Below are 57,671 nucleotides of genomic sequence, written 5' to 3' on the forward strand. Positions count from 1 at the left end.
CACAGGACGACCTGTTGAAATAAAACTCTCATCTAAATTTACATTCTCTTCAAAGCGGTTATCAGTAACTTCATTATTATTATATGAAATATTAAAATTCGTTAACCATGAAAAATCTTTTGTTTTGACAGGGTATGCGTTAATTGCCAACTCATATCCATTACTTTCCATATTTGCTGTATTATAAGCAAGGTTTGTCCATCCGTAGGTACCATTAAAAGGTACATTGGCAAATATACCATCAGACCACTTTTTATAAATATCGAAACTCAAGCTAATTCGAGAATCAAACGCACCTATTTCAAAACCTCCATTTAATGTTTTGGTAGTTTCCCAACCTATTTCTTGGTTACCAGGATATCCAATATATCCATAAGCAAGTCCGCTGTAATAATCTGTTCCTCCTACTGTATATGTCGTTCTGGCAACTCCGTTGTAATTACCTGGAGTTGAACCTCCTGTACCATAAGATGCTCTTACATTTAGCTGGCTTAGCCAATTAACATTGATCAAGAAATCTTCCGCTTTAGCATTCCAGCGTAAACCTGTAGACCATAAAGGAATAGCCCTATCTCTTCTATCTACCCCTATCATATTAGTATCATCGAATCGAATACTTCCAGAAACAAAATACTTCTGCAAATAGCTATAACTGGCATTACCATAATATGACAAATACCTGTTTATGGTTCTATATATAGATCGATCAAAATCAGACAATGTAGCAGTTCCTCCATAGATAGTAGTATAAGGTGTAGTGGGATTAACTACTACAGTGGTAGAAGATTCTTTATCATACCCATACCTTATCATATTATAACCACGACCTTTAGCCTGTCTTATTTCAGTACCGGCTATGGCAGTCAGTTGGTGAATATTTTTCCAGGTTTTGTCAATATCTAATTGTGCTCTCATGGTATAATCAGAGCTAAATGTATTACCTGCTTCATACCTACCTCCCACAGGCACACCGTATACCATTTGACCAGTAGCAGCATTTATAGTAGTACCTTCATTAATGAGGGTTCTCATTTCATAACTATCTACATCAGCATATTCTACTACTTCTGTCGCATTTCTTTGTAACATACCAGAAACAGATAACTTAGCACAAGATGTGATATCACCACTTAGCATGGCATTAATTCTGGTTCTGTTTTTATTAAAGGTCGAAGAAGAGTTACTAAGCTCGTCAATTGAATTATAGCCCCAAGGTAAGTACCCTTGAGATTCGAAATCTTCTATTACATCAGAAGTAAAAAGAATATCTCTATCTATGGCATTTCCATTTTCATCTACCAATAAGTCATAAGGTCGCAAACCATAACCTCCTTGAGATATAGCAGAAATGGCTGCGCTGTTAACTTTTTCAGTAGAATACGTATGGTTTATACCTGTTTGTAACGATACCTTATCATTAAAAAATGAAGTATTGTAATTAGCCGTTACAGCATATTGCTCAGACCAGTTACTTTTAAAAGATGGTCTGTTAGAAGAATAATTTCCTGACACATAATATGTACTGTTATCAGAACCTCCACTTATTGATAGGTTATATTGCTGGGTAATACTTGGCTGTAATAAATACTCTTCTATCTGATCATTATTATTAACTTGAGATAATTCATTTAAGCGAGCATCTAGTTCCGCTTCAGTTATTTCACCTCTTTGGGCCTGAAACATATAGTTAGTAGCCTGACTGCCATTTTGATACCTCCATGCTGAGTAAGGATCAGGAAAAAAGCTGTTATCAAAAAGCTCGGTTTCAAAATCAATATATTCACTACTGTTCATTCTATCAAGATCATCTAGATCTGAAGGTTTTGCATAAGTAGCAGTGGCACTAAAGTTAAATACCGGTTCTGAGTTTTTCTTTCCTTTTTTGGTAGTAATAACAATTACGCCATTAGCCGCTCTTGATCCCCAGATAGAAGCTGCAGATGCGTCTTTTAAAAATGAAATACTTTCAATGTCATTGATATTAAAAGTACTTAGCACTGAATTATTTGAAGTCGCCCCAATATTGTTAAAATCTGTTCCCGGTGTTCCACTTAAAGTTTGATCAATTGCCGGAAATCCATCAATTACGATTAGAGGAGAAGAATTTTCGTAGAAAGTATTTGGGCCTCTTATAGAGATTTCATTGTTAGCCACATCAAACCTTACGCCAGGCACTTTACCTTGCAACCTCTCCATAATATCTATAGAAGGGCTCTCTTGGATATCTAATGTATTTATTAACTCAATAGCTCCTGTTGCTTCATTAGGGTCTATTTTTTTGATACCCTGTAGAAACTATTTGCACTTCACTCAGGGTAGTAAGACTTTCCTCTAGTACCACATCTATCTGAGAACTGGCTCCTACTGAGATTTCCTTTCTCTTATAGCCTAGAAAAGAATAAATAAGGGTATTCTCAGGCTTTACATTTAATGCATACCTACCATCAGTATCTGTAATAGTACCTCTGGCCTGGCCTTGAATGATTACTGATACACCTGCAAGTGTTTCGCCCGTTTCATCGCTCACTACACCAGTAACTCTATGCGCCACACTTTCACCGGCAGCTGACGAGTTAATGTTATCATCTGAAGTTTTAGGGCTAACTATTATTGTATTATCCTCCGCAGAGTACTCGTAGGAAAAATTATTTCCCAAGCTCAACTTCAATAAATCTGCAGTTTTAATATTACCTTCTGAAATATTTACAGCTGGTTGACCGTTAAAAAGATCAGATCTGTAAACAAAAGTATAATTAGTCTGTTTCTTGATTAGATCGAACACTTCGGTAGTAGAATACTGCCTGGTTTCGGGTATTGAAATGTTTGCATCCTGAGCTGAAACTTTAATCGCCAAACTAAAGACACAGACGCAAACTAATAAAAATACGGAGCCCACCTTAGGAGGCACCACTCTTTTTGCCAAGGCAAAAAGGGTACTGGTAAATTTAATTTTCATAAATTTGAATAATTAAGATTAGTTATATGTGATAATTAATCAAAGGGGGAAAGTTCTGTATGGTAAGAGATCTGAACTTATTCCCCTTTTTGCTTTATTTCTATTTTATTGTCTTCTATTTCATAACTTATATTGCTGGTTTTACCGAGTAAGTTTAAAATCTTATTCAGACCTAACTCCCTGCTAAACACCCCATTAAATTTTATATTCTTTACTTCTTCATCTGCAAAAACTATTTGCACATCATACCACCTGTTGAGGTTTTCTGCTATACTTGCCAGATTACTTTCGTTAAAGCTGAAGAAGCCATCTTTCCATGATATATAATCATGTACCACCACCTCTTTCTTACTCAACCCTTTGCTTTCATAATTAAAAGTCACCTGATCTTTGGGTTTCATGCTTATTTCCTGATCGGCTACTTCCAGCTGCACGCTTCCTTCTACCAAAGTAGTAGTAGTATTTCTATCTTGTTTGTAAGCTCTAATATTAAACTCAGTTCCTAATACCTCTACTTTCTGAGCTCCTGTAGCTACTATAAAATGATCTCCATGGTTATGTGCACTTGGCGAAACATCAAAATAAGCTTCTCCATATACCAGCTCTACCTGCCTGGGCTGACCAGCTATAAACTTGGTAGGATATTTTATACGAGTATCGGCATTTAGCCATACTTTGGTACTGTCTGATAGCTCCATATAAAACTCTCCTCCTCTTGGTATAGTCAGATAGTGGTATTCTAGTTTCTCCTGTTGCCCTTCATATTTTATAAATTCGCCATTACTAGTTACTCCTTGTGCGTTATAAGATTGACCACTTTGTAAATCTACTTCCGTACCATCAGCCAAGGTAAGGATAGCCTTATCACTGCCCGCCTCTATCACTTGCTCCGCCACCAGATTTTCGGTATCATCTTTATTATTCATAAAAAAGGCAATGCTTGCTAATGCCAAAAGCACCAGACTGGCTGCTACACCGTATCTCCAGTTATATCTCGGCTTAACAGGCGTAGAAATTTCACGCTTCAGCCTTAACCACGCTTTGTCTTTATTGATTTGAAGTGTCGGCTTATTATAACCAGAACTCACCTTTCGGAAATATTCCCGGTGAGACTCCGATTCATCATACCACTGATCAAATATTATTTGCTCCTCAGCTGACAATCGCCCCTCTATTTTTCTAATTATTAGTTTAAAATCCATCAATCAGATGTAATGTGTAGTAGTCGTTTGTGGGTATGACAACTAAAGAGTAAAAATGGGTGACAAGAAATTTTATTTTTTTCAAAAAAGAAAAGAAATAAATTGCCTTAAGTGCTGAAACTCAGAAGAAGAAAGAAGAAAAAACCATCTTACTGATCTTTTCTTTGGCTCGTTTAAGTTGTGTTTTTACTGTATTCACAGAAACACCGCTATGCTCAGCTATTTGCTGGTATTTGTAATTATGCTTAATTCTTAAAAGGAATATTTCACGCATTTTTTCAGGAAAACTGTTAATCACAGCCGTAATCAAACTGTGAACGTCTTCTTCATTTTCCTCAAAAACCGGAAATACTGATGAATCTTCAAAAATGGTATTAAGATCTATGGCATGATCATAATCTACAACAGAAAGCTTCTTAAGGCGGTTGATGCATCTGTTCCTAACCATACTATACATATAACTACGCATATTAGTATGCACTTGTAAGTTAGAGGCATTTTCCCAGATATAAATAAAGGCTTCTTGCACCAGATCTTCACTTTCCGCCTGGTCATAGAGATGTTTGTAGGCATACGATACCAGCTCTTCATAAAAGAAGTTAAAAAAGCTATGGAAAGCACTCTCATCTCCCGCTGCTATCTCCGCTAAAAATAGATTCTCCTTCAATTAATTTACAGCCAATATCAACTGTTAAAATTAATGAAATAATTTAATAACACATGAACGCTATCTCATGAAAACCTTCATAAAACACCCTTAATCAAGTGTTTATAATTTAATTTTTCCACTAATTAAAATTAACTAACCACTATTTAGAGATAATAACATTAAAAGTATCGCATAAAAAATAATATAACGGACTGCCATTTCAGTCAGTATTTTATGCAAAATACGGGAAATACTTACATTATATTTAAGTGAAAAGGGCTACCTCAAAAGGAGTTAATAGATTGGTAAATGTCTCATTGAAGCTCTCGAAATGTTTCCCTATAAAGAAGATTTCGAGAGGCTTCAATCTGACTAAAGGTTACTTAGAAACAGCCCCTTATATTGATTATAGAATTTCTATAGCTTCACTTTATTCACTGAGAAGGTCATTTTATCAACTTCTCCGTTCACTTCGTTCAACTTACTATTAGTATAAAAAAGGTATCCATCATAAATACTAAAAGTGTCAGCCCATCTTACGTTATCTCCTTCATACAGCGTTTTCATTTCTTTTTCGGGTGTTACGTAGTTGATTTTATGATGCTCCAAATCAGCCAGATAAAGATTTCCATCAGTTCCCAGAATCATGCCATCTGGCGCAGAAGTATCCATCACTTCCACTACCGCTGCTTCTACTTCCTCTTCAGAACCATTTATCAGTACATCAGTAGGCACTTGATATAAACTGTAACCTGAAAGCGCATGATAATACAACAATCCTTTGGCTTCATCTAAAGCAATACCATCAGAGCTTACCGCTCTTTCCCACTGTTTGCCATCTATAGTGAGATGATCTACCTCTGCAGATGTAGACTCATGATTATCTAGCACTCGCTTACTTTCACCAGTAGCCATATTATAAAGAATAAGGCCTGCGTGACCTGAGTCAGTCATATAAATCATTTGATTTTTCTCATCAATTCTTAAATCATTGGTATATGAATCAGAATGATATGCCTCCTCAGAAAGCAGAAATATATCGGCTAACTGATTGGTGCTTAAATCAAACACAAAAATTCTGGGAGTACTTAAAACCCCATTAAACTGTACATTTCGGGTGTCTAATACATACAGTTTATCGCCTTTAGCCACTACAGACTGTACCGCTATAAAAACTGAATCTGATTGCTCTCCTCCTATTTCCCACTGGTTCCATTCTTCATTAGGATATGGTGCAGAACTGCCATCATCAGACACCTCTCTCACGGCATATTTAACATTTTTTCTCCATCTGGGGAAGTTTACAAATATTCTACCGTGGTCAGTAACCGTAACACCTGTAACTTGCTGACCTTTAAATTCTGCCACTTGTACAAATGATTCTTCCTGCTTAACGCTATCTTGGCTAATTACATCCTCGGCCTGCTCTTCAGAGGCTTCTTTCTTTTCAGGAGAGCAGCCACCAAAAAAAGTGGCCAAGCCTAATGCCAGCCCCAAACCGTAATTTAAATAGGTTGATTTCTTATTATCCATATGCTTTCTTTGAGTTGGTAAAATGGTTTAACAAACACAAGATTACGGTTTTCAAAGCGCACGCAAAATTCAGAGGCAATTAATTATTCCATAACAAGTTCATCTATCTGTATTCCAAACAAATACTTTTATGAGGCAGTAAAATCATGAAATTTGAACCTAAATTTAACGTAGAAGAATATTTATTTTGATATCATGAAACTTTTATCGTAATATTGCGATATACAATTACGGTATGGGGATTACAAAAGCAGATTTATTTTCAGAAGTACAAAACGAGATGGCCGCTGTAGCCAAAGCCTTTTCTCACCCAGCCAGGGTAGCTATTATTGAGCATTTAATAAAAGCTAATGCCTGTATCAATAGCGATCTGGTACAAGAACTGGGCTTAGCACAAGCAACCATTAGCCAGCATTTGAGGGAATTAAAAGACATAGGCATTATTCAAGGTACCATAGAGGGCTCCAGAATGAACTATTGCATTAATCCTGATCGCTGGAAGCAGATACAAGCACAATTCAACACCTTATTCGATCAATTTAAGGGTTCGTGCTGTTAAAAAAATTTGAAAACACTAATCGTAATATTGCAATAACATTTTATTATGAAAACTGAAGAACAACTCAAAAGCGAAGTGAGAGAAAAGTACTCTCAGATAGCAGAGCAAAACATTGCTGTAAACGCCGCTTCTTGCTGTGGAGCTACTCCATCATCTAAAGAAGTATATAACATTATGAATGATGATTACTCAGAAACTGATGGTTATATTGCCGATGCTGACCTGGGACTTGGCTGCGGGCTACCTACCCAATTTGCCCAGATTCAAAAAGGAGACACTGTGATTGATCTCGGCTCAGGAGCAGGAAACGACTGCTTTGTAGCCAGACATGAAACCGGAGCAGAAGGTAAAGTAATAGGTATAGACTTTACACCTGCTATGATTAAAAAAGCCAGAATTAATGCCGACAAGCTGGGCTATAACAATGTTGAATTTAGAGAAGGCGACATTGATGACATGCCGGTTAATGATGACATAGCTGATGTAATAGTGAGCAACTGCGTACTTAACCTGGTTCCTAACAAAACAAAAGTCATTAAAGAAATATTCAGAGCTTTAAAACCTGGTGGCCACTTCAGCATTTCTGACATAGTGCTTGTAGGTGAACTCCCTCCTGCCCTTCAAAACGATGCTGAAATGTATGCTGGCTGTGTTTCCGGAGCCATTCAGAAAGAAATGTATTTGAAACATATTGAAGATGCCGGTTTCACAAACATCACTATACAAAAAGAAAAAGCCATTTCTATTCCTACTGATATTTTAGCCAAATATTTAAATGAAGCAGAAATAGCAGAATTTAACCATGGCGGTACAGGCATATACAGTATTACTGTATTTGCACAGAAACCAGGGAATAAAAAAATCAACAAAATAAAAGTAAGCCTGGCCGAACTACAGCAAAATAGCTGCACTCCGGGTTCTGGCTGCTGTTAATTAATAAAGATGAATAAAGATTTAATATATCCTGATCTAAGAGCAACTGTGGACAGCGCCTTGCGCCTGCCCATAGCTGCTCCAAGATTAGAAGTGCTCCATGAGCTCATCAATTACATTCAAAATAAGATGAATGCTAAGAAAGATGTACAGCTCAATTTCATATGTACACATAACTCCAGAAGAAGCCAATTCTCTCAAATTTGGGCACAAACTGCAGCTTTTTATTACAACCTTCCCATCACCTGTTTTTCGGGTGGTATTGAAGTAACGGCATTTAACCCAAGAGCCGTTTCAGCCATGAGCAATGCAGGCTTCAACATCACTTCAAGTGCGGGAGATAACCCTATATATCAGGTCAGTTTTGCTAATGAGAAAAAGCCAATTAGAGCCTACTCTAAGCTATATGATACTCCCGAAGAAGGAAAAAGTAATTTCGCAGCCATTTTAACCTGCTCGCATGCAGAGGATAATTGCCCTTTTATTCCTGACGCAGACCAGAGAATACCGCTTAAATATACTGACCCTAAAGCCTATGATGACACCCCGGAAGAAGAAAAAAAATATATAGAAACCAGTATAAAAATTGCATCTGAGATTTTTTTCGTATTTTCACAAATTAAGCAGTAAGATGATCGACCTACACCAGATAGAACAGGCGGAGTTTTACCAAATATTTATCTTCTGCCTGGTAATTGAGAGCGTTAAAGAACATGAAGCAATATCTGGTATTTTTTACGATGCTATTTGGCATCACTTTTCTTTACGGACAGAATGTAAACGTAGATAGTCTTAAGCAAACTTTATCTACAGAACTTCCTGATAGCACTAGATTTTCCAATTTAAATAAACTGGCATGGAGTGGCTATCTTTTTACTTTACCGGATAGTTCATGCCACTACGCCCAAATTCATTTACAGCTAGCAAAAGACAAAGGCAACAGGCAAGAAATGGCCAAAGCGCTAAACACTCTGGGTAGCGCCTATTATATGATGGGAGATTACGCTAAAGCCTCTCTAGTATTCTATAAAAGCCTGAAAATAAAAGAAGACATTAATGATGTAAAAGGCATAGCTTCCACACTTAACAACCTGGGCATGATTAATGATGCCCAGCATGATTTTGAAAGTGCCGCTAACCATTACAAATCCGCGATTGAGCTCCTTAACAGTCTACCTGATTTACAAAACAATTATGAGCTTAAAAAAGTACTGGTAGCCACGTATCATAACCTGGCCGCTATGTACAGCAATATTAACAATAACGATCTTGCTTTTTACTATTTTAATCAGACGCTTCAACTTACTGATGAGCTAAACCTACCCAGAGAAAGGGCTTATTCTTTTAGTAATTTAGGGCAGATCTATCTAGCACAGAACCAAACCGACAAAGCTTTAGAGTACTATAAAAAAGGATTTAAAATAGTTACTCAGCTCGATGACCATTTAGGCATTATACATGGCTTAAACGACTTTGCTAACGCTTACTATAAGCTTAAAAACTATACTAAGGCCATTTCCTATGGAAAAAAAGCCCTTGCTGAAGCTAAAAAATCCAACTCCTTAATAGAAATCGCTGACGCTTCTGATATACTTTATAAATGTTATAAAAAACAAAAAAGACATTCAGAGGCCTTATCAATGCTAGAGCTCCATGCTACCACTAAAGATTCTCTGGAAAGCTCAGAAAACAAGGAAACTATACTTCATCAACGCTATAAATATCAGTATGAAAAGCGAGCCGCAGCTGATAGCGCTGCTTTTGCTGCACGAGAAGAGCTACAGGAATTACGAATTTTCAGACAAAAGGAAGAATTGGAGTCAGCCAAGATCCAAAAATTTTTACTTATAAGCTTATTAGTCCTTCTCATTGTACTTATTGCGGTGAGTTACCGGTCTTACATACGAATCAGAAACAGGAATAACATTATAGCTGAGCAAAAGAAGGAATCTGACTGTCAAAGAGATAAAATATCTTGCCAAAACCAACTGCTTGCAGAGAAGAACAAAGAAATAACAAAATTCAATACCAACCTGGAGTTACTCGTTCAGCAAAGAACACAGGAATTAGAAGCCTCTCTTAAGCAAATATCTCAGTACCAGCACAGTCTGGCACATAACATCAGAGCTCCTTATACCACCCTGGTAGGCCTGTTGAAGCTTTTTAATGATGAAAGAACTACACCAAAACAGAAAGAGGAAATCATAGAACACCTTGAAAAAACTACAGAGAGCGTATCTCTTGTATTAAAAGACATCTCTCTGGAGTTAAGTGAGTTTGATAAGAAGATTGGTGACAACTAATACCTTTAAAAGGTATACCCTAACCTGATTTGCGCCTCTGTAAATGCACCCGCAACAAATGAAAAACCATCATTAGCAGGCTCTGGTTCTTCAAAATCTTCATAATTACTTTTAAGCTTTACAGAAAGATCTTTTCGGAACCTAACACCATAACCAACCTCAGCTCCCAGGTACAATTTTTTTGCTACATAAAAATCAAAACCAGCAATAGCATTCAGCCCTACTCGAAAAAAGCCTCCCTCATTTATCACTTCATTGTAGTATACTGATTGTCCCTCTTGGAACTCGCCCTTCTCCTTGGTTCTTCTATACATCAAATCTGCCTCTCCCCCAAAATAAGGAGATAATTTGTTAGTTCCTTTCAAGTGTTTTTCAAATCCTGGTTTCAGGGTAATGTCTAAATAAGAATTTCTACTGGCTAATTCCTTTAGCCCCAAGTCGTCATCCTCTTGCTGCATAATGTCTTCACTAGTTACAAAAGCTAGATTAGCTGTTAATCTAAAAGCTTTCCTTTCAGATTTAAACCACCTCATTTTTATCCCATTTATACTTATAGGATCATCTCCGAATGGAGCAAATTGAAGTTCTAGCGTTTTTTCTCCTGCAACAGGTCTGAATTGAATAGTATCTCTTCCTTCTTCCGTGCTGGTATCTTGCGCCCAAACACTAACTGATAGAAGCATTAAAAAAATCGGTATTATTTTTTTCATTTTGAATTAATCTATTAAGGTTTACTAAAAGTTATAAATGTTTTTTTTATCAAGGTTTTACCGCTGTAGCCTTAATTCTGAAAATTGGCTGTGACTTACAATTCCCATTCTCATCACAGCTTAGCTCATCAGTTATAGTTAGGTATTGAACTTCATCTCTCACGCCTAGTTTCCAATAGATGCTTACACTATCTATAAGTACCCCTGGCGGACACAACTCAATATACCCTGTAGTATCATCCAGAGAAAATGAGTATGGTCGTATTGAACGTTTACCATTATATCGCCTAACGCCTAGCTGAATACCCTTATCTAAAAATTCTCCCGGTCTTCCTATCTGATTATCTCCAAAAACTGTGTAAATCAAATGGTTGACATGTTTTACTTTCTGTCCAGTTTCATTATTAGTTTGAAGGTCATCATCTTCTCCACACGCAGAGAACAGCACTATCAATAGAAGCAGAATTAAAGCCTTATACCTTTTCATTTTTTTAATTTTATTTGATTTTAAAAATAATGCTTACAACATATAAGTATTGAAATATAATATAAATAAGCTTAAATGTAATATCTCATCACAATCAACAACCATGCCTTAAAGAAGATTAAGGCATTTAACTTCAAAAAAACATATAGACTTCAATACTAAACACTGATAATCAATCAATTAAAAAAAGAAAAATGCTTTCACTTCAAGGAAGTGAAATGGACTTATTTAAGCATTTTAATTAGGAATTAGAATGGAGAAGAAAATGTAAATACAAAAAAAAAACTCCAGCAAAGACATCTGAAACAATTGACATCTCTCTGGAGTTAAGTGAGTTTGATAAGAAGATTGATATTTAAATCAAAAAAAGGCTATTGGTTAAACTTTCTTAGCCACTGCCTTTTCCAACCTGTATTCCTTCATTTATTACGAATAATACCTTTCTCAGCACATTGCTGCACTTCTTCTTTGGTATATTCCCAAATAAAGTCAGAGCCATTTTCTATAACCCCGATCTTTTGAAAAATCCTTGATAGCTCTACATCATACTCTGCCCAGGTACCGCCTTGGTTAGATAGGTTTTGCAAAACTGGCTCAAATCGATCTAAAGTCTTGGCAAACTTTGCTTCCTTAGTTTCTGCTGCTTCAAACTCCTTCCAAATAGCTATAAACTCTTCCGCCTGATCTGAAGGCAATAAGCCAAAAATCCTATTAGCAGCTACAAGCTCTTCATCAGTATTCACATGATCTTTATTGGTGTCATACAAAAAGGTATCACCTGCATCTATCTCTACAATATCATGAATGAGTACCATCTTTATTACTTTCAACAAATCCACCTCTTCATTGGCATGCTCTAGTAATACCATGGCCATCATAGCCAGATGCCAGCTGTGCTCAGCATCATTTTCATGACGATCACTATTAAATAACCTGGTCTTTCTGGTAATATATTTTAGATGATCAATCTGTTTTATAAATTCTATCTGCTTTAATAATCTTTCCATATTCATAAATTTCAATTGATTAAATGTGCTACAAAGAGACATTAATTTATTTTTACTAAAAAGGACATTTGTCCCAAGGCTTAAAAATGATTAGAGAAAACAAAAATATTCTAAAATACATATCTCAAAACCTGAGTGAAGTATTTATTACGAATGAATTTAGTAAGGGAGAGATTATACTTTCACAGAATAAAAATGTGAATCACATATCTATTATTCAATCGGGCTTAGTGAAGTGTTATCGCTCAGAAGCCAATGGAAAAGACTTTATTCAGGAATTTTTCGGGTCTGGGGAAATATTTGGAGAAATAGAGTTCTTCACACATACTGTGAGCTTTTGTTCTATAGAGGCGCTTCAAGAACTTCAAATATATCAGCTTACACATAAGGAGTTTGCCAATTTACTTAACAATGATCCTCAATTCAATCAACTGATCATGGGCTCTTTAGCTCAAAAAATAAGCTACAAAGCACAAAGACATGCTTTTCAGGGTGCGCATGCTACAGAAAACAGTTTGATAAAAATAATGAATGAAACCCCTGACCTATTTAATATCATCTCTAAGCAAGATATGGCGAATTACCTGGGCATTACTTTACGAAGTCTTAATAGAATTTTGCTTCAATTATCAGGTAAAGAAGGGGTTATAAATGAGAAAGGATAGATTTTCACAAAAAAAGGTTGCATAAAGAAGACGCCCTCTCTATGCAACCGAACATTTTATTCTTGCATTATATTAATTGCCTTGGCATTAATAAATTCTTTTATTCCAAAGCCTCCATGTTCACGGCCGTAGCCCGAGTCTTTCACTCCGCCAAAAGGCATATTAGGTTGTGCTAGTCCAAAACCATTAATAAACACCATTCCGGTATCAAAATGATACTTGGCTAATTCAACGGCCTTTTTCACATCTTTAGAGAAGATGCCTCCTCCTAAACCAAATCTGCTGTCATTAGCTATTCGCATAGCATCTTCATCATCTTTAGCTCTTATAAGTGATGCTACAGGGCCGAAAAGCTCATCATCATAAGCTGGTTGACCTGGCTGCACATTATCTAACACAGTGGCAGGATAATAAAACCCATCATCATCAGGAATCTGACCCCCACAAAGTACATCAGCTCCATTTTCTACACTTTTCTGTACCTGCTCATGTAACTCATCTCTCAGATCTTTTCTTGCCATTGGACCTATTTTAGTATCCTCTTGAGTAGGGTCACCTACTTTTAATGACTGCATCTTCTCTACAAAGGCCTTTTTAAAATCTTCATAGAGCTTATCTACTACTATAAATCTCTTGGCAGCTACACACACTTCACCATTGTTATAAGTTCTACCCATAACACACATTTTCACTGCATTTTCCAGATCAGCATCTTCCAGCACCAGGTAAGCATCATTAGAACCGAGCTCCATCACTGTTTTCTTAAGCTGTGCTGCTGCCTGCTCAGCCACAATTTTACCAGCCTTAGGGCTTCCGGTTAACGTAACACCGCGCACCAGCTTATTCTTTATAATGTTATTAGACTGGTCATGATCAATAACCAAAACGGTAAAGAGATCCTCAGGCAAACCTGCTGCTTCGAATATCTCTGAAAGCAACAATGCTGATCCTGTTACAGATTCCGCATGCTTCAGCAATACTCCGTTACCCGCCATAAGGTTAGCAATAGCATACCTCACCACCTGATAGGCAGGGAAATTCCACGGCTGAATACCATAAATGACACCGATCGGAGAGTAAGTAATTACACCTCTACCTCCGTTGGGCAGTTCTCTTTCTTCGTCTTTCAGCTGATCAGGGCCATTTTCTGAAGTCCACTTACAAATACCTGCACATAGGTCTACTTCTTGTTCTCCGTGCTTTGTAAGCTTACCCATCTCCTGAGTCATTAGCTCGGCTAACTCCTGCTTGCGCTTAGTAAGCTCTTCGCCAATTGCTGCTATTATTTTTGCCCTTTCTTCGGCGGGTTTTAATTTCCATAATAAAAATGCCTCATGACATCTTTTCACGGCTTCTTCAGCCTCTCTGTCAGACATTTTCGGATAGTTATTTAACTCTTTTCCTGTGGCAGGGTTGATCGTCTTCAATACCTCCTGCTCTATAGTTAGTTCTGCCATAATTTTCTAAAATTTAATTATACATAGCTATCATTAAGAACAGACACAACCCGAAAAAGTTAAGAAGAATGCCAATCGATGAGTTATACCTAACTGGCCAAAGGAAGTTTTTCAGCTACACCTCCAGGTATAAAAAAGGTGTTGACTGATCCCATTTTATGCTTAAAAAACCTACCATGCGAATACATAAAATAATCATAGCCCAGCTCTGTCATAAACTGCACCACAGCATCATCTGGTGACTCCACTAGTAGGACAGGCTTATTGGTTTCTAGCGTTTTTCTGGCTCCTCTTAGCACCTCTATTTCATGGCCTTGAACATCAATTTTTATAAAATAAGGATTGAGTTTAAAATCGTCTAACTGTTTCAGCTCCACCTTACATTCCCGCACTGACAAATGCTTGGGATTATAGTGCCACATTCTGGTCTCCAACCAATCACTGGCATTTTCAAAGTGCAAACTGGCTAAGCCATCGTACATGAAATTTTTATAGTAGGGAACATACAAGGTGAAGTCTCCATTTTTACTAGAAAGCCCATAATTATAGGCCATAAAATGCCGCTTTTTATCATTTGGCACTCCTAAAAGCAACTTCTCGTAAATAAACTTATTAGGCTCGAAAGCCACTATTTTAGCAGAAGGACTACAGGTAAATATAGAATTTACCGCTTCACCCCTATTTGCTCCTATATCTACAAATGTTTTTCCTGGTTCATTAAAGAACAACCTTATGGCTTCAAAATCGTGATCGTGTACCTTATTCATTACTCTGTTAAGGAAAAGGCGGGTCTTAAATTTCAAATCTTGTAAAAAAGGAAATTCAGACTGAATTCTGCGGAGGTAATATGTTTTGTCCATGAGAGAAGAAAATTTTTAATTAAAGACATAATTAAAGACACAGTTAATACATAATTAAAGTAATATTTATTTTAATTATATGCCCTATTTTTAATTTTTTTCTAACTAAATACATTAGCTCATGTTAACAATTTGTTAATAGATTATTAAATTTATATATAGTCTTAATGTTGGTTAAACTTTAATTGATAATGTATGAAAGTAACGCTACGTCCTGATAAAGTATTACGCACCCTCATAACTTGCGTAATAGTGCTGTTGATATTAAGTATTGCAGGTAACATCATAAAATACACTACAGAATATCCTGATTTGGAGGAACATGTAATTAGATTAATTGATTTTGACACAGAACAAAATATACCTAGTTACTTTTCTTCTTTATTATTACTAAGTGTTTCCATCCTGCTGATGTACATTGCCAGATCCAAAAGAACAGGCAACTTTTATAAACAATGGCTAGGCTTAAGCCTCATCTTTGCCTTTTTAGCTATCGATGAAGCTGTTTCAATACATGAAATCCTTATTGGGCCTATGCGCTATTTCTTTAATCTTGATGGCATTTTTTATTATGCGTGGGTTATACCATATGGAATTATCTTCCTAATGATAGGCATCTATTACATAAAATTTCTTTTCTCTCTTCCTAAAACATATACCAAGAGATTTATCATTTCAGCAGCTATTTTCATTTTCGGAGCGTTGGTTATGGAAATGATAGGCAGCAGTTACGTATCTCACAACGGTGGTAAAGATTTGATATATGGCCTTCTTTGCACGGTAGAAGAAACCTTTGAAATGGTGGGGATGTCTTATTTCATATACACCCTTCTAGCCTATATGCCTGTTGGCCTTTCGCAAAGCTCTCTTAAACTAGTGGTTAATAAAAGACACAGACATCAGCACATTCTCACTGATAACTAAACCTTTTTAAAGCCAACCGGCAAGTATTTTACTATTTGAGCTGAGGCTAAGATAAATATAACTGGCAAAACGGGCATTAAAAATCGGCCATCCCAATCTACTGTCGTCATGCTTACTATTGTGGTGTGAGTAGCTATGTACACGATGCAAAAAAGCCTTAATTCTACAGGCCATTTCCTGTTGATTAATGTTTTTATGGTTAAAAAGTAGATTGGAATTAGTAATAAAAGATTATATAAATTATGCCATCTAGACCAATAAGGCCTAATATGAAACAAAAAGTAAAATGCTTTTACCACGCTTATTTTTAGCCAGTAAGTAAAATTAGTAGCAATAAAATAAGTTAAACGCACTAATGGAGGATAATGCTCCGGTAGTATATTTAAATGCTCCGGAACATCTAATACTAAGTATTTAAATGAAGGCTGATACGGAACTGTAGTTACAGCAAAAATGATCTCGCCAGACTGGTAATCTCTCGTAAACGTAAAAGTGGCCAACATAACATTGACCAAAAGCAATAAAAGTACTAGTAAAACAGAAAGCAAAACAGCTCTTTTCCACCGGCTTTGTAGCTGTAACAGTATCTCTCTTAGCAATACAAAGCTTATTCCTACAAACAAAGCCAAGCCGGTAGGTTTAGTAATGAAGGTAAACAAGAAGAGAAAACTCATGAGCACCAGCATTTTCCAACCTCTTTTACCTCGCCACCATATAACACCTGCCCAGAGAGAAAAACATGTCAGACTAACGTATAATGACTCACACAGCAAGTAAGAACTCCAGCTTACTACTTCTATTTGAGCCAAAAATAAAACACCTGTAAAAAGCCCCGCTACCGGATTATTAAATAATAAACAAGCAGCTTTATATAGCGCTATCAATGCAAAATAGCACAACAGGTATTGCAATAGTACTATGAGGAGATGGTTGGTATGAGCTGTAAAAAGATTAATTACATAAATGAAAATTACATAACCGAAATACCAGATATTGTGAGCTTCAATATAAAAGCCACTTTTAAGGCTTTCTGCGTATTCAATGTAACGATGAGAGTCATTTACATACTTGACTCCATTTTGACTAAAAAGGGCGATAAAAACTAGCAGAAACCCCAGGGAAAGGAGCAAAATGTGAAACCGTTCGCTTAATAAGACTGGCCTGCCTATCTTCATAACGCATGAAGATACTATTTCTCTGTTAAAATGGAGAAGAGTAGAAATAAAAAAGGACTGTCTAAAAAGTAGTTATTAAAACATTGAAGGTCTACCAATGACAGTTGTGTGAAAGTATAGTCAATTAGTACCTATACGAAAAGTTCAAAGCAGTTGATATCTATTTAAATCATGTATCCGTACCGATCGTCTACACTTCGACGCGGCTCAGTGTGACTCGATGGTAGAGATCGTCACCTTCCCTATCTGGTGATTACTAGGAAGATATGACGAAGTAGTCTCGATACTATGGAAGACGGACAGCTCTGGTCTGCATAGGCTATTTCGAGATTGCTTCATTACGCTTCGCTACATTCGCAATGACCAGTTTTATTGTAAGTACGTTATCTTGCTGTACCGTCGTGAGGTGAAATAGGATTGAAAAACAGGTTTTTCTTAAGTCTTTAGTGGCAGTTCATGACTATGAAATGTTTCAGTGAGCGGAAGACCTCACAGCAAGAAAGAGTTTTTTGTTACTTTTTTGATCGATTGCAAAAAAGCAAGGAACCTCAGCTATGGAACCTAAAAACTAGATAATCCAAGTTGGCTGCTATTTGAAAAGTATAGATTAATGCACCCTTTTAATCCAATGATATGTCATTCTTCTTGGTGCGTTGAAACAAATGTTAGGTCTCGAAATGACTTCCTATTTAAAATAATAAGTATTTCGAGAGCCTACATCTGACTTGTTACTTCTGAGACAGCCCCTTAAATTTATATTATTTAGCTGATGGAGGAGTAGTAGGTCTCACTTCTATTTTACTAGGAAGTGTTCTAGGATTCATTTTCACTAAATCGCTTACCATCTCACCAATATCTTCTATCTGAATTTTCCAGCTATCTTCTTCACTCGGTGTGTGATCATTAAAATGTGTAGCTACAGAGCCCGGCATAATGGTAGAAACTTTTATACCATATTTCCTTAAATCTAGCATAATGGCCTGACTAAAGCCTGTAAGACCAAATTTACTAGCATTATAAGCAGACCCTCCAGCAAAAAAGTTAGTTCCTGCCAAACTAGATATGGTAATAATATAGCCTTTGCTCTCTTTTAATGCTTCTAATGAGGCTTTTACACTATAAAATACACCGGTTAAGTTAGTATCAATAGTTTGCTGCCACTGGTCTGCAGTAAGCTCTTCTATAGACGCAAAATGCCCCAAACCAGCATTGGCCACTAACACATCTATCTTACCCCACTTTTCTATTGTTTTTTGAACCGCTTGCTGCTGTGAGTCAAAACTACGTACATCTGCCTCAAGTGCTAACACATCATCAGATCCTAGTTGTGCTGCTGCTTCATCTGCAGCCTGCTGAGAACGACTGGTAATCGCTACCTTCACTCCTTCTTTCAAAAGTGAGGCCGCTACCCCATATCCTATTCCTTTACTACCTCCTGTTATAAATGCTACTTTTCCTTTTAAATCGGTCATTTGAAATTTAATTAAAGTTTAAACTTGCATCATTATAACGCATGCGAAGCCATCAGGTTTTATAGATTTTAGATTTCAATAATCATATCTACCAATTGACCTTTTTCGTACTTCTCAGTCTTTAATAAAGTACCTCCCTCATCGTAAAACTTCTGTTCTCCATGCTTTTTATCATCCACAAAGGTGACTTCACTTTCAACCATTCCATTCTCGAAATACCAAACCCAATCCCCTGTTTTCTTATTATTCTTAAAAACACCTTTAGAGTTGGGTACCTGAGAAGTAAAGTAGGTGGTAATTTCTCCTTCTAAAACTCCCATATCATAGTTTTGCTCCATTAGGAAAAGGGCATCTGCAGTATATATTTCCCACTTACCATCTTTTAGCCCTTTGGTTATATGTCCGCTGCTTAAGGCTCCTTCATCAGTAGGAAAATACCTTAAGTCACCTTCTCCATCTTTAACTATTTGCTCTCCCTTATCATTAAAAAGCTGATTTATCTTAGAAAGGTCAGGTCTTACAAATTCAAGTTCTTGCATTTTTGTTCCGTCCTGATAGAACACCTCCCATAGGCCTACTTTGTAACCATTTTTGACCAATCCTTTCTGATTGACATTTCCATCATCATAATATTGAATAAACTGTCCGTTACCGTCTTTCACTAACTGCTGCCCTTTAGGATCCCAATAATTAATAAATTCCATTGAATCTCCATGGTACACTACTTCTTGCATTATTTCTCCATTAGCATAATAATAAGTCGCCTTCCCATCAAGCATTCCCTCCTTGTTATAATTTTCCTGAGACAATAGGTTTCCATTATCATAATAGGCTTTCCAGGCACCATAAGGTTTGTCCCTTTTCATTTGGCCTGACTTAAGAAGTGCTCCGGCTTCAGAATATACCGCCCAATCATTTTCCATCCGACCATTTTTATACTGGCCTGAATCAGACACATTGCCATTATAATGATACTTGATATAAGAACCATGTAAAAGGCCTTTTTCATAATTACAAATGAGAATCAGGTTACTCAACTCATCGTAAAAAAGCCAATTACCAGACTGAACACCATCCTGATATTCTCCGCTATGTGATACGTTTCCATTTTCATAATAATAGCTCCAATTACCATTTAACTTACCACCTAGCATTTCTCCACTAGATAACTTAGCACCATCATCATAATAAAATGTCTGCGTGCCGTGTGCCTCTCGCATATTCATAATAAAGACACCAGCAGTAATTACCACAAAAAGACTGATAGCTAAAGGTGCTCTTAATTTTTGATTTGATGGATAAGGTACATACTCCGGATCTTCTGACATATTGATGCGTTCTTCTCCTGATACATTCCTGAAGGAAAATTTATAACCTTCTATCAGTGCTATTCCATAAAACAGAAAATCTATTGGACTAATGTTATCTACTACTACCCCTGCAAACTGTGCGATGCTAAACATTTTAAATACATCGAAATAGCTTAGCATTTGGTCATTAGCATAAAAGCCAATCTGAGAAAAAAGATTACCCAAAACACAACCTAACAATGCAAATATGGCTCCTATAACACCATATAGCTTATCTACACCTGCACCGAAATACCTAACCGCCAGGCCTACTATTAACCCAACTCCTATAGCCATATAGCCTATCTGAAATTGCGTGGCCACTGTTATTACCGCCCAAAGCAATGCACTCAATAGACAGGCTGCAAAACCACCCACCAGAGCAAAAGTCAAATCCTGATGCTCTCTCAGTCTTTCAATCAAATCATCATTTAAGTCTGCTATAATTTCTGTGCTCTTTATGTTTTCATTGAGCTCGCTTTCTCTAAGCGCCAATGCCCTGGCCTCATGCTCATCCTTTCTGAAATCTGCACAATTTTGATCAAAATCTGCCACATCATTGGTGAGCTTGCACACTAATCCTCTTCCAGAATCCATCATTCGGTTCTGGCAAATCTTACAATATTGAAGTTGTTCTGAGCGTGTCATAATAGTATAATTAAAGCCAATAAATAATTATGGCAAGATACTAAACATAGCTAAGAAAAATTATTTATATCAAAAAAGTTATAATAACAATAATAATAAGTAATATAGAGCATATTTATAACAGCATTATTCTAAATCAAGAAACCATAAAAGTTTCTCCAAAAAAGAGCTAAAATATTTTAATTATTCCGCTATTCTGCTGCATTTAAAAAAAGCGCATAACTCCCTGTCTTTATTTCACTTACGCCAACCTGATGTATTTTTGTAAGGTAGTAAAATGCCCTAAGATGTGTATTTGTAGTAGCTCTTCTTTTCTTTTTTACTGTAATTAATGACAACTTTAAAGTGTTCAACCAAAACCTTTATTTATATGTCACAATATTACTATCTATCAATTCTAAGGACTGGTATATCAATCATAGGCAATTTTTCACAGCCTTAAAATACCAGCGTACCCAACACAACATATAATTCTCTCACACTATTGACCTTGCTGTTGCTACCCAGTTTTTATTGGGGAAAGTAACACTTGTTCCATTTTTCAATTAAACCTAGTTAAATCATGCAAGTAAAGCATTACAAATTAGCAGACTGCCCCAAACTATTGGTAGTCATCCTATTTATTTTATGTTCAGCCCAGGCGTGGGCGCAAACACTACCCTATCATGTAGTCAATAACTCCCCTTACCCCGATAGTGAAGTATACATCGGGATAGTAGGTATTACTGACGGACACGTGTGGGTAAATCCGGTTACAGGACAGGTTAACCCTATGAGTCCTGCTGATAATACCGTACCCGGCCCTGTTTACGGAGGCAACCAGGGACCAGGCAATAATGGTCTTTACGCTAACTGCTTCAGAAAGCTTAGTGACATTAGCAATAACACCATTAATATTCCCAAAATAGCGGGCTGTAGAATTATGATTGCTTTTGAAAGCCAATTATACCTCTACTTCTTCGGGCATTCAGGTGCTCCTAGCGGTTATTCTGCTCCTAATTTGGAGAATCCTACTGATCCTAATCAAGGTATTAAATACGAGTTAATAGAGCTCACTTATAATGACTTTGGTCTATGGTGTAATACTACAAGAGTAGACAGCTATCAGTACCCTATGGGTTTAGAAGTATGGGGAAACAACTTCTATAAAAAAGTAGGTGAACAAAAAACACATGCACAGATCCTTTCAGACTGGCAAAGCAGTGCTCCCACAGAGTTTCAGGGCTTAATTGATAGCTCAGAAGGAATCATCCAATTCCCTACTAAAAACAGTTCTTTCCCTAGCAACTTCTTTCAGGGATATATAGATGCTATCTGGAGCAAATACTCTGGTCAGCAGTTAGTTTTTAACTCCGGACAAGCCGGTGTATGGAGAGGTAGTGTTCAGGGAAATCAGTTCGTATTTACCAGAGACAGCGATGGACAGGTAGCCACTATACCAGGTAAACCTAACACAGTGGAAGCTATGGAAGGTAGTGGTGTACTAGCTTCTGGCGGACAGTGGGATTTAGTAGTTCAAGCTCAGTTTGTAGCTGCCATCACACGTCATGCTATTGACCTTAATGTGCCTTCAGGCGTACTTCAGGATTTTGGAAATACTGCCAACTATTATCAAACATGGCCATATAACTGGTATGCTAAGTTCTTTCACAGAGAAGATATAAGCTTTGAAGGACAGACTTATGCCTTTGCTTATGATGATGTTTTTGATCAATCAGCCACAGTACACACACCTAATCCTACCAATATAACTATTACCCTTGGCGGTTTTGAAAGTGATGGTGGCGGAGGTGGTTCCGAATTTTCTCAGCAAATAGAAGCTGAAGATTATGGATCTATGCAGGGAGTACAACTTGAAAACTGCTCTGAAGGAGGACAAAATGTGGGCTACATAGAAGCAACCGATTGGATGGCCTATAACAGCATCAGCATTCCTGAATCTGGTACTTATCTCGTTGAATATCGCGTAGCCAGCGAAAGTGGCGGCGGACAATTATCTCTGGATGTTAATGCAGGAGCCAATGTATTGGGAACACTTTCTATCCCTTCTACAGGAGGGTGGCAAAACTGGACTACTGTTTCTCACACAGTATATATTAATGCGGGTACTTATAACTTTGGTATTTATGCTCAAGCAGGTGGCTGGAATATTAACTGGTGGAAAATCACTAAGCAGTCTTCTGCTTCAGCAGCAAGAGCTGCCACAGCTAAAAGTACGGCAGATGACATTTCCATTGAAGAAAATGTACTATACCCAAATCCTGCTGAAAGTAGTATTCAACTGAGACTTACCCAAGATTATCAAAATGCGACTTATAGCATAATTGATAAAACTGGTAAAGTAATCATTAACAACAAACCTTATCTGGGTGAAGAGATCAACATCTCTGACCTGCCTTCAGATCTTTACCTGATTAAGGTACAGCAAGGTGACAGACAAATCATCAAAAAATTCATTAAGAAATAACTCCATACTGAAGAGGCTGTCTCAATAGAAGTTACTCCATCAACGGATGTCATGTTGAGGTACTCGAAATATCTTTCTATTCCTAATAACAAAGATTTAGAGTGCCTCAATCTGGCTTACAATTACTGCTGAGCAGCCTCTTCTACTTAAGTCTAAAGTTGGCTAAATCGATTTAATAACTTTAAAATTTATGTTATGAAACGTATACCAATACTAGCTTTATTATTAATGGGCCTTGTGTCTCTTGGCCTAAATACCACTTCACAAGCACAAGGCTGGCAACTTGTTTGGCAAGATGAATTCACTAATGGCATCAGTAATGACTGGGTGTTTGAAACCGGCAGCGGCGGCTGGGGGAATAATGAAATGCAATATTACCGATCGCAAAATGCCTCTGTTCAAGATGGTCAATTAGTGATAACTGCCCGCAAGGAAAGTTATGGTGACGCTGACTATACATCTGCCAGAATGATTACAAAAGGCCGTCAAAGTTTTAAATACGGAAAAATAGAAGCCAGAATAGCTTTACCTTCTGTGCTAGGTCTCTGGCCTGCCTTCTGGATGCTAGGCAGTAATTTTGATCAGGTAAGTTGGCCTTACTGTGGTGAAATTGATATCATGGAACAAGTAAACACTGAGTCTAGTGTACATGGAACCATCCACTGGTCTGACGCCAATAACAACTATGCTTCTTACGGAGGATACACTAACACCAATGTAACTGCTTATCATGTATATTCCATTGAATGGGATGAAAACGCCATCAAATGGTTTGTTGATGGAAGCCAATATCATGAAGTGAACATAGCTAATGGAGTAAATGGCACTCAGGAATTTCATAATGAGTTTTTCCTTTTACTTAACATGGCTGTGGGTGGAAACTGGCCTCAATGGGAAGTAAACGATGCGGCTCTTCCTGCCAATATGTATGTAGATTATGTTAGAGTATATCGAAAATCCGATAGCAATAATTTCTCATTGTTTACTGAAGCAGAAAACTACTCTTCTATGAGCGGTGTGCAAACTGAAAGTACTACCGATGCAGGAGGTGGACTTAACGTAGGGTACATAGAAACAGGAGACTGGATGGCCTATAACAGCATTAACATCCCTTCTTCTGGATATTATCAGGTAGAGTACCGTGTGGCTAGTGAAAATGGAGGCTCTTTATCTCTTGACCTCAATGCCGGATCTACGGTTTTAGGCAATGTAAGCATACCTGCTACTGGTGGATGGCAAAACTGGACCAGCGTGTTCCAAACCGTATACATTAATGCCGGAACCTATAACTTTGGCATCTACGCTCAAAATGGCGGATGGAATATCAACTGGTTTAGAATAACCGGACAAAGCAATGCTTCCGCCAGAGCCGACCAAAGCATAGCAGAACAAAACATAGAAATAGAAGCATTCCAAATCTACCCTAACCCTGCTCAAGACAGGCTTTACTTAAAAAACGCTGGCGAATTAGCTAATCTCAAAGTTTATAACAGTCAGGGACAAGTAATGCTACAAGAAGCTGTTCCTCATAACGAAGTAGATATTTCTGCCTTGAAACCAGGTTTATACACTATTCAAATAAACTCCTCAGATAAATTAATAACTAAAAAGTTTATCAAACAATAATTTCAACCCTAAACCAAGTTTAAAATGAAACACGTAAAAACGGCTCTTCTGCTTATTTTAAGTGGATTCTTATCAATCTGTAATGCACAGAAAAAACTGCCTTTGGGCAGTCTTTCCAGTTTTCAAAATCAATTAAAATCCAAAATTGATAATAGCAATTCCAGCAGCCAAAGGCTATCTGGCTCTGAACTGGAAATTTCTCTACCTAATCATTCTTCTGTAGCGTTAGAAGTAAGTTATCAGAATGCTTTTGACAATGAACTAACTCTGGTTGGTAGAGTGAAAAACCATAAAAACAGTAGCTTCATCATCCAGATTAATGATAAAGAGCTTAAAGGTAACATCGTGCTGAAGGATCAGTCAACCGCCTTTAAGTATTACTCTAATGGAGCTAAAGAAACTTTTATAGAATCTGCAGATATAGACAAGGTGATCTGTGTGGAATATGCACCGCCTAAAGGGCCTGTCAGAGAAGAAGCATCATCACCAGCTGAAAATGTGGTAATAGCGGCCGTGAATGATCTTCAAAGTTTACCGGGAGCAGAAGCTTGCATCCTTTTGGATTTTGATGGCTATTCGCTCCCTTCTGGCACAGGATGGATGGACGGCAACAGCTGGAATGCACCTGCCTCTGGTATGAGCGATGCTCAGATACAAGAAACATGGGAAGTAGTAAGTGAAGATTTCAGGCCATTTAACATTAATGTTACCACAAGCCAAGCTGTATATAATTCATATGCTGAAAACAGAAGACAAAGATGCGTTTTTACACCAGACGACTCACCAGCATCTGGCAGTGGCGGTGTAGCCTACGTGGGAGCTTTCGGATACCGAGAGTGGCCATGCTGGGTGTTTATCATGTCTGGTAAAAATGGTGGAGAGGCGGCTTCTCATGAAGTAGGTCATACTTTAGGCTTAGGCCATGACGGTCGTACAAACCCTAACGAAGGCTATTATCGTGGACATAACGGATGGGCTCCAATTATGGGTGTTGGTTATTATCAACCTTTAACGCAATGGAGCAAAGGCGAATATAATAATGCCAATAACACCGAAGATGATTTAGCAGTAATGACAGGCTATATCAGCTATAGAGGAGATGACCATGGCAATAATTTCAGTTCTTCTACCTTTATTAACAGCAATGCAAGTGGCTCCATTACCACTCAAACTGGTGTTATTGAGAGAAATAATGATGTAGACATGTTCGCCTTTAACTGTGGTACCGGCAATATCTCATTAGATATTAATACCGTAAGCAGATATGGTAATTTAAACATATTAGTCAACCTCTATGAAGGTGCCAGCGGTAATCTTATTGGCATTTTTAATGGCAATGGCCTTAATACTCACCTAGATGCCTACCTGGATGCAGGCACTTATTATATCGGAGTAGAAGGAACAGGATCTGGCAATCCAGCAACGGATGGTTATTCTGACTATGCCTCTTTAGGTAGCTTTACCATTACAGGCAACATCACTTCCAATCCTGGTGTAGTTACCGTTTATCAGGATTGTAATTATGGCGGCTATGCTGTATCGCTTTCAGAAGGAAGCTATAATCTTAGTGCCCTACAAGGCCTGGGAGTAAGTAATGATGATATTTCTTCTATAAGAATACAAAACGGATATCAGGCTACGCTTTATTGGGATAATAATTTTGGCGGATCTTCTTTAGTAAAAACAGGAGATGACAACTGCCTGGTAGATGAGGGCTGGAATGATGAGGTTACATCTATAGTGATTAGTACTACTACTTCTACTAATAACTTTCTTGAAGCAGAGAATTATAATGACATGAGTGGAGTGCAGATAGAGTCTTGCTCTGAAGGAGGACAAAATGTAGGATACATAGAAACTGGCGACTGGATGGCCTATTTCTCTGTTCCTTTTTCTACTTCAGGCAACTATTTAATAGAATACAGAGTGGCTAGTGAGAGTGGCGGCGGTGTTATTTCTACAGATCTTGATGCTGGCTCTACCGTACTAGGCACTGTTAATGTACCCTCTACCGGTGGCTGGCAAAACTGGCAAACTGTTTCTCATTCTGTTTATGTGAATGCAGGCACTTATGATTTCGGTCTCTATGCACAAAGCGGCGGGTGGAATATTAACTGGATAACAATTACTCCACAATCATCAGCCTCTGCCAGAGCAGACATGAGTGTAAGAAGGGATACTGATGAACAATTATCCTCAACTGAACTCGTACTCTTCCCTAACCCTGCTAATAATTTCATTAACATTAATAATGCACAGCAGTACAAAGGAGGAACCTATACGTTGATGGACAAAACAGGTAAGGAGATCCTCTCCAAGGAATATTCTGGAGATGATATTGAGATTTCCAGCCTTCCTGCTGATCTATACTTTATAAGGTTACAGAAAGACCAGAACCAAACTATACAGAAATTCATTAAACAATAGCAATACAAAAAGGCCGCTCAGAAACTGAGACGGCCTTTTACTTTACACTATAAATAAATAACCTATTTTTTAATCTGGATAAAGGATTTGAACGGCATCTTCGTCTCCATTAGTAAACCCGTTCCAAGGTAATACATAAGAATTCATTACTGAATTAGGATCACTAGAAGGTGTTCCATTAATGAAATACCCCTGAGTTTGATCTGTATGATAAAGACCAAAAATATGACCCATTTCATGAACTATGGTGAATTTTTTATATCCACTACTTAGAGAGTTATATCTTGTATTAATCTCCATGTTATATCCTGGACGGCCATTAGAAGTAGGTAAATACGCTCTAGCCACCCAATTTTGACTAGAATAACCTGTAGTAATAGTGGTATGAGCATTGCTACTACTAGAGGTTATAGACATATACAAAGAAGTTCCATTAACAGAATTCCACGCGTCAACGGCCTCATAAATAGCAGTTACCCAAGAAGAGGGTACTGAAGAAGAGATATAAAATCTCATATTAGAAACGTTGCTACTGCTAACAAGATAGTATCCGCGATAATGTTCTGTAGAAGGATCAGTTTCTAAGGCTGTGCCATTAGCAACATACTTCTCTACTTCTGATTTATCAATCAAAATATCTCCTCCTATAACGTAGGTGTCATTTTCAAGCTCTATATCTTTCTCATTAAAACCCGATTTAACAAGAAAACTAACAAGCTCATCCGTGGGTTCTTCAGCTTTTGGAGACACCTTTTCGGTTTCCTCCTGACATGAAGAAAAGAATAGTACAAAGGCCATACAAATAGACAAGACAGTCATAGATGACTGCATTTTTTGGTGCGTTTGCATCGTTGTGTTGGTTTAGGTTAAAAATAATCGCACCTCTAAGGTAGATGGAAGATTAGTAAGTGCTCAAATAAGAAATTTAGACACCATCACACTTGTAACAATTGATCTCATATTTTTTAAAAAATCCAGAATCAAACAAGGATCAACCTATAGATACAGCTACAATCAATATAATTAATTTTTTAATATTTTAATATGTAACAATTCACCGTCTCCATCCGCAATATAAAAACCGCTTGAAGAATGAACTCCAAACGGTTTTCCGTATACCTGAATATTTACTCTACTACTAATCTTTCAGTAGTTATTTTATCTCCTATTTTTATTTTAACCAGATAAATACCCCTTTCCAGCTTATCTATATTATACTGAGTATAATAATTACCTTTAGATTGCCCACCAGTATGTAGCCTCATCACCTCTTCACTATCGGTTATATTATGAATAGATATTTGAACATCAGTATTATCAGTCCCAATGTCATATTTCAAGAATATTTGGCCTTTGGAAGGGTTAGGATAAATCATTCCCTTATCCTCCTCCGAAACAGGTCTAACTGATTCCTTTCCTTCCTTATTCACAATAGTAAAGCGTTCACCTCCTTCTATATTACCCTTTTCTGAGTTGTATTGAACCACATCTAGAAACGTCTCCTCTCCTTCTCTTAAATCTACTTTAAACTGAAAATCCATGCTAAAAGTCTCCTCCCCGTTCAATTCCAGGCCTTGAATAACTGCATTTTGAGCAATATAAAAACTGTTTTTCTCTAACACTTTTACATTCTTCAATTCTGCCTGCATTATTCTCCTGGTTAGTTCTGGCTCTGTTTGGAGTACAATAGCCCCTCCTCTTTTGAAAAATGGAGTTTCAATTTTTTCATCAAAGCCTTGATCTAAAAAGCGCAGGTCTATCTTACTGAAGCCTTTCCTTACTCCACGAATATATACGCTCATAAAATCAGCATCATTATCATAAACGGATACATTCTTCCATACAATATTGTTGTTGTTCCTTACATTAAACCCTACGCTCACATTATTAACCTCATTAAACATAGGATCAGAAGGTGACACAATTCGAGATAACAGGCAGAAATGATGCACATCATTAGTAAAATCAGCCGGATTAGGCGGGTACCACAAAATTTCAGCTATATATGTACCTCCGGGTGCTATAGGAGGAATTGAAACCGTATTAACCATATCACCATTCAAAACACCCAAAAGGTTGTAGTTTATCCAGTGTGTTGGCCATACAAGCCCTGTAGAAGCTTTTGAAAAGTATACCGAAATATTGGCACACTCACTGGTGACACTACTACGATTTCTTACCCTCACATAAATAGCGTTAGGAGAATAAAGCTTAAATTCTGGATTTTCATGAGTAAGACCGCCATCGGCATTCTTTCTCACCCACATATCAGTACTTAAGTACATAGGGCCTGAATCAGGATTAGGCTCTATGCCTGTATCTGAGTTTCTGTCTTTGGAGTACAAATCAAAGTTAGCCCCTCCGGGAATTAACTGCTGTGCCATCAACACTGCTGCCTCAGCATCAACTAAGCCATACCCCATTTCATTATGCCAGATACCATTTGGTCTTCCTAAAACATTACCATAGGCATACGAACCTACCTTTTGAGCCGTTAGCTCCAGAATATCCTCCACTTGATCATGAGTCAAACAAGGGTTAACTGATAAAATAAGCCCTGCAATACCAGCCACCATAGGACATGCCGATGATGTACCTCCAAAGGTTGTAGTATAGTTACCTGTGGCATATCCACTACCTCCTTGTTGATCTGTAGTTACGATACTAGCCCCCGGTGCCATCACATCGAGCTGAGCTCCAAAGTTACTGCCTTGAGTAGAATTCCAGGATAAGCAAGATGAGCCACCAATAGGATCAATACGCTTACCACAGTCACCAATGGCACCAACAGTAACAATATCAGGATTACTATTAGCAGGATAAGAAACTGCCCCATTATTATTACCTGAAGCAAAAACAATAACGGTACCCAAACCGCCTCTACCATTGGTTAAAGCATTAGTAATAGCATTGTCAATTACGGCATATGCTACGCCTGAACTCCATGAATTACTAATAACATCAGCTCCATTTTGCCAGGCCCAGTTAATACCATCGGCACGGGCCATTCTTGAATTTGGAGATCCCAGTAAAGAGTTACTAATAGACATTAAGCCTACGTTAGGAGCTACACCTGATATGCCTTCATTATTATCCTGCATTGCACCAACTATTCCTGCGCAAGCAGTACCATGTGCACCTAAAACCAATGCAGGCGAGGTACCAGACTCTGTGTCAAAACCTGTACCTACTGTATTGTGCTGTAAATCCGGGTGGTTCATTTCAAAACCATGATCTAATACAGCCACTATCACTTCGCCCGAACCTTTAGTGATGTCCCAGGCCTCAAAGGCTTTCACATCTACTCCGGCAATACCTCCATACTGACTAGTATTGTCTAGCCCCCACTGATCTGGAAGTAAAGGGTCATTAGCTGAATTAATCTCAGCATCTATCAGAAAATCTGGCTCTGCATGCTCAAATTGGCCAGTTTCATATATTTTATTAGCTATTTCTAAAGCATTAAACCTGGAGTCTGCAGTACACTTTAGAATATACCACTCTGGCATAAATCTATTCTGACCAACGATCAATGCCCCAAGATCAGCAGCTTTCTTTTCAAGCAATGCTACATCAGATTCATTCTTAACCTTCACATACAAATACTGTGAAAGACCTATTTTCTTCTCTTGTTTATTCGAAAAATAAGGAGCTGCATTAAGCACTAAATCACTAGCTTCCAACTCCTTGAGGTATTCTAAGTATTGCTTACCTGAGAACTTACCATTGAGTTTTACTTCTGACCAATAATTAGTATTACCAACGGCTTGCTTTCGTACATTTTTAAAAATCTGGATTGAATTATCCATTGCATGCTTCTCTACTTTAGCAGAAGCAGATAAGAACTTTACCTTATTAGCATCGGCCAAATCATCTGAAGTAACCAGATACACATAATCAGTATTTAAACTTAATGGCTGCTTTTCACCATTGTAATAATAGTAATAGTCTTGAGCCAGTAATGAGACTGAAGAAAGCAGCACAAAAATTAGGACAAGTACATTTTGGATATGGGTGGGCCTTACGGCGATACGTATATAATTCCTGGGTTTCATGATAGAACATTTATATTTTTCCTACTCTATTATAGCTTTTCAGAATACGCTATATGAATCGATTCATAAGTGTAAAATTAGAAGCTTACTAAGCCGACATTCATAGGAAAAGACCCCATTATAAAAGTGAATAACCCCTTTGATTTATATTAATAAAATGAATATCTTCTATAGAGGTCGATTGAAAAGGACATAAAAAAAGGGCAGCTGAGGAGAATACAGCGTGCCCTTTTTCGTGATCGCAGAATATAGGTGTGCTAAATTAAATTGTGCCAACTATTAATTTCTTTTAAAAACTGCCAGCAGGAAAAATCCTGCTTAGCAGTTTTCTGAACCTGAACGTGAAAAGTTTTACTTCTACAACTAATCATGACACTAAGATAGAGTGCTGAAGCTGCTTATAACAGAGGAAATAGACCCTTTAAGGAGGGGAAATATCCCCTTGTTTTTTGAAGAAGTGGCCTGAAAGCAAAAGAAGAGCTATTTTAAAGCGGTATAATGGCAATGCAGAGGAAGTATTGTTCAAATAAAATTACCAGAATGGCGAAAAATTCATACAAGACAGATACAAAAAATCCCCTTCGAACCTAGTTCTGAAGGGGATTTCTGTTGTCTATAGTTGGCTTTAATTGATACTAAGGTAATACCTCCCCTTAAAAACCGAAAGCCAATATCTGTTTGTGCTATTTTTTAGGGTTGAATGACAGATAAAGCCGATGAGTTGTTTTAATAATTGTAGATAATGTTATTTTATAAGGTAGCTGAATAATGAAAGCGAGAACACAACAGCTAAAATAGGTATGGAATTCTGCCTGCAAAATGTATGGCCTTAAGAAAGTTGATAAACAAAAAATCCCCTTCGAACCTGGTTCTGAAGGGGACTTTTGTTGTCTATAGTTGGCTTTAATTGATACTAAGGTATATGCTTTAACCTTAATAATATACTCATGCTCTGCATAAAGCTATTTTGAAAGATTAAATGCGGATTTTACCGATAAATGAATTATGGATCCAGAGGTTGCAAAGGGTTTTGTTGAAATGACAACTCACTTGGCAAATACTCTATAGAAGTTGGTGTTATTCTATCAAGTAATTTAGCTGGCTGATACCCCAACTCTTGCTCACATCTATCATAAAATCGCTGTGATTCTACATAATCACTATGATCAAAGTTGGTAGTAACTATACTTGGTTTATTTGTATTAGTTTGATAGGCAAATAACAATCTTGACGCATTCCTCAGGTTAGTGGTGGTGTGCCTGGCATGCGGATCTATTATGATATGTCTTTCATCTATTCCATATTTTGCTATCAATTCCTTTTTCATCTCTATTGCTTCACAATAAGGAGTACGAAAAGGGTGCACGTGTCCACCAGAAACAATTATCAAAGGAGCCAAACCCTCTAAAAACTGCTTAGCAGCAATCCTTAAATTGAGCTTGCCTAAAGGAGTGAGTCTCACTCCATACACTTCAGAACCAGCTCCTAAAACTAAAACAGAAGCATATTTATAATTCTCCCATTTTATGGTAGGGATATACTCAATCGCGGCTCTATTCTCCTTCTCTTCCATGGGTTCATAGCGTGCAGCCTCATCTCTGTGATTCAAATAAAGCAGAGACAAACTGAAATCTAATGGCATTTCAAAGAACAGATTCTCTTTATGGGCTGAATTCAGCACCTCCCTACTCCACATTCGGATAGTAGCTTGATATGACTTACCATCAATATCATATGCAGCTGAATCAATACTAGGATAAATAGCTCCTGTACCATTTCCATAAACATCCATTACATGATTCATACCTTCTACACAAAGGCTAAAAACAGCTGCTAAAAACGCTTCATCACTGAGTGAATCGAGATTAATATATGCTTTTGACGCCCTCAGCTCTGTTACCAAATCTTTCATTTCTGAAGATTTCTGCCATTCTTTGATCAGAGCGTCTGATATTACCTTTTGTTCTGTATCCGTCCATTTAAATGCATTTACAATAAATTCTCTATTTTCAGAGCAACACTCCAATGCTTGTGTTACATTGGCTATCTTTTGCTTGTTCAATTTTTGCAGGGCAGTATTGTTCTTCAACTGATCTGATACAGGCTGCATTTGCTGAATAAGAGTAAGTAAATAATAATTCTTATCCTGAAGCTCAGAACCCGAGCTATAGACTTTACTGTATTCTGTCTGTGCAAATGCAATTTTACAAATGATTAATAAAAGCAGCACAGAGAGATATTTACATGTCTTCATTATCTTCATTTTTAGAAATAAAAAAGCAGCCAGGCAAATATTTGCCTGACTGCCAACCAAAAAAACAAGTATTAATTGAACCCGTTGCGTTGAGTCACTTTATCACTACCTACCACGTCAATGTACGCCTGGGGAATAGGAAAATATTCGTTTACACCTTCCGTAAAATGAGCATTGGTCAGGTGAGATCTTTTAGTCTTTTCAACTTCAAGATAATCATTCATCACCTCGGCCGCATGGCCCCATCTTACCAGGTCAAAGAAGCGGTGACCTTCCATGGCCAGCTCCAACCTTCTTTCGGTATGCACTGCTTGTAGAGCCGTGGCATAATCACTCCAAGAGTCATTGTAAAGCTCTATTCTGTAATTATCAGCATCTTCAGATCCATCAAGTGTCATTACATGCCCACTGTTTTTGGCTCTTTCCCTAATCTGGTTCACAATAGTTCTGGCTGATTCATAATCAACATTTTCAACAAATGCCTCTGCTCTCCATAAAAGCAAATCAGCATACCTGATGATATAATAATTTAGCGCATTCACATAGGGCCAGCTGGCCACATAATAGGATGAATTAGCTGAAACAATACGCTTTTTAGGCGAATAAGGGCCATAAGTAGCCAAGTCCCTAGCCCATGATGACTCATAGAGCACATTCAAGTCTAAATAAGGAATATTAGGCCTCCCCACGGTATGATCTAACCTGGGATCTTTGAAATCATTGGCTTCCAGGTCAATATTATCATTTACAGGCAGCCCGTCTGCGCCCGTTTTAAAGGCATTGATGAGATTTTGAGAAGGCCTGTGAAAGCCATATTGCTCATAGTAAGGCCCTCCGGGAGAAGTAAGCCTATCTCCTATACTTCCATTATAATTATCAGGAGCATCATCATTCACCGAATGCTGCACTGCAAATATTATCTCGCTGCTATTATCATTTTCAGGCAAAAACACATCTCTAAAATCACTTAGCAATTGGTATTTACCACTATTAATCACTTCCGTAGTGGCTTCTATTACCTGACCCCATTTTTGCTCATAAGCATAGCATTTAGATAAGTATGCCATGGCCGTAATCTTATTAGGTCTACCTACTTCTGCCTGAGTTTCTGGAAGCATTTCATAAGCCTTTTCAAACTCACCTTCTATATTTTCCCAAAGTTCATCAGAAGTAAAGGTGGTGTTAGATAAATAGTAATCATCAACTAAAACCAAACTATCAGCCACATAAGGGATTTGATTATAAATGCGCTTCAGCTCAAAGAAATAATGGCCTCTTAAGAAATATAGCTCACCTAATCTCACCTCTTTAAGGTCAGCATCAAACTCTTCTGACTTATGAAGCAAGTCAATAGAAATGTTAGCTCTCTTTATACCTTCATACAGCGCCGCCCACTTTCGTTGTAAATCACTTATGGTAGGGTTGATATTAAATATTTCCATAAGATGAATCTGACTCTGATCTCCGGTTCCACCACCGCCTTTGTAAGCATCATCAGACATTACATCTCCAAAACTCCAATTAGAAGCCGGTGAATTATAGGCACTACTAGATTGATCATACTGTCCATTCAGCATACTGTAGGCTGCTACAATAGTTCGCTCTACATTTTCCGGATCAGTCATCTTATCTGGAGCTATTTCTCCATACGGATCTTCTTCCAGATAATCATCACCGCAAGAAAAAGCCATTGCGGCAAACAGAAACAATATATATTTTATTTGAGATCTCATGTTAATTCAATTTATTAATTATCAGAATCTTATAATTAGAAACTCATATTTACACCGAGTGTAAAAGTTCTTGAAGGAGGATATAAACCACGATCAATGCCTATATCAAGGTTTCTATTACTGTTAGAGTAACTCTGCAGACCTATTTCAGGGGTCATACCATCATAACCTGTTATGGTAAACACATTATTAACCTGACCGTAAAGTCTTAATTCCATGCCTTTCTGAGAAGGGAATGTATACCCCAGCTGCACATTATATAGCTTGAAATAGGTACCATCTTCAACATAAAAAGAAGAAACTCTAATGTTATTATTAGGATCATCTAATGAAACCCTTGGGATTTCTGAGCCCGGATTTTCTGGTGTCCAGGCACCTAACACCTCGTTATTTTTATTATACGCTGACTGATTAAAGAAATGTGTTTTGTATTTGGTAAGGTTATAAATATCATTACCAAAAGAGCCGTTAAAAAGTAAAGCAAGGTCAAATCCTTTATAGTAAAAATTCATATTCAACCCTAAAATCATATCTGGGTGAGGGGAACCTATAAACGTTCTATCATTAGCATTTAACTCACCATCTCCAGTTACATCCTTAAAAATCAAATCTCCAGGCTTAGCATCAGGCTGCAATCCGTAAGCTGCAATCTCTTCCTCTGACTTAAAGATTCCTATAGCCTCATACCCATAAAAGGAGCCTATGGGCTTACCAACCTGGGTTCTGGAAATATCCTGATCAAAGTTTACACTGTGTAGCGAAGAGGTAGGGATACCTAAATAAGCGACATCGTTTAATTCTGTCATCTCATTTTTATAGGCAGTGATATTAAGTCCCAAATTATAATCCAGCGCACTTACTTTTCCTTTATAACCTAAAGTGAGTTCTATTCCACTATTTTTCATTTGGCCACCATTAACCCAAGTACCATCATTGGTTCCCCCATAGGTAATCGGTATAGGTTTATAGATCAAAATATCGTCTGTAGTCTTCCTGAAATATTCTGCTGTCAACTCTAGTCTATCACCCAGTAAGCCTACATCTAAGCCTATACTTGACTGCGTAGTTACTTCCCATTTCAGATCAGCATTAGGCACCCGGCTAGGCACAATACCCGTGTAAGCCGCCTCTTGTGCTCCATCTATTGAATAATTAGCATAATATGGATTCAGGGTGTAGCTATCCAGGGTAGAATATACCGGAACCTGCTGATTACCTGCCTGCCCCCAGCTTCCTCTCAACTTCAGAAAACTTACCGGTTGCACATTAAAAAATGACTCTTCGCTAATAACCCAGCCTGCTGAAAAAGCAGGAAATGTACCCCAGTTATTATTACTCAATCTAGAAGTGCCGTCTCGTCTCATAGTAGCTGAGAAAAGGTATCTGTCTTTTAATGAGTAATTTACCTTACCAAAAAATGACAGCAGCGCCCAATCACTAGCTGAGCCTGTGTTCAGCTGATTTTCTGTTCCTGAAGATAGGTATCTGAAAGTCTCATCTTCATAGAAAAAGTTTTGACGAGAACCTGAAAAAGACTCTTCATAAAATTCTACAGACTCCTCGCCCAACAATAAATCGAACTTATGGTCTCCTATGGTCTTATTATAAGTTAATGTATTTGACCAGGTAAGCTGATAGTTAAATGAGTTACTGGTACTTAAGCTATTAACATTATTAGTAGCCAGAATTTCATCGAACTGAGGTGAGAAATTACGGTTATTATAATTATGATAATCAATACCTAAGTTACTTTTCACAGCAAAATCTCCCAAGTTCAGGCCTACATATACATTGCCTAATAACCTGATATTTCTCCTAACATTATCTTTACTCCTCTCCAAATCACCAAGAGGATTTGATATATCATTTATTGGATTACCAGCATACTTACCATTAACATCTTTAATAGGCACTATAGAAGGAAACTGCATGGCATTATACACTATGCTACCCAGAGAAGAGTTAGTACCTACGCTGGTAGTTCTGGAGTAAGTAGCTCCAAAATTCTGTCCTATTTCTAATAGGTCCTTAATTTTATAGCTAGAGTTAAACCTGGTGGTAAATCGGTCAAAACCAGTGTGTTTAATAATACCTTCCTGATTAAAATAGCCAATAGAAAATGCCTGTCGTGCCTTATCATTTCCTTTAGATACTGAGAGGTTATAAGACTGCACTACTGCAGGATCAAAAATGGCATCTACCCAGTCTACATCTCCACTAGGTATAGTCTCAGCATCATCAAGGTAATCAGGAATAACAGCTCCATTAGGATCATTTCCATAGATATCATGAGAAGGAACAGTACCGTCATTTTCAGCTGCCTGCCAGAGCATATCTCCATACTCCTGAGCAGAAAGCATTCTAGGTAGATTAAAAGCTTTCTGCACACCGGCATAAGCATTGAATGTGATTTTAGCTTCATCGCTAGAGCCTGTTTTGGTGGTAATAATTACTACACCATTAGCTGCTCTGGAGCCATAAATAGAGGCCGCTGCCGCATCTTTAAGCACCTGAATAGTAGCTATATCGCTCGGATTAATCGTATTCAGACCATTAGAAACGGGAACACCATCAATAATATAAAGAGGATCATTATTATTAACGGTACCATAACCACGAACCCTTACTGTAACATTTCCTCCTGGGGCATTATCTGTAAGCACCTGTACGCCGGCCATACGTCCATCCAGCATTTTCTCGACACTAGAGGGAGGCAGGCTTTTGATCTGATCAGGGTTCACCGTAGCCACTGCTCCGGTAAGATCTCTTTTGGTTTGCACATCATACCCCAAAACCACTAACTCGTCTAACTGAGTAACATCAGGCTGCAGAGCTACTTCAATATTAGTTTGGCTAGCCAGCGCAACCTCTTTACTAAGATATCCTACATAAGAAATAACCAAAATGGTAGCCTCTTCAGGCACATCCAGAGTAAAAACACCATTCATATCAGTAATAGCTCCAATTGAAGTATTGGCCACCACTACTGAGGCTCCTGGCAATGGCTCTCTTGATTCGCCATCACGAACTACCCCGGTAATAGTAAAGTCAGCTTGTTCCTCTACTGCTGCTACCTCAGCATCATGATCAGCAGGCTCATAAACATAAATATTATTGTTGATTCGTTTGAAATTAAGATGTGTTTGCAGGGCAATACTTTCTAACACCTCTTTCAAATTACCATTACTTACCACCAGAGTAAGTAAATCTGTTTTCTCTTTTACCTTAGAGTTATAGGCAAATTCAAAATCAGTTTCATTCTCAATAGTATTGAAAATTTCTGTCAATCGAACATTCTGAACTGTTATAGAAACAGGTACATTCTCCAGACTTTGACTCACCGTAGTGTTAGCAAAGACCAATTGCATTGCCAGCACTTCTACTAAAAAAACATATAATAAACGCTTAGACACACTAAGTAGCTTTTGTATGTAATATTTCATATTTTTGATTTGATTTTCTTTTTAAAATCTATTTAGCCTAAGATTTTAGGCTGGATATTCGCCTGGAGTTGTTGCCGCAATTCCAGGTTTTATCATTTCACTTATTACGCACCTGTGAGGTGACTATCTTACTAGTTATCATCTCTTTACATCATATCTCATTGCATTTTATGATTAAACATCAGGTTTATAATCAGTCCTCACAACCCATTCCTTCTACGGTTATTTTATTTCCATCATGAATTTTAAAATTGAAATGCACCAAAAGCTGAAGACCTTTTAATACAGTTTCTAATGATTCATTTTTATACCGGGCTCTCACCAGACACTTACTACTCAGGTCATTAGTCATGGCTATATGTACATTGTATTTTTTTTCAAGCACTTCTAGCACCTCACTAAAAGGTATCATGTCAAAGTATAACTCGTTGGTTTTCCAGGCCAGGTAATTATCAATATCCACTTCTTTTACTTCCATCAATTCATCTTCCAAGCGAAAATTGGCTTGTTGATTTGGCCTAAGGATAGCTTCCTGGGGCACATCAATATCAGTTGAGGCCACTTTAACTTTGCCTGTAGCCACCGTAACTTGCGTGTTCTGATTATCAAATGCCTTTATATTAAATGAAGTACCTAAAACTGTGGTAAGCACCCCTTGAGACTCCACTACAAATGGCCAGGCCGCATTCTTACTCACCTCAAAAAAGGCCTCCCCTTTCAGCTTAATCTGCCTTTTGGCTTTATCAAAGAATTCAGGATAGGTAATGGAACTGCCTGCATTCAGTGTTACCACAGAGCCATCCTTTAACCTCACTACTGATCGCTGTCCGTTCGGAGTGGCCTTGGTTATCCATTTTATATTATCGGCTGATGCTTCAGGCTTCTTATTGAGTTGATGAAAAAAGAAAGCGCTAATCAAAGACATCAAAATCAAAACAGAGGCTGCCACTCGTGAGACTTTATTAAAGTTCTTCCACCACACTTGCTTTCCATTAGGGGGAATTTATTTTTCTCTTTAAGCGCCTCAGCATATTTTGCGCCTCCTGATCACTCAGCTCATGTAAGGGCTGACTTTCCCATTCAGCTTTTAACAAGGCCTCCCACTCACTGTCAGAGCCATGCTTCTGGATCAAGAAGTACAACTCAGATAGCTCTTCTTGAGAACAGCCCGTATGCTTAAGCTTGTCTTTTAGATAATTCTTTCTTTCTAGGGTATTCACTCCTGCTTTTTTACACCTATTACTGATAAGTGTAGCGTTGGGGTGAACCTAAATTTTAATATAATTCTGAGTTAATTTTTGAATAACAATAAGGTAATAATAAGCATGGCATTGCTCTCTGGACTCAAGTGCTCTCGCAATGATTTTAGTGCTAGCCTGAGATGGGTTTTTACAGAATTAACAGAAATTCCCAGACTATCGGCTATTTCTGGATTAGACAGCTGGTCATACCGACTCAGCTCGTATACCTCCTTCTGCTTAGGAGGAAGCTGATTCACCACCTCCTGCTCTATCTTTTTTATCTCCTCATAACTAATTTGCTCAATAGCGCCAGCATAAGTAGAAGCCAGCCCCACCTCTTGCACAGTGATAGCTCCATGCCGGGCATAAGCAGTCATATGATCATTTACAAGGTTACGGGCAATGGCGTAGATATAGCCATTTAATGACTTAGAAGGCTCTAGCTTATCTTTGTTTTCCCACAGCCTTACCATAGTTTCTTGCACTACTTCTTTACTGGTATCCGCACATGCCAACAGGCGATAACTAAAATTGTATATTTTATCCTTATACAGATAAAACACCTCCTCAAAAATTCTAATATCACCTTTCTTAAGACCGGAAGCTAGCTTATCATCAGACATATAACATGGAAGAATTTGAATCAAAGGAGCGACAATTATGCAGTAAAACAGGCTTAACGGGAGTTAAATAATTGTTAAACTTCTATCCTACTACTCTGAAAACCAACCACAAACCTATGTTGACTTTTATAAACAAAAAATCCCCTTCGAACCTAGTTCTGAAGGGGACTTTTGTTGTCTATAGTTGGCTTTAATTGATACTAAGGTAATGCCTCCATTCAAATACCGAAAGCCAATATCTGTTTGTGCTATTTTTTAGGGTTGAATCACTGATTTTGGCGATGAGTTGTTTTGACATTTCAGCAATTAAGATATTTAGATCACAAAACTCCGTTCACTCAGACTGAGACAGACAGGATAACTATCTATTGAATTTAAAAGGCCGTTTTGAGTAATTCTGCCTGCTGAAGAAGTCAAACTTCTTGAAAGTGTTATAAACAAAAAATCCCCTTCGAACCTAGTTCTGAAGGGGACTTCTGTTGTCTATAGTTGGCTTTAATTGATACTAAGGTAATGCCTCCCTTCAAATACCGAAAGCCAATATCTGTTTGTGCTATTTTTTAAGGTTGAATGACTGATTATGGCGATGAGTTGTTTTGACATTTCAACAATTAAGATATTTAGAATGCAAAACTCCGTTCACTCAGACTGAGACAGACAGGATAATTATCTATTGAATTTAAAAGCCCGCTTTGAGTAATTCTGCCTGCTGAAGAAGAAGCCAAACTTTTTGAAAGTGTTATAAACAAAAAATCCCCTTCGAACCTAGTTCTGAAGGGGACTTTTGTTGTCTATAGTTGGCTTTAATTGATACTAAGGTAATGCCTCCCTTCAAATACCGAAAGCCAATATCTGTTTGTGCTATTTTTTAAGGTTGAATGACTGATTATGGCGATGAATTGTTTTCACAATTTAGCAATTGATACATTTAGATTGCAAAACTGCGTTCATCCAGACTGAGACAGACAGGATAACTATCTATTGAATTTAAAAGGTCGCTTTGAGTAATTCTGCCTACTGAAGAAGAAGCCAAACTTTTTGAAAGTGTTATAAACAAAAAATCCCCTTCGAACCTAGTTCTGAAGGGGACTTTTGTTGTCTATAGTTGGCTTTAATTGATACTAAGGTAATACCTCTCTTCAAATACCGAAAGCCAATATCTGTTTGTGTTATTTTTCAGGGTTAAATGACTGATTTTGACGATGAGTTGTTTTGACATCATATACTTTTGACCCAACATGGAGTAAACCTGTAACTTAAATTATGATGTAGAAAGGGACGTGATGTAGAAAGGGAAGATTTAATTAACTTTTTCATAATAAGCTCAGGAACCACACCTCATCAAAATGAATATAATCAAATTATTTATTTAAATATTTTAATTGCAAGCCTTAAAATACACTATATTGCCGTTTATAATTTCAATCTTACTCAGAGGATTAAACATATTATAAATATCTGAATCTACCTATGGCAAATAATACAGTAAAGCTACACCGTGTTTTCACTGCTCCAGTGGAAAAGGTTTTCAAAGCCTTCTCAGATCCTGATGCTATAGCATTTTGGTTTCCGCCTAATGGATTTTTATGCAAAGTCCATAGCATCGATTTCAAAATTGGAGGCACCTACGAAATGTCTTTTAAAAACTTCACAACCAACAGCTCTCACACCTTTGGTGGAACATACATCGATATCCAAACCAATAAGCTCATCAAAAATACCGATCAATTTGATGACCCTAATATGCCAGGAAAGATGATAACCACGGTAGAATTAGCTGAAATTTCTTGCGGCACAGAGCTTTTCATCACCCAAGAAGGCATTCCTGATTCAATACCTACTGAATTATGCTATCTCGGCTGGCAAGAATCATTGTATAAATTAAAAACTTTAGTAGAACCTAACATACCAGACTCTTAAATAATCAAAATATGGCAAAAATTAACCCTTATCTTATGTTTAACGGCAATGCTGAAGAAGCATTTAATTTTTACAAATCAGTATTTGGCGGTGAGTTTAGCTCAGTAGTTCGCTTCAGCGACTTACCTGGCAATCCAAACCAAAACCTTAACGAGAAAGATGCCCATAAAATCATGCATATAGCTTTACCTATTGGCGAAAACTATTTATTAATGGCCAGTGATGGACTTGACATCAATGGTAAACTCAATGAATACGAAAACAGAAGCAAGATATGTATCAACACGGAAAGCAAGGACGAAGCAGATCAATTATTTAACGGATTATCAGCTAACGGCCAAGTAGAAGTACCCATCTCAGATAGCCCCTGGAGCTCCTATTTTGGTATGTTCAGAGATAAATTTGGTATAGAATGGATGATCGACTGCACCTTGCAGCCACAACACTAATTGCTATCAAAACACCAAATCCCCAGAAACAAAAAATCCCCTTCGAACCTAGTTCTGAAGGGGACTTCTGTTGTCTATAGTTGGCTTTAATTGATACGAAGGTAATGCCTCTCTTCAAATACCGAAAGTCAATGTCTTTTTGTGCTATTTTTTAAGGTTGAATGACTGATTTTAGCGATAAGTTGTTTTGATATTTCAGCAATTGAGACATTTAGACTGTAAAACTGCGTTCACTCAAACTGAGACAGACAGGATAATTATCTATTTAATTTAAAAGGCTGTTTTGGTGGGTTTTCCCTGAAGATTGAAAAGTCAACTTCATGAAAGTGTTATAAACAAAAAATCCCCTTCGAACCTGGTTCTGAAGGGGACTTTTGTTGTCTATAGTTGGCTTTAATTGATACTAAGGTAATACCTCTCTTCAAATACCGAAAGTCAATATCTGTTTGTGCTATTTTTTAGGGTTGAATGACTGATTTTAACGATGGGTTGTTTTGACATTTCAGCAATTGAGACATTGAGGTTACACAACTGCGTTCAATCAGACTGAGACAGATAAGGAAACTATCTATTGAATTTAAAAGGCCGTTTTTTTTGGTTACTCTTGAAGATTAAGAAGCCAAACTTCTTGAAATTGTTATAAACAAAAAATCCCCTTCGAACCTGGTTCTGAAGGGGACTTTTGTTGTCTATAGTTGGCTTTAATTGATACTAAGGTAACACCTCCATTCAAATACCGAAAGCCATTATCTGTTTGTGCTATTTTTTAGAGTTGAATGACTTATTTTGGCGATGAGTTGTTTTGTCAATTTCTAAAATGAGTGATTTAAAGGAAAATCGTATTTATATCATTTCAATTTATTGGGAGCCACTCCCTCAAAAGTAATTTTTACAGGTTTAATATGCCCTTGCTCATCAAACTCGACTTTATCTATGCAAGTAACTCTATGGTTATGATGAGTTTCTGTAAGTGGTCTTCTATGATAAACGATGTACCATTCATCCTTGCCCGGCACTTTAATCATAGAATGATGCCCTGCGCCAGTAGCTACTTTCTGGTCTTGCTGTAACACTACCCCTATTCTTTCAAACGGACCAAAAGGAGAATCTGCGATAGCATAGGCCACCTTATAATTAGGACCTCCCCAGCCTCCTTCTGACCACATAAAATAATATTTACCTTCCCTCATAAACATAAAAGGCCCCTCTACGTACCCTTCTGGCGTAATTTCTTTGAAAGTGGTACCGTCATCATATTCAGTAAAACCGGTAAAGTCATCTTTTAGCTTTACTATGTTACAGTGTTTCCAACCTCCATAAATCATATAATACTGCCCGTCTATATCTTGAAACACAAACTGATCAATAGGTTGGGCGCCGTTGTAAAATTTATCTAAAAGCGGCTTTCCTAAATAGTCTTTAAAAGGTCCTTCCGGAGTATCTGCTACGGCTACGCCAATGCCTCCCTCCTGCTCATTATCCTGAATGTCATTAGCCGCGAAAAACAGGAAGTATTTATCATCCTTTTTAATAATAGCCGGAGCCCACATGGCAATATGAGCCCATTTTACCGCTGCTGTATCAATTACATGGGAATGCTTTTTCCACTTCACCAGATCTTTGGAAGAGAAAGCATCCATAAATACCTGCTTCTCATAAGCATCTGAATAGGTAGGGTAAATCCAGTATTCTTTGTCAAAAACTACTCCTTCAGGGTCCGCATACCAGCCTTCAAACAAGGGATTTCCTGAAGTCTTATGCTTTTGCGCCATTGAGGAGCCTGCCATCAATGACAATGCAAATATTAAGGCCTTTTTCATCATTTTTAATTTCGGTATTGATCAATAAAAAGCCCGAAGTATAATTAAATTCTTCGGGCTATATCATTTAAACAATTAGCATTACTGCCTATTTCTTATTCGGTTTGTTGCTCATATAAAAAGTAAGCGTACCGCCATTTTCAATATCTTCATGAGTGATAAAGGTCTGATCTATCACTTCGCCATTAAGCTCTACTTTTTTAACAAACACATTCTTTGGACTCTGCTTTTTGGCTTCAATTTTAAAAGTTTTTCCATTTTCCAAATGAATAGTAGCTGTATTCACTGCGGGACTCCCCAACATGTATTGGTTAGATCCGGGTGCTACAGGGTAAAAACCTAAAGAACTGAACAAGTACCAGGCACTCATCTGACCAAAGTCATCATTACCACCCAAGCCGTTTGCTCCTGTTTTGTACATTTCTTTAAGGATCATTCTTATCTTATCCTGTGCTTTCCAGGGCTGGGCAGTCCAGTCATAAAGGTACACTACATGATGTGATGGCTCGTTTCCATGCACATAATTACCTATAATGCCATCTCTGGAAATATCTTCTGTATGTTCAAAATACTTATCTGGTAATTCCATTGAGAATAATGAATCTAAATGCGGGATAAATTGCTGATCCCCTCCCATCATGTCAATCATAGCTTTGGGATCATGTGGAACATAAAGGCTGTAATTCCATGAGTTTCCTTCTATAAAACCTTGTCCGTGAGTATTTAATGGATCAAAATCCTTTTTCCATTCACCATTGGCCAGCTTAGGTCTCATAAAGCCTGAATTAACATCATACACATTTTTATAGCTTTCTGACCGCTTCATAAACTCCTTATAAACATCTTCCTTGCCTAGTTTTTTTGCCATTTGAGCTATGCACCAGTCATCATACGCATACTCTAAGGTTTTAGATACAGAAGCACCGCTTTTATCTTCAGGCACATAACCTCTATCTATGTATTCACCTATGCCATCAAAATAACGGGTGTTGGCCGTGTTTATACAAGCTTCAAGAGCATGTTCTACATCAAAATCAGCATTCTCTTTAATTACTGCATCAGCAATTACAGGCACACTATGATATCCGATCATACACCAGTTTTCATTAGCATAGTGAGACCAGATGGGCAGCATTTTATGCACACTCTGATCATAATGGGCCAGCATGGATTGAATCATATTCTGATTTCTGGTTGGCTGCAAAACGTTAAACAATGGATGTAGGGCTCTGTATGTATCCCAAAGTGAAAAGCTGGTGTAATTAGTGAAATCGTCAGCTTTATGCACGTTTTGATCCAGCCCTTTATACTGGCCATTTACATCCTGATAAACAGTGGGGCCTAAAAAGGCATGATACATAGCTGTATAAAAGTTAGTCATGTCCGCTTTGGTGCCGGCATCAGCAGTAACTTTGCCCAGTTCTTTATTCCAGGCGGCTTGTGTCTGTGCTTTTACCGCATCAAAATCCCAGCCTAGCACCTCTGCATTCATATTTTCTATGGCATTAGCAGTGCTTACCGGAGACAAAGCAAACTTTATCTTGATCTTCTCCCCTGGCTTAGTATCGAAATCAAAATGAGCTCTTATTTTTTCATTAGCAGCTTCGGGAAAGTTGTTTTGCTGATCAAACCTACCCCAGAAGCCATGATATGGATGCTTTTCGTACATTTTAAACCCGTACGACTTGATAGGCTTGCTAAATGACATAGCAAAATACTCAGTGCGTGTTCTGGCCCAGCCATTGGTTGATTTATAGCCGGTGATTAAAGTATCATTTTCATAGCGGATAAAGGCCCAGGTAGTTTTTTCATCATAGTTATAAATGCCATACATCATATCCAGAATGATATGAGCCTCCTCTGATTCAGAAAAAGTATACTGATGCATACCCACGCGTGTGGTAGCGGTGAGCTCAGCTGTAATGTTATGATCATCGAGCTTCACTTTATAATAACCCGCTTCAGCAGTTTCATTATCATGACTAAAAGCAGACCTATATCCCGTTTCTGGGTTTTCAGCTGTGCCTGGGTTCAGCTGTAGATCACCTGTGGTAGGCATTATAAGAAAGTCACCCAAATCAGAATGACCTGTACCGCTGAAATGAGTATGACTAAAGCCCACAATGGTTTTGTCTTCATACTGATAACCAGCGCAGTATTTATAAACATCTCCCGTGTATTTGCCATCTACGGCATAAGGAATGGTATCAGTATCAGGGCTAAGCTGTACCATACCAAATGGAGCTGTGGCCCCAGGGTAGGTATGGCCCATTCGTGCCGTACCAATCATCGGGTCCACATATTGTACCCAGTTTTCATTCTCTTCCTGAGCATGAACCACTATTGTAGAGATGCTCAAACAAAGCCCTATTAACCAGCTTTTTTTCATCATATATCTTGTACTCTTTTATTTTAATCAGCGTAATTATAAAAATACGAAGCAGAAGCAATCAACCTAAGATTACTTCACACTTCGTAATTACCAAAACGCAAAAAGGAATTATTTTTCGGTGGATAATGAATAAGGGAAATCCTCTTCTTTCACCCCTCTGCTCTTCTCTGGTTGATCTCCCATAGTAAAGTCTAAAGTGGCCCCTTTCATTATCTCATTATGATCAAGATAGTTTTTAGTACTTACCTGACCGTTTATTTTAAGCTCTTGCACATATCTGTTTTCATCGCTGTTTTGTGGTGCATTAATCACCAGTTCTTTACCATTTTCCAGGCTCAAAGTCACCTTTTTAAACAGCGGTGCTCCCAGAACATACTCATTTACCGCTGGGCAAACAGGATAGAATCCCATGGCAGAAAACACATACCAGGCAGATGTTTGTCCATTATCCTCATCACCACAGTAACCATCTGGTGTAGGCATATACATTCTGTTCATTGTTTCTCTGGCCCAGTACTGCGCTTTCCAGGGTGCTCCTGCATAGTTATACAGGTAAATCATATGTTGTATGGGTTGGTTTCCATGTGCGTATTGCCCCATATTGGCAATTTGCATTTCCCTGATTTCATGGATAACGCCACCATAATAACTGTCATCAAAAACAGGAGGCAGATCAAAAACAGAATCTAGTTTAGCTACAAAATTCTGCTTACCGCCCATCAGGTCAATAAGGCCTTGGGGATCATGAAAAACTGACCAGCTATAATGCCAGCTGTTACCTTCAGTAAAAGCATCTCCCCATTTAAATGGATTAAAAGGCGATTGGAAAGAACCATCCTTATTTTTCCCTCTCATGAGACCTGATGAAGCATCAAAAAGGTTTTTATAATTCATCGCTCTCTTCTTATAGAGCTTTATTTCCTTTTTAGATTTACCTAGTGCCTTAGCAAGCTGATAAATAGCGAAATCATCATAAGCATATTCTAATGTACGGGCAGCACTTTCATTAATACCAATATCATAAGGCACATAGCCCAGATCTTTATATTGCTCCGCTCCTGCTCTACCTACTGCTGTGATAGGGCCTGCATTATTAGCCCCATGAATCAGTGCCTCATATAATGTTTCTACATCATAGCCTCTTAAGCCTTTGATATACGCATCAGACACCACTGAGGCGGAGTTATTACCTACCATAATGTTAGCATAACCCGGACTAGACCATTCTGGAAGCCAGCCGCCTTCTTTAAAGTCATTAGCTAAGCCCGCTTGCATTTCTTTATTTATAGAAGGGTATGCCAGATTTAAGAATGGATAAAGTGCTCTGAAAGTATCCCAAAAGCCCGTTCCGGCAAACATGTAGCCTGGTAAAATTTCACCCGTATAAGGACTCCAATGTACTATTTCCTCCTTTTCATTGATCTCATATAATTTATTAGGGAAAAACAGCGTTCTATATAAGCAAGAGTAAAATGTTCTCACCTGATCTATGGTTCCGCCTTCTGCTTTAATTCTCCCTAATTTATCATTCCATAAATCTCTTGCCTTCTTCTTAGTAGTTTCAAAGTCATCATTCGCCAGCTCTCTACTTAAATTCAGTTCCGCTTGCTCCAAGCTTATAAATGAAGAAGCCACTTGCACGTTAATTTTCTCTTCCTTTGAGGTTTTGAACCCTACCAAAGCACCCGCATGATCCGCTTCCATTTCTGCTTTTCCTTCAGCCAGCTTATCTCCTTCCCAGGTATTCACATCATAAAAAGCCTTATGAAACTTAATAACGAAGTAATTTTTAAAATTAGTCAGCTTACCGCGAGCGTACTTAGTAGTGTAACCCACAATTTTATTCTCCTCAGGAATCACCTTCACATAAGAACCCTTATCAAAAGGATCAATTACTATGTAAGCACTGTCAGATTCAGGAAAAGTGATTTGAAACTGAGCAGCCCTTTCAGTAGGTGTGAGCTCTACGGTCACATCATAATCGGCCAGATATACGCTGTAATAATACGGCTTGGCTACTTCTGCTTTATGAGAAAACCAGCTCGCTCTTTCATCCTGATTAAACTTCTTACCAATTACCGGCATGATAGAAAATTGCCCGTAGTCATTCATCCAGGGTGATGGCTGGTGCGTTTGTTTAAAACCTCTGATCTTATGGCTATTATAAGTATAAGCCCATCCGTGGCCCATTGGTCCGGTTTGCGGAGTCCAGAAGTTCATCCCCCAGGGCACTGCCACCGCCGGATAGGTATTTCCATTAGAAAGGCCAGGATCTGAGTCTGTGCCCATGAGCGGATTAACATAGTCAACCGGGTTAGTAACCTGATCCACTATTTGTGCATACCCTGAAAGGCTATACAGAAAAACAGAACAAATGATGTAAACAATCTTCATTTTATAATAATTATTCAAATGATTAGCGAGTTGAAAGGAACTATTAATGTTAAAAATAACGTAGTAAATCGATTTACCTAAATAGATTATTTGTACTTACTGTATACCTTTATCTGAGGTAAAATTAAAGGACTACCGGTAAAGGGCTTCCAAAAGAATTCCCAATCTTATTTCCCCTCAAGGCTTGTTAGCCAGGGATCTGTAAATGTCTTGTTTTTCCTCTCATCACTAGCCTCAATTTGCAGCGTGCCCCCTTTCATGATTTCTTCATGGGTGAGCCAATTTCTTTTGAGCGGCTTGCCGTTGAGGGTTAAAGATTTGATATAGATATTTTCTTCACCGAAATTCTTCACTTCAATCGTAAATGATCTTCTGGCATTTTTATTTAAGACCACTTTTTCGAACAATGGCACATGCACATAAAAGATAGGCCAACCTACGCAAGCCGGGGTAATGCCTGCTCCTGCCAATACGAACCAGCCCGACAGCGCTCCCGCATCGTCATCCATAGTGGGGAGAAAGGCCTTGGGTTTATTGGTATATATTTCACCCACAAAAGGATCAATACCTTTGCTATTGTTATTGAAGTAAAACTGATTAACGGTATCTACCGCTATCTTATGAATAAGCTCCTGGCTCTTCCAGGGCTGTGAGGTACCATGATACATCCAGGGCACTTGTATATCAGGCTCATTAGCATGGTTATAATAATCGCCTTCAAAAAACTCATCGAGCTGAGCCAGGTAGGCATCTTCTCCTCCACAAAGTGCCATCAGCCCCTGCACATCATAAGGCACCAGCCAGCGATATTGCCAAACCGTACCCTGATACATTTTTCGGGCTCCCATACGGTCAATATCATTTTTGGTGAGGTCTTCAAAATCCTTTTTCCAATAGTCTTTATACTTTAAGGCTTTGGCTTCATATTTTTTAGCCTGCTCTTCATTTTTAAGTATCTCAAAGATTTCCGACAGCGCCCAATCATCGTAAGCGCCTTCTAAGGCTTTATCTGGTGTAGAATAATCAAAACGGTTATTTTCGCTGATGAGTGAATCGGCAATAGCATCAAAATCAATTTTATAGCCTTTTCTGTAAGCATCTAAAAGCACTACCACGGCATGTTCGGTGCGCACGGTTTGGGAAGGTTCATGGTCTGTAGAAAAGTCCTTTTTTCCATGCTTATACATTTCCTGAACAGACCACATCATGTCTCCATACTGATCAGCATAAGCCAGTGAAAGCAGGGGCAGCTGGGTTTTATAATTATCCCAAATGGCCCAACCGTTATAAAAAGTATTTTTTGATTTTTGCAATGAACCGTCAATAGCCGTATAGCTATGATCTGACTCGGATATTACAAAAGGAGATTGTAAAGCCCTGTATAACAGAGAGTAAAAAAGATCTTCTCTTTCTTTACTTCCCCTTACTTCTATCTGACCAAGTTGTTCATTCCAGGCTTCAGTAGTAGCAGCCTTCAGCTGATCAAATGTTTTGGTGTTAATGCTCTTTTGTGCATGCTCTACATCTACAGAAGAAAAGGCGATTCTCATTTCCAGTTCCTTTACCTCTGGATCCAACTTTGCCAGCAACTGGTGGTTAGCCACTTTTTGGAACTCTACTGCTTTATTAAAATATATGGAGTAATAAATCTTATAAAAACCTCTGCTGCATGTGGTTCCCGACACTATATAGCCATGAAGTGTGTTTCCTACTATTTTGTGCTGTTCCTCTTTAAATCTGCCTACAAACGCATGTCCAAGATCTATAAATACACCATTATTACTATTGGTGAAAGTATAATGGTGTAGCCCTTGCTTTTCATTTACTGTGAACTCTGCCTGTATTCCATTTTTGAACCTTACACCATAATACCCTGCACTCCCGTCCTGACTTTTCTTTATAAGCTTCTCTTTATAATTTCCACTAGTAAACGGCTTCACCAGAATATTACCTCCATCTCCCCGGCAGCCAACACCTTCCATTCGGTTATGGGTAAAGCCAAGATATTCTTTAGCATAATATTCATAACCAGGGTGCGTAGCCGGGTAAGTCTGTGGCCCAATGCTGAGCATGCTAAACGGGTAGCTGGCTGCAGGTGACATCTGCCCATGATCTCCGGAAGTACCTAAAAAAACATTTACCTGATCAGACTGAGCAAAAGTGACTTGATAGATAAAACTAAATATGATTAAGGATAAGGCTTTTATAGATTGATTAACCGAAGGCATATGGACTTAAAATTTAAATGAGGCAGCAAAATTTCTTTTACTGCCCTTTAATAAATAGTAAATGAGGTTAAGTTTTTGTTATGAAAGCAACTCAGGGCTCTCTTCAAAAGTCTTATATAAAAACTCTCCAAAAAGGGTATTAGCCCAGGCAAACCATGACCTTGTGAAGTTTTTAGGGTCATTTTTGTGGAAAGTTTCATGCATAAAACCGGTGTCTCCATGCGTTTCCTGCAAGGTTTTAATGCACCATTTTATCTCCTCCTTATCCGTACTGGTAAGGCCTTTCATAATAATGCTCATAGGCCAGATCATATCTCTATCAACATGCGGACCTCCTATTCCTTCTGCTGCTGTGCCTTTAAAAAAGAAAGGATTATCTTCTGACCAAGCATACTTTCTGGTGTTTTGATAGATGGGATCATTAATATCTACCGCATCCAGGTAAGGCAAAGAGAGCAAGCTCGGGATATTGGCGTCATCCATAAGATTATAGCTACCAAAGCCATCTACTTCAAAAGCATAGATTTTACCATATTTAGGATGATCAATAATAGCATATTTTTTAAGGGCCGCCTCTACCTCATCTGCTAAGGCATTAAGCTCTGAAGCTGTAGTGTTATCATTAAACAGGGCTGTAAACATTTCTGCCGCCTGCCTTAAGCTCACTACTGCAAAAAAGTTAGAAGGAACCAGATAAGCATATACCGTAGCATCATCACTAGGTCTGAACATAGAGCAAATAAGCCCCACAGGCTTAACAGGGTAACCATAACCTTTCATAGGCAATGTATCAGTGCCCTTATGCGTGGTTCGCTGAAATGAATAAGGCCCCAGGTCCTCTTTTCTTTGCTGCTCCTTAAAGGTTTTTAAAATCAATTTAACAGCCTTTTTCCAGTTTTCATCAAACGGACTGGCATCTCCTGATGACTTCCAATAATTATATGCTAAGCGGATAGGATAACATAGTGAATCTATTTCATACTTTCTTTCATGCACGCCCGGTTGCATGTCTGTATGATCACTAAACCACTCTCCTTTTTTGTTAGGATCATCATAAAAAGCATTAGCATAAGGATCTTTGAGAATATAACTGGTCTGCCTGTTAATAACCCCTGCTATAAGATGCTGAAGGTCTTTATCCTGATCTATAAACTTCATATAAGGCCATACCTGAGCCACACTGTCACGCAGCCACATAGCATCTATATCGCCCGTGATCACATAAGTATCTGGTCGGCCATTTTTGGTTGAATAAGTAACGGTGGTATCTAATGTATTAGGAAAGCAATTGTTAAAAAGCCAGGCCAGCTCATCATTATTCACTCCCTTTTTGAATTTTTTTATGGCCTTTTCAATGGCCTTACTTTTAAAGTTTCGCTTGTCTTCGGCTACACGCACTACCGGAAAATCAGCCGCTGCGTATAACGAGAATGGATTAACAAGGGCTGCCGCAGCACCTACAGCTGCCGAACTTTGTATAAAATTTCTTCTATTCATGAGATATATGGTAAGTATTAGTAGTCACTCTAATTTATTAAAAATAATAAAACCTGATAAGAGCCTAATTATTTCAATATTAAAGAAATATTGAAATTAAGCTAAATCGATTTATCTAAAAAACAGAATATTTATTTTATTACCAAAAATTGGAGAAGTTATCGTTAACAAAGGAATGACTTCTTTCCTCCTCTGGTGATTATGACGAAGGCCTTAGTTTATGGTAAGACCTAAAACGACTGACAGCAGAAGTAAGTTAGAGATTGCTTTATTACGCTTCGTTTCGTTCGCAATTACCAGTTGGGTGAGAGGTATGTGTTATTACCCTTATTCTGACTCATTCTGGCTTAAGTGTCCGCTTGTGTCCTATTCAATGAAACAAAGATCCAGTAAACCTTTACTTCCATAATAATCTATAGCACTACTATATTTCCAATCATGAGGTTCATTTACAAATCCAGCTACAACCGGATTCATATGCAGATAGTCTAATCTTTAATCCATCATTTTATTATTGCTCAATTCAATTGGTTGATTATGCTGTTGCCAAAGCTGCCACAAGTTGTTATTTCCATTCTTCTCACCAGCTCGTTTCATCATCCATAAAATCCATTCTTTTCGACTTTCTGTTGGATGCTTTTCTATTTCTGATCTCAGTTTTCTGGAGGTGTAACTTTTGAAATCCCTTAGAATATCTTCCATAGGTTGATCGCTAGTTCCAATAATTAAATGTACATGGCTAGTCATTATACACCATGCAAATATTTTCAACCCCTTTGCAGTCTGGCAAAACCGAAGACTTTCTAACAAAACCTCATTGTATTCAGGCCTTACAAAAAGATCTATCCAATAAACAGTAGCAAAACTTACGAAGTATAACCTTTCCTGATCTCTGAATTTGTATTTCCTGCTCATTTAGCATAAGATAGCAGTATATTCAATTGAGTACAAGTTCAATTTGTAATTTGGCGGCACAAGCGGACGCTTGCGTCAGGTTTTTATAGTCTTGGATTCGTTTAGAACAACGTTCATCGACTAATTTTCCTTTTGGCAATAATAAGGAGCATAATTATTTAACCTACTTTCTCTCCTAACTTACTTGCTTTCGTAAACCATACAAAATCTACTATTGCAAGAAACATTATAGCTGGTGACAACACCATAAAATCATAAGGACCTAAATGAAGAAAATTTAATATCCCCTCAACAAAAGTTGCTAAAACCCAAAACAATTTAAGATAGTCAGACCTTTTTCTGAAAGGTTTATTAATAAAGCTACATATGTATATAACCACAAATCCAAGATAGCTACATGCAGCCAGAGAAGTGGCATATGGTAGATGCAAAACTCTTACCAATGCCCCTAATAATAATATTCCTATAGAGACCTTTACATAACGAAAATATTTGGATTTAATAAGTGTTCCGTTCATTAACAGAATCAAAAATCCTATAGTTTCAAATACCATTAAGTCTAAAAATGTCAGTTTTTGCCAGTGAATATTATTTTGCATCACGGCAATTAGCTGACCACACAGTGACAAGAGTAGCCCTACGCCTATTACTGTTATAAATGGTTTGTTATGCAACATATTTGATTGTTTTATCAAACAGTAGGTATTAGGCACAATTCTAATAGAATAAAATTAATAAGTATACTATTTCGCTATTTATCTGCTTTCAAGACCCGACGTGACCGTAGTTACTCATTCTGGCGCAAGCGTCCGCTTGTGACCTAATCTTTAAAGGATGACCAAACCGAATACTTTCTAACAAAACCTCATTGTATTCAGGTCTTAAAAATGATCTATCCAATAAACAGTAGCAAAAGTTACGAAGTATAACCCCAGATCTCTAGATTTGTATTTCCTGCTCATTTAGCATAAGATAGCAGTATATTCAATTGAGTACAAGTTGATTGTGCAATTTGGCGGCACAAGCGGACGCTTGCGCCAGGTTTTTGTAAACCTAGATGGGATTCTGTTTGTAAAGGACTTTCTGGTTGTCTGGATAGCCATTATTTATATCTAGCACGCGTATGTTTCTTACTACGCGTGCTAGATATAAAAAGTAATTGATCTTTTACTTCACTTGTAATTTGGAGGTATAACTACCTTTAACGGAGGTTATTTTCACTAAATAAAGACCTGAATTGAGGTTGAGGTTAAGGCTCAATGCTTTTTCTCCTTCCAGTTGGCGTTCGAACACTATTCTGCCTTTCATATCAATAATGCTCAGTTGCTCTCCAGAATCAGGGATCTGTATGTTTAACAAGGTACCTGCGGTGAGCGGATTAGGGTATACCTTTAATTGTAACTGCTCTATGTTATCTGCGGCGCTGCGAGCAGCTATTAAGAAAGCCGAATTACTACAGCTTGCTGGCTGAGGATTCACTCCTTCCACTTCCATTTTATCAATGTTAGCCAAGCCAGCGGCAGTAGTGGCTTCCAGTCTTACTCTATGGGTACCAGCAGACAGGCTTATGGTTACGTAAGAACTAGAGTTTTCTGACCACGAAGTCCAGGCTTCTGTGCTGTTAAATGCTGCCGAAGCTACCGTATTACCGTCAACCATAATATTACCTGCCCGGGCCTCTGTGCTGCCATTAGCATATCGCCAGCGTAAGGTGTAGCTGCCACTATAAGGTATAGCAATAGACCACTCTATTCCTGCTCCAGAGGCATTAGTAGTATTTGCAAAGCCATCTCCTTGGAAGCCAGCATTATTATTATCTATGCTGCCCTCCACCAAACAAAAGCCTGTCTGATTTTCCTGAATGGCTATCTCGGTAATAACGGACTCTATGGTTATAGTAAATATCTGTGTGCTTTGTGCACCACAAGAGTTAGCGTAGGTAGCCACATAATTACCCATTTGAGCGGGTTGTATATTAGTAAGCTCCATTTCTCTACCGCCAGCATTAAAACCGTTTGGTCCACTCCAGCTCCAGCTGCCACCTTGTGTAGGTTGAGGGCCAAATTTCACGGTAGCACCAGCGCTAATAACAGCAGAATTACCTGCTGACCATGAGCCTCCATTGATCTGGATATAAGGTGTTATGGCTGTAGGTGTACATCCGCCACCACCGCCATCAGGGTCAGTATAATTAGGGGTGCCATTAGCATTTTGAGCTGTTATGATAGAAGCTATCAGGCCATTAATATATACTTCTACATTAGTATAAACTGAGCTGAGGGTATAGGCTGATCCATCAGAAGCATTGTTACTATTTAGCCCTCTGCTGTTTTCCCAGCTATCAGGCATACCGTCACCATCAGAGTCTGTAGGAGCTGAAGATGAATTATAAGCAGGCCATCCTCCTACATCAGACTGGGTATCTATAAGTCCGTTCGAACTGCCATTAGAGCCGTTATAGGTGTAAGTACCATTGGTGGTTTCATTTACTATTCTGGCATCTATGGCATCTCGGTCATTACTGGCACCAGCGTAAGCCAGCACGGCAGTATAAGCTCCTGAGGCAGAGTGCGTGGTTATTTCACCAAAACTATAGGCAGAATTAGACCTCAACTCCGACTTGCTTTTTGAAGATGGGTTAGGATCGATTCCCTGCCAGTTGTCATTAGAAACGGTAGAGCTGCCGTTCATATAGTTACCATTCACATAAAACATGCCCCAAACACCAGCATCATTCTGATTAGATCCATCATCAGGGTTAGGAGAAAATATTCTGTCCCTTACCCCTGATCTGGTAGCAGGTCCAGGTTTATAGTAATTATTCACGATGTTATAACTTCCGCCTTCGGCACCATAACCACTATTTCCACCCCAGTTATAAAACACATTATTTCTCATATCTGCCTTTTCCACTTCAGGTGTACCACTAAAACGGCTTCCGCTAAAGCGAGGATTTCTACTATCATGATGGGCCAGCAGGTTATGATGGAAGGAAGCATTTTCTCCACCCCAAATACCGCCATAGCCATGAGTGCCTTTACCATGTACTGACACACGAAGGCTTTCTGAAATAATGCACCACTGCATGGTAAAATCTTTGTTATGGTAGAAAGAAGCACATTCATCTGTACTCCAGCTCATGGAACAGTGATCTATAATCACCCGCTCATTATACCTTCCGCCCAGCGCATCTCCCTCATTTTCAGCATCATCGCCCATTCTAAATCTTAAAAAGCGAATAATTACATTATCTGCTCCCACAGATACGGAATAGTTTTTCAAACAAATGCCATCTCCC

The 57,671-nt window shown here is 38.1% G+C and carries 40 protein-coding genes (2 of these 40 running past the window's edge); 11 read left to right on the forward strand and 29 right to left on the reverse strand.

Annotated features, from left to right (window positions below; genetic code table 11):
• The 5 genes from LVD15_RS24355 to LVD15_RS24375 form a co-directional block, all read right to left on the reverse strand.
• Window positions 1-2,283: the 5' portion of a SusC/RagA family TonB-linked outer membrane protein gene (locus LVD15_RS24355; protein ID WP_306416981.1), read on the reverse strand. It extends 651 nt beyond the left edge of the window; the window shows 2,283 of its 2,934 coding nt (coding positions 1-2,283); it begins with the start codon at window positions 2,281-2,283; its stop codon lies beyond the left edge, outside the window.
• Window positions 2,264-2,956, reverse strand: a complete 693-nt coding sequence (locus tag LVD15_RS24360; protein WP_233777794.1) for a carboxypeptidase-like regulatory domain-containing protein — start codon at window positions 2,954-2,956, stop codon at window positions 2,264-2,266. The genes LVD15_RS24355 and LVD15_RS24360 overlap by 20 nt, the downstream gene beginning before the upstream one ends.
• A 77-nt stretch (window positions 2,957-3,033) precedes the next feature.
• The gene (locus LVD15_RS24365) at window positions 3,034-4,158 is read right to left on the reverse strand and encodes a FecR family protein (protein ID WP_233777796.1); all 1,125 of its coding nucleotides are present in this window, start codon (window positions 4,156-4,158) and stop codon (window positions 3,034-3,036) included.
• A gap of 121 nt (window positions 4,159-4,279) precedes the next feature.
• Window positions 4,280-4,825 carry an RNA polymerase sigma factor gene (locus LVD15_RS24370; RefSeq protein WP_233777797.1) on the reverse strand — a complete coding sequence of 182 codons (546 nt, stop codon included), beginning with the start codon at window positions 4,823-4,825 and terminating at the stop codon, window positions 4,280-4,282.
• A gap of 399 nt (window positions 4,826-5,224) precedes the next feature.
• Window positions 5,225-6,340 (reverse strand): L-dopachrome tautomerase-related protein, encoded by a 1,116-nt coding sequence (locus tag LVD15_RS24375; protein ID WP_233777798.1) that lies wholly within the window; start codon window positions 6,338-6,340, stop codon window positions 5,225-5,227.
• Window positions 6,341-6,575: 235 nt separating this feature from the next.
• Between LVD15_RS24375 and LVD15_RS24380 the strand changes: the two genes are divergently transcribed.
• The 4 genes from LVD15_RS24380 to LVD15_RS24395 all read left to right on the forward strand — a co-directional run bounded on the left by LVD15_RS24380 (window position 6,576) and on the right by LVD15_RS24395 (window position 10,135).
• Window positions 6,576-6,899 (forward strand): ArsR/SmtB family transcription factor, encoded by a 324-nt coding sequence (locus LVD15_RS24380; RefSeq protein ID WP_233777799.1) that lies wholly within the window; start codon window positions 6,576-6,578, stop codon window positions 6,897-6,899.
• A gap of 45 nt (window positions 6,900-6,944) precedes the next feature.
• The gene (locus LVD15_RS24385) at window positions 6,945-7,832 is read left to right on the forward strand and encodes an arsenite methyltransferase (protein WP_233777800.1); all 888 of its coding nucleotides are present in this window, start codon (window positions 6,945-6,947) and stop codon (window positions 7,830-7,832) included.
• A gap of 9 nt (window positions 7,833-7,841) precedes the next feature.
• Window positions 7,842-8,462 (forward strand): low molecular weight phosphatase family protein, encoded by a 621-nt coding sequence (locus LVD15_RS24390; protein ID WP_233777801.1) that lies wholly within the window; start codon window positions 7,842-7,844, stop codon window positions 8,460-8,462.
• 83 nt (window positions 8,463-8,545) lie between these two features.
• Window positions 8,546-10,135 (forward strand): tetratricopeptide repeat protein, encoded by a 1,590-nt coding sequence (locus tag LVD15_RS24395; protein ID WP_233777802.1) that lies wholly within the window; start codon window positions 8,546-8,548, stop codon window positions 10,133-10,135.
• Between the two features lie 5 nt (window positions 10,136-10,140).
• Here LVD15_RS24395 and LVD15_RS24400 read toward each other — a convergent pair whose 3' ends face one another.
• The 3 genes from LVD15_RS24400 to LVD15_RS24410 form a co-directional block, all read right to left on the reverse strand.
• The gene (locus LVD15_RS24400; RefSeq protein ID WP_233777803.1) at window positions 10,141-10,845 is read right to left on the reverse strand and encodes a BT1926 family outer membrane beta-barrel protein; all 705 of its coding nucleotides are present in this window, start codon (window positions 10,843-10,845) and stop codon (window positions 10,141-10,143) included.
• A gap of 49 nt (window positions 10,846-10,894) precedes the next feature.
• Window positions 10,895-11,332 carry a hypothetical protein gene (locus tag LVD15_RS24405; RefSeq protein WP_233777805.1) on the reverse strand — a complete coding sequence of 146 codons (438 nt, stop codon included), beginning with the start codon at window positions 11,330-11,332 and terminating at the stop codon, window positions 10,895-10,897.
• A 419-nt stretch (window positions 11,333-11,751) separates the two neighbouring features.
• On the reverse strand, window positions 11,752-12,339 hold the full coding sequence (locus tag LVD15_RS24410; RefSeq protein WP_233777806.1) for an HD domain-containing protein: 588 nt from the start codon (window positions 12,337-12,339) through the stop codon (window positions 11,752-11,754).
• An 86-nt stretch (window positions 12,340-12,425) separates the two neighbouring features.
• Between LVD15_RS24410 and LVD15_RS24415 the strand changes: the two genes are divergently transcribed.
• On the forward strand, window positions 12,426-13,004 hold the full coding sequence (locus tag LVD15_RS24415) for a Crp/Fnr family transcriptional regulator (protein ID WP_233777807.1): 579 nt from the start codon (window positions 12,426-12,428) through the stop codon (window positions 13,002-13,004).
• A 56-nt stretch (window positions 13,005-13,060) separates the two neighbouring features.
• Here the strand turns inward: LVD15_RS24415 and LVD15_RS24420 are convergent, their stop codons facing one another.
• Window positions 13,061-14,461, reverse strand: a complete 1,401-nt coding sequence (locus tag LVD15_RS24420) for an NAD-dependent succinate-semialdehyde dehydrogenase (protein WP_233777808.1) — start codon at window positions 14,459-14,461, stop codon at window positions 13,061-13,063.
• An 89-nt stretch (window positions 14,462-14,550) separates the two neighbouring features.
• On the reverse strand, window positions 14,551-15,321 hold the full coding sequence (locus LVD15_RS24425; RefSeq protein ID WP_233777809.1) for an FkbM family methyltransferase: 771 nt from the start codon (window positions 15,319-15,321) through the stop codon (window positions 14,551-14,553).
• Between the two features lie 195 nt (window positions 15,322-15,516).
• On the opposite strand from LVD15_RS24425, the gene LVD15_RS24430 reads away from it, so the two are divergent.
• The gene (locus LVD15_RS24430; RefSeq protein WP_233777810.1) at window positions 15,517-16,245 is read left to right on the forward strand and encodes a DUF8692 domain-containing protein; all 729 of its coding nucleotides are present in this window, start codon (window positions 15,517-15,519) and stop codon (window positions 16,243-16,245) included.
• Here the strand turns inward: LVD15_RS24430 and LVD15_RS24435 are convergent.
• The 3 genes from LVD15_RS24435 to LVD15_RS24445 all read right to left on the reverse strand — a co-directional run bounded on the left by LVD15_RS24435 (window position 16,242) and on the right by LVD15_RS24445 (window position 20,889).
• Window positions 16,242-17,420 (reverse strand): hypothetical protein, encoded by a 1,179-nt coding sequence (locus LVD15_RS24435; RefSeq protein WP_233777811.1) that lies wholly within the window; start codon window positions 17,418-17,420, stop codon window positions 16,242-16,244. The genes LVD15_RS24430 and LVD15_RS24435 overlap by 4 nt on opposite strands.
• Before the next feature lie 758 nt (window positions 17,421-18,178).
• Complete coding sequence (locus LVD15_RS24440) at window positions 18,179-18,892, reverse strand: SDR family oxidoreductase (protein ID WP_233777812.1); 714 nt, start codon at window positions 18,890-18,892, stop codon at window positions 18,179-18,181.
• Window positions 18,893-18,960: 68 nt separating this feature from the next.
• Entirely contained in the window at window positions 18,961-20,889 is a 1,929-nt protein-coding gene (locus LVD15_RS24445; RefSeq protein ID WP_233777813.1) for a toxin-antitoxin system YwqK family antitoxin, read from the reverse strand.
• 562 nt (window positions 20,890-21,451) lie between these two features.
• On the opposite strand from LVD15_RS24445, the gene LVD15_RS24450 reads away from it, so the two are divergent.
• The 3 genes from LVD15_RS24450 to LVD15_RS24460 all read left to right on the forward strand — a co-directional run bounded on the left by LVD15_RS24450 (window position 21,452) and on the right by LVD15_RS24460 (window position 27,409).
• Window positions 21,452-23,356 (forward strand): beta-1,3-glucanase family protein, encoded by a 1,905-nt coding sequence (locus tag LVD15_RS24450; protein WP_233777814.1) that lies wholly within the window; start codon window positions 21,452-21,454, stop codon window positions 23,354-23,356.
• Window positions 23,357-23,551: 195 nt separating this feature from the next.
• The gene (locus LVD15_RS24455; protein ID WP_233777815.1) at window positions 23,552-24,982 is read left to right on the forward strand and encodes a carbohydrate-binding protein; all 1,431 of its coding nucleotides are present in this window, start codon (window positions 23,552-23,554) and stop codon (window positions 24,980-24,982) included.
• A 24-nt stretch (window positions 24,983-25,006) separates the two neighbouring features.
• A complete protein-coding gene (locus LVD15_RS24460) occupies window positions 25,007-27,409 on the forward strand; it encodes a carbohydrate-binding protein (RefSeq protein WP_233777816.1) in 2,403 nt (800 codons plus the stop codon).
• Window positions 27,410-27,478: 69 nt separating this feature from the next.
• Here the strand turns inward: LVD15_RS24460 and LVD15_RS24465 are convergent, their stop codons facing one another.
• The 8 genes from LVD15_RS24465 to LVD15_RS24505 form a co-directional block, all read right to left on the reverse strand.
• The gene (locus LVD15_RS24465) at window positions 27,479-28,258 is read right to left on the reverse strand and encodes a M57 family metalloprotease (RefSeq protein ID WP_233777817.1); all 780 of its coding nucleotides are present in this window, start codon (window positions 28,256-28,258) and stop codon (window positions 27,479-27,481) included.
• Between the two features lie 278 nt (window positions 28,259-28,536).
• On the reverse strand, window positions 28,537-31,464 hold the full coding sequence (locus LVD15_RS27030; protein ID WP_305038975.1) for a S8 family serine peptidase: 2,928 nt from the start codon (window positions 31,462-31,464) through the stop codon (window positions 28,537-28,539).
• A gap of 1,003 nt (window positions 31,465-32,467) precedes the next feature.
• Window positions 32,468-33,718: a YdcF family protein gene (locus tag LVD15_RS24480; RefSeq protein ID WP_233777818.1), complete on the reverse strand. Its 1,251-nt coding sequence runs from the start codon at window positions 33,716-33,718 to the stop codon at window positions 32,468-32,470.
• A gap of 71 nt (window positions 33,719-33,789) precedes the next feature.
• Window positions 33,790-35,451: a RagB/SusD family nutrient uptake outer membrane protein gene (locus LVD15_RS24485; protein ID WP_233777819.1), complete on the reverse strand. Its 1,662-nt coding sequence runs from the start codon at window positions 35,449-35,451 to the stop codon at window positions 33,790-33,792.
• A 35-nt stretch (window positions 35,452-35,486) separates the two neighbouring features.
• Complete coding sequence (locus LVD15_RS24490) at window positions 35,487-38,894, reverse strand: SusC/RagA family TonB-linked outer membrane protein (RefSeq protein WP_233777820.1); 3,408 nt, start codon at window positions 38,892-38,894, stop codon at window positions 35,487-35,489.
• Between the two features lie 193 nt (window positions 38,895-39,087).
• Window positions 39,088-39,843, reverse strand: a complete 756-nt coding sequence (locus tag LVD15_RS24495; RefSeq protein ID WP_233777821.1) for a FecR family protein — start codon at window positions 39,841-39,843, stop codon at window positions 39,088-39,090.
• Between the two features lie 43 nt (window positions 39,844-39,886).
• Window positions 39,887-40,114 (reverse strand): hypothetical protein, encoded by a 228-nt coding sequence (locus tag LVD15_RS24500; protein ID WP_233777822.1) that lies wholly within the window; start codon window positions 40,112-40,114, stop codon window positions 39,887-39,889.
• Window positions 40,115-40,185: 71 nt separating this feature from the next.
• Complete coding sequence (locus LVD15_RS24505) at window positions 40,186-40,758, reverse strand: RNA polymerase sigma factor (protein ID WP_233777823.1); 573 nt, start codon at window positions 40,756-40,758, stop codon at window positions 40,186-40,188.
• Between the two features lie 1,470 nt (window positions 40,759-42,228).
• On the opposite strand from LVD15_RS24505, the gene LVD15_RS24510 reads away from it, so the two are divergent.
• On the forward strand, window positions 42,229-42,678 hold the full coding sequence (locus tag LVD15_RS24510; protein ID WP_233777824.1) for an SRPBCC family protein: 450 nt from the start codon (window positions 42,229-42,231) through the stop codon (window positions 42,676-42,678).
• A gap of 11 nt (window positions 42,679-42,689) precedes the next feature.
• Window positions 42,690-43,127, forward strand: a complete 438-nt coding sequence (locus tag LVD15_RS24515; RefSeq protein ID WP_233777825.1) for a VOC family protein — start codon at window positions 42,690-42,692, stop codon at window positions 43,125-43,127.
• Between the two features lie 848 nt (window positions 43,128-43,975).
• On the opposite strand, the gene LVD15_RS24520 is transcribed toward LVD15_RS24515, so the two are convergent.
• From LVD15_RS24520 to LVD15_RS24555, 8 genes are all read right to left on the reverse strand, one after another.
• Window positions 43,976-44,947, reverse strand: a complete 972-nt coding sequence (locus LVD15_RS24520) for a glycoside hydrolase family 43 protein (protein ID WP_370687436.1) — start codon at window positions 44,945-44,947, stop codon at window positions 43,976-43,978.
• An 88-nt stretch (window positions 44,948-45,035) separates the two neighbouring features.
• Window positions 45,036-47,336 carry a GH92 family glycosyl hydrolase gene (locus LVD15_RS24525; RefSeq protein WP_233781006.1) on the reverse strand — a complete coding sequence of 767 codons (2,301 nt, stop codon included), beginning with the start codon at window positions 47,334-47,336 and terminating at the stop codon, window positions 45,036-45,038.
• 111 nt (window positions 47,337-47,447) lie between these two features.
• Window positions 47,448-49,733 carry a GH92 family glycosyl hydrolase gene (locus LVD15_RS24530; protein ID WP_233777827.1) on the reverse strand — a complete coding sequence of 762 codons (2,286 nt, stop codon included), beginning with the start codon at window positions 49,731-49,733 and terminating at the stop codon, window positions 47,448-47,450.
• 167 nt (window positions 49,734-49,900) lie between these two features.
• Complete coding sequence (locus LVD15_RS24535; RefSeq protein ID WP_233777828.1) at window positions 49,901-51,961, reverse strand: glycoside hydrolase domain-containing protein; 2,061 nt, start codon at window positions 51,959-51,961, stop codon at window positions 49,901-49,903.
• A gap of 78 nt (window positions 51,962-52,039) precedes the next feature.
• A complete protein-coding gene (locus tag LVD15_RS24540) occupies window positions 52,040-53,458 on the reverse strand; it encodes a glycoside hydrolase family 125 protein (protein WP_233777829.1) in 1,419 nt (472 codons plus the stop codon).
• A 495-nt stretch (window positions 53,459-53,953) separates the two neighbouring features.
• Complete coding sequence (locus LVD15_RS24545; protein ID WP_233777830.1) at window positions 53,954-54,373, reverse strand: transposase; 420 nt, start codon at window positions 54,371-54,373, stop codon at window positions 53,954-53,956.
• Between the two features lie 158 nt (window positions 54,374-54,531).
• Window positions 54,532-55,050: a hypothetical protein gene (locus LVD15_RS24550; protein ID WP_233777831.1), complete on the reverse strand. Its 519-nt coding sequence runs from the start codon at window positions 55,048-55,050 to the stop codon at window positions 54,532-54,534.
• Window positions 55,051-55,540: 490 nt separating this feature from the next.
• Window positions 55,541-57,671, reverse strand: partial view of a pectinesterase family protein gene (locus LVD15_RS24555; protein WP_233777832.1) — the 3' portion only. It continues 1,955 nt past the right edge of the window; 2,131 of the gene's 4,086 nt are visible here — the last part of the coding sequence; its start codon lies beyond the right edge, outside the window; the stop codon is at window positions 55,541-55,543.

It is taken from the genome of Fulvivirga maritima, from assembly GCF_021389955.1.
GTDB classification, from domain to species: Bacteria; Bacteroidota; Bacteroidia; order Cytophagales; family Cyclobacteriaceae; genus Fulvivirga; species Fulvivirga maritima.

Coding starts and splice junctions, on each gene's coding strand:
- LVD15_RS24360 (WP_233777794.1), bottom strand. CDS start 2,956: ATGAAAATTAAATTTACCAGTACCCTTTTTGCCTTGGCAAAAAGAGTG.
- LVD15_RS24365 (WP_233777796.1), bottom strand. CDS start 4,158: ATGGATTTTAAACTAATAATTAGAAAAATAGAGGGGCGATTGTCAGCT.
- LVD15_RS24375 (WP_233777798.1), bottom strand. CDS start 6,340: ATGGATAATAAGAAATCAACCTATTTAAATTACGGTTTGGGGCTGGCA.
- LVD15_RS24380 (WP_233777799.1), top strand. CDS start 6,576: ATGGGGATTACAAAAGCAGATTTATTTTCAGAAGTACAAAACGAGATG.
- LVD15_RS24385 (WP_233777800.1), top strand. CDS start 6,945: ATGAAAACTGAAGAACAACTCAAAAGCGAAGTGAGAGAAAAGTACTCT.
- LVD15_RS24390 (WP_233777801.1), top strand. CDS start 7,842: ATGAATAAAGATTTAATATATCCTGATCTAAGAGCAACTGTGGACAGC.
- LVD15_RS24395 (WP_233777802.1), top strand. CDS start 8,546: ATGAAGCAATATCTGGTATTTTTTACGATGCTATTTGGCATCACTTTT.
- LVD15_RS24400 (WP_233777803.1), bottom strand. CDS start 10,845: ATGAAAAAAATAATACCGATTTTTTTAATGCTTCTATCAGTTAGTGTT.
- LVD15_RS24405 (WP_233777805.1), bottom strand. CDS start 11,332: ATGAAAAGGTATAAGGCTTTAATTCTGCTTCTATTGATAGTGCTGTTC.
- LVD15_RS24410 (WP_233777806.1), bottom strand. CDS start 12,339: ATGGAAAGATTATTAAAGCAGATAGAATTTATAAAACAGATTGATCAT.
- LVD15_RS24415 (WP_233777807.1), top strand. CDS start 12,426: ATGATTAGAGAAAACAAAAATATTCTAAAATACATATCTCAAAACCTG.
- LVD15_RS24420 (WP_233777808.1), bottom strand. CDS start 14,461: ATGGCAGAACTAACTATAGAGCAGGAGGTATTGAAGACGATCAACCCT.
- LVD15_RS24425 (WP_233777809.1), bottom strand. CDS start 15,321: ATGGACAAAACATATTACCTCCGCAGAATTCAGTCTGAATTTCCTTTT.
- LVD15_RS24430 (WP_233777810.1), top strand. CDS start 15,517: ATGAAAGTAACGCTACGTCCTGATAAAGTATTACGCACCCTCATAACT.
- LVD15_RS24435 (WP_233777811.1), bottom strand. CDS start 17,420: ATGAAGATAGGCAGGCCAGTCTTATTAAGCGAACGGTTTCACATTTTG.
- LVD15_RS24440 (WP_233777812.1), bottom strand. CDS start 18,892: ATGACCGATTTAAAAGGAAAAGTAGCATTTATAACAGGAGGTAGTAAA.
- LVD15_RS24445 (WP_233777813.1), bottom strand. CDS start 20,889: ATGACACGCTCAGAACAACTTCAATATTGTAAGATTTGCCAGAACCGA.
- LVD15_RS24450 (WP_233777814.1), top strand. CDS start 21,452: ATGCAAGTAAAGCATTACAAATTAGCAGACTGCCCCAAACTATTGGTA.
- LVD15_RS24455 (WP_233777815.1), top strand. CDS start 23,552: ATGAAACGTATACCAATACTAGCTTTATTATTAATGGGCCTTGTGTCT.
- LVD15_RS24460 (WP_233777816.1), top strand. CDS start 25,007: ATGAAACACGTAAAAACGGCTCTTCTGCTTATTTTAAGTGGATTCTTA.
- LVD15_RS24465 (WP_233777817.1), bottom strand. CDS start 28,258: ATGCAAACGCACCAAAAAATGCAGTCATCTATGACTGTCTTGTCTATT.
- LVD15_RS27030 (WP_305038975.1), bottom strand. CDS start 31,464: ATGAAACCCAGGAATTATATACGTATCGCCGTAAGGCCCACCCATATC.
- LVD15_RS24480 (WP_233777818.1), bottom strand. CDS start 33,718: ATGAAGACATGTAAATATCTCTCTGTGCTGCTTTTATTAATCATTTGT.
- LVD15_RS24485 (WP_233777819.1), bottom strand. CDS start 35,451: ATGAGATCTCAAATAAAATATATATTGTTTCTGTTTGCCGCAATGGCT.
- LVD15_RS24490 (WP_233777820.1), bottom strand. CDS start 38,894: ATGAAATATTACATACAAAAGCTACTTAGTGTGTCTAAGCGTTTATTA.
- LVD15_RS24505 (WP_233777823.1), bottom strand. CDS start 40,758: ATGTCTGATGATAAGCTAGCTTCCGGTCTTAAGAAAGGTGATATTAGA.
- LVD15_RS24510 (WP_233777824.1), top strand. CDS start 42,229: ATGGCAAATAATACAGTAAAGCTACACCGTGTTTTCACTGCTCCAGTG.
- LVD15_RS24515 (WP_233777825.1), top strand. CDS start 42,690: ATGGCAAAAATTAACCCTTATCTTATGTTTAACGGCAATGCTGAAGAA.
- LVD15_RS24520 (WP_370687436.1), bottom strand. CDS start 44,947: ATGAAAAAGGCCTTAATATTTGCATTGTCATTGATGGCAGGCTCCTCA.
- LVD15_RS24525 (WP_233781006.1), bottom strand. CDS start 47,336: ATGAAAAAAAGCTGGTTAATAGGGCTTTGTTTGAGCATCTCTACAATA.
- LVD15_RS24530 (WP_233777827.1), bottom strand. CDS start 49,733: ATGAAGATTGTTTACATCATTTGTTCTGTTTTTCTGTATAGCCTTTCA.
- LVD15_RS24535 (WP_233777828.1), bottom strand. CDS start 51,961: ATGCCTTCGGTTAATCAATCTATAAAAGCCTTATCCTTAATCATATTT.
- LVD15_RS24540 (WP_233777829.1), bottom strand. CDS start 53,458: ATGAATAGAAGAAATTTTATACAAAGTTCGGCAGCTGTAGGTGCTGCG.
- LVD15_RS24545 (WP_233777830.1), bottom strand. CDS start 54,373: ATGAGCAGGAAATACAAATTCAGAGATCAGGAAAGGTTATACTTCGTA.
- LVD15_RS24550 (WP_233777831.1), bottom strand. CDS start 55,050: ATGTTGCATAACAAACCATTTATAACAGTAATAGGCGTAGGGCTACTC.